Consider the following 56,337-nt stretch of genomic DNA (forward strand, 5'->3'; position numbering starts at 1 on the left):
TTGTCGAAGCGACCGTAGGAGCCGGCCAGCACGCTGGCGTTGACCCGTGTGCCGAGTTCGCCGAAGTGCTCCGGCTCACGGTCGAACAGGATAGTGCCAGCCGAGGAACCCGGTCCCCACAGCACGGTTTGCGGGCCCTTGATTACGGTGAGTTTGTCGAAGGTTTCCGGCGAGATATAAGAAGTCGGAGCGTCCATGCGGCCCGGGCAGGCACCGAGCATCATGCCGCCGTTGGTGAGTATGTTCAGCCGCGAGCCGAACATGCCACGCAGCACCGGGTCACCATTGGTGCCGCCATTGCGCACCATGGCGAAGCCCGGGATGGTTTTCAGGTAATCGGCGCCGTCGCTGGCCGGCACCGGTTGGCGCGGGTCCTTGGGGTTGGTGACGATGGTCAAGGGCGAGCTGGGCGCAACGGCGGTAATCACCGTCGGGCTCAGTTCTTCACTGTGACCGGCATGATCATCGGCCAGCGCAGAAGGCGCCAGCAAAGCACCGCACAGGATCGCGGTGGCGTGCCTGAAACGAACGCCGGATTCGTTCAGGGCATAAGAGGCTTGGGCAGGGCTCAAGCACGGGACAGCGGAAAACCTGGACATGACAATTTCCATCGAACAGTCGTAAACGACACGGCCGGCAGCCTGCACAATCCCTGTGGGATTGAGCGTTGGCGGTCTTGCGGACCGTGTGAAATCAGAAGTGAGTGTTTACGCGACGATGGGCGGGGCGCGGGTGCGGGCGCCGGGGAAGAAGGTTTGCCAGGCATGGCCCAGGCGCGGAGAGGGTGTGGTGAAGGTGTTGACGGGCGGGATGACGAAGTTGGCGAAAGACACGCCACCGGTCAGCGCCGGGCAATTGAACAGCAGGCTGCAATAGCCGCACTTTTCCCACAGCACATGGTGCCCCGGGGCTGGCGGGCAATGCTCGGCGGTGACTTGCGTGGCATGGTCGGCATGCTCCATCGCCGACATGTCCATACCCACAGGCATGGTCATCGACATGGCGCGCGAATCCATCGGCATCGACTGAGAAATCAGCGGACCGATAAAGATCATCAGCATGGCGAACAGGCTGATCCAGCTGCCGCGTGTCAGGCTCAATGCCTGATTGCGTGAACTGGATGACCTGGCGCTAAGCGGGCGCATGGGCGTTTTCAGTTCAGGCGATTACGGCTTGTGCACGTGCGCTTGCATGGCGTCCGGCCCTTGCTTCTGCACCGCGACTTCAACCGTCACGTCACCGGACTTCTCGAAGTGCAGCGTCATGGGGAAGCGCTTGCCGTCAACCAGCAGGCTGCGGTCCTTGAGGCCCAGCAACATCACGTGATAGGCCATCGGCGCGAAAGTGACCTCGCCTCCGGCGGGCACTTCCACGCTTGTTACGTGCTGCATTTTCATCATGTCGCCTTGCATCACGTGCTCATGCAATTGCGCTTCGCCGGCAATGGGGGTGTCGACACTGAGCAGGCGGTCAGCGGTCTTGCCTTCATTGTTGATCACGAAATAAGCCGCAACGGTGGGCGCATTGGGCGGCAACTCCTGGGACCACGGATGAGCGATTTGCAGTGTGCCGACCTTGTATTCGTGGGCATTGGCAAAGCAGGCAGGCAGCAGCAACGCAGCCAGAACGATGAGTTTGTTCAACATGGCAGTTCTCCGGAACGATTTAAAACGCAGTCAATTGCGAGAAAAAATCACACCAGAGGGGACGCGCGGGGGTTGAGGCTCGGCCATTGCTGGCGCGGTGACGGGCTTTCGAGGGAGGTGGCGGGCAGGCTTCGGTTGGATTCGAAGTGCGCGAAATACAGCTGTGGCGAATGCCCCGGCAACGCCACTAATGGCGCAGAGCCCGAGCAGCACCAGCAATGCTGCATGTTGGAATGATCGTCGCTTTGCGGGGCTTTCTGTTCAAGGTCCCCGATGGAAATCGCCACCATCCTGGTGCCGCTGGAACTGCAGAAACTGCCCCACAACAACTGTTCGGCAGGTGAATTAGCCGTTTGTGCCATCGCTCCGGACATCGGCATGGCGAGCATGTTGAACAGCACTGCGAAGCAGGCTATCCAGGCAATTGCGAGCCGTTGTCGGGACATGGGACAAAATCCGTTTGGGTGGGCGATCAGGCGCGGGCTATTTAGCCTGATCAGGGCCAATAAGTAAAAAGGCGGCGTGCGGTTTGGTGTCGCAGCAAAAAGACGTTAGCTCAGTGCGCACGTACCGCATGTACTTGTATTTCTACTCCAAGCGTAGCGCGAATTACGGCGAATATTGCAGCCAGGTTGTCCATGCTTGGGTTGCCTTTGGCGGACAACATTCGATGGAGGCTTTTGCTGGGCTTTGCCGTTTCCTTTGCCAGTTCTTCAAAACCAACGGTGGCGTTGATGAGGTCGCGAAGGATGATCCGCGCCATTTCGGGTTCGCCGTTAAGAAACAGAGTAGCAGCCTCATCCAGCAGTGCCTGGGCGAACTCGGGATCACGTTGGGCACGCTCGGCAATGGTGTGTTTGTAGCTTCGGGTGAGCGCCATGATGTTATCTCCGGTGTCGTTCAGTCTTTTTTCGAGATCGAAACTCGGCTATCAGTACTTTCGCCTGTTTGATGTCGGTTTTTTGTGTGGACTTGTCACCGCCACCAAAAAGGATGATCAGGTGTTTCCCCTCTTGAACGAGATAGATTCTATAGCCCGGGCCCCAATTTATCCGGTACTCGCCGAGCCCGTCGAACCACTTGATGTTTGATGTGTTTCCTAACTCGAGGCGCAGCAGCGCGGTGGATACCTTAAGCGCGGTCTGCGCATTCAAGTTGGAAAACCAGCGACCAAATGGGCTGGTTTCGTTGTCCTGTACGTATTCTTCGAGCGTGATCACAGGCGGCCCTGATGGTAACAAATAGGTTACTTATCATGCAAGCCAATGATCCTGACCTAATGAACGAAGACCGACAACGCGCCAAGTGTTTCCTCAGGTGTCAGGAACTCCCGATCAACCCCCGGCAACACTGGCCGCTTCAAGACAATCACCGGCACACCACGCTCACGCGCGACTTCCAGCTTCGGCTCGGTCGCCGTGCTGCCGCTGTTCTTGCTGATCAGCACGTCGATGTTTCGCCGTTCGAACAACTCACGTTCATCGTCGATCAGGAAGGGTCCCCGTGCGCCGATCACCTCGCAGCGATCGTTGCCCGGATATACATCCAGTGCGCGCAGGGTCCAGAATTGCTCTGCAGGAATTTCGTCCAGGTGTTGCAGGGGCTCGCGGCCGAGGGTGAACAGCGGTCGACGGAAGGGCTTCAGGGCGTCGATCAGTTCGGCCCAATCGCTGACTTTCCGCCAGTCATCACCCGCCTGGGCTTGCCAGGCCGGACGCCGTAACGCCCAGCAGGGAATGCCGCTCAAGCGCGCGGCGGTCGCGGCGTTCTGGCTGATCTGGGCGGCGTAGGGGTGAGTGGCGTCGAGCAGCAGCTCGATGCCTTCATCGCCAATGAATTGCGCCAGACCCTCGGCACCGCCGTAGCCGCCGACGCGAACCTGGCATTGCAGATCCGTCGGCACCCGACCGACACCGGCCAGGCTGTAGATATGCTGCGGTCCCAGCGTGCGGGCAATGGTCATGGCTTCAGTCACGCCGCCGAGCAACAGGATGCGCTTCATTGAAATGCTCCCGCATGGCCAACGATCCTGCCCTGGCGATCGATGGCAAAGACTTCCACCTGAACCTGCGCCGGCACCACGCTGCGGGCAAAGTCCAAGGCGTGCTGACAGACTGCATCACCCAGGGCGACCCCGGCTGCGGCGGCCATGGCCAGTGCCTGCTGGCTGGTGTTGGCCTCGCGGATATTCTGCTGCAACGCCGCATCGGCGCCGACCTGCGCCGCCCATAGCGCCAGTTGCGGCAGGTCAATGCTCGAATGACGACTGTGCAAATCCATGTGCCCGGCCGCCAGTTTACTGATCTTGCCGAAACCACCGCACAGGCTGAGTTTATCCACCGGTACTTTGCGCAGGTGCTTGAGCACGGCGCCAACGAAGTCGCCCATTTCGATCAGGGCGATTTCCGGCAGGTTGTAGACCCGGCGCATGGTGTCTTCGCTGGCGTTGCCGGTACAGGCGGCGATGTGCAGGTAACCGTTGGTTTTCGCCACGTCGATGCCCTGGTGGATCGAGGCGATGTAGGCCGCACAGGAAAACGGCCGGACGATGCCACTGGTGCCGAGAATCGACAGGCCGCCAAGTATGCCCAGGCGCGGATTCATGGTCTTCAGTGCCAGTGCCTCGCCGTTCTCGACGTTGACCGTGACCTCGAAACCGCCGCTGTAGCCGAGTTCGTCGGCCAGTCGGGCCAAGTGGTCGCTGATCATTTTGCGTGGCACCGGGTTGATCGCGGGCTCGCCGACACCCAGCACCAGCCCGGGCCGGGTCACTGTGCCGACGCCGCGACCGGCCTTGAAGCGAGTCCCCGGTTCGGCGCTCAGGCGCACCTGGGAGTAGAGCAGCGCACCGTGGGTCACGTCCGGATCGTCACCGGCGTCCTTGAGGGTTCCCGCTTCGGCGCCGTCCTCGGTGAGGCGGCAGAACTCCAGGCGCATCTGCACCTGTTTGCCCTTGGGCAACACGATTTCCACCGCATCGGTCGATGTGCCAGCCAGCAGCAGACGCGCGGCGGCGAGGCTGGTGGCCGTGGCGCAACTGCCGGTGGTCAGGCCGCTGCGCAGGGGGGCAGGTTGTTCGGCGGTTTCGTCACGCATCGAAGGGTTTTGTCACGTCCAGCAAGGTAATCGGCAAGGCCTGGCGCCAGGTGTCGAAGTCGCCCAGCGGTTGTGCTTGCGCGATATGAATGCGAGTCAACTCCCCGCCATGTTGCTCGCGCCAGGCCATCAGGGTCATTTCACTTTGCAGGGTGACTGCGTTGGCAATCAGCCGGCCACCGGGCTTGAGTTCGGCCCAACAGGTATCGAGCACACTCTCGCGGGTGACACCGCCGCCGATGAAAATCGCATCCGGCCGCTCCAGCCCGGCCAATGCTTGCGGCGCGCTGCCGCGAACCAGTTGCAGGCCGGGAACGCCGAGGGCGTCGCGGTTATCTTCGATCAACGCTTGTCGGCCCGCATCCGCCTCGATGGCCAGTGCGCGGCAGCTGGGGTGAGCGCGCATCCATTCGATGCCGATCGAGCCACTGCCGGCGCCGACGTCCCACAACAGTTCGCCGGGGATCGGGGCCAGGCGCGCGAGGGTGATGGCGCGCACATCGCGTTTGGTCAGTTGGCCGTCGTGCTTGAACGCCGAGTCCGGCAACCCGGCCAGTCGTGACAGGCGCTGTGCGCTTGGTTCAACAATGCAGTCGATGGCGATCAGGTTCAGGTCCGCGATCACAGGATCGGTCCAGTCATTGGCGATGCCGTCGATACGCCGCTCTGCTTCACCGCCCAAATGTTCGAGCACAGTTAACCGGCTCAGACCGAAACCACGTTCACGCAGCAGTGCGGCGATGGCGGCGGGGCTGCTGCCGTCGTTACTCAACACCAGCAAGCGCACGCCACTGAACAATTGCGCGCTGAGTGCAGTGACGGGGCGGGCAACCACTGACAACGTGACCACTTCCTGCAAGGGCCAACCCATTCGCGCCGCGGCCAGTGAGCAGGAGGACGGTGCGGGAAGCGTCAGCATCTCGGTTGCGGGGAGTTGCCGGGCGAGGCTGGCGCCGACGCCGAAGAACATCGGATCGCCACTGGCCAGCACGCAAACGGGTTCGCCACGGTGCGACAGCAGCGACTCAAGGCAGAAGGGGCTCGGCCACGGCTGGCGCTCGCCGCGTATGCACGGCGGGAGCAACTCCAGGTGCCGCTGGCCGCCGAAGATTTTCGAAGCGCGCAACAGCGCATGCCGGGCGTTCTTGCCCAGGCCCTTGAATCCGTCTTCGCCGATGCCCACTACCGTCAGCCAGGGTGTCATGCCATTCCTCTATCACGCGTTCAACGTTGTTGGGCGGCATGATAGCGCGGGTTCCTTGAGCTGACTGCCTTCTCTTCCCGACCGGAGTCTTTTCATGCAGCGAAGTAAAGCAGGCATAATACCGCGCACTTTCGCCGTGAATCGCCTCGCCACCTGAACGGGTCCGCCTTGAACGAACTTCCGCTGTCCACTGCCTTACGCCCCTCGGCCTGCCCGGGGTTGCTGCGTATCGTGCCGGCACTGGATGGCGGTATCTGCCGGATCAAGTTGAACGGCGGTTCGATCAGTAGCGTCCAGGCCGAGGCCGTGGCGGCTGCGGCCGAGTGTTTCGCCAGCGGAGCGATCGAGGCGACCAACCGGGCCAACCTGCAGATCCGCGGCATCGGCAACGAGCAATCGGCGTTGATCGACAGCCTGCTGGCCGCCGATCTGGGGCCGCGTACGGCGGCTGGCGACGATGTGCGCAACCTGATGCTCAGCCCCGGCGCCGGGATCGATCGGCGCATGCTGTTCGACACTCGCCCGCTGGCCGGGCAGATCCTCGCCACATTGCAAAACCACGAAGCGTTCCACGACCTCAGCGCCAAGTTCGCCGTGCAACTCGATGGCGGTGAAGACCTGGCGATGCTCGAACATCCCCATGACCTGTGGCTCTCGGCGTTTGAGCAAGACGGCGAGCAACGGCTGGCATTTGGTCTGGCGGGATGCCCGACGGACAGCCCCGCCGGGTCGGTTGCACTGGCTGACGGGTACGCGCTGGTGGTTGCGGTCCTTGAGTTGTTCCTTGATCTGGCGCGCCCCGAGCAGACGCGGATGCGTCATTTGCTGGCCGAGTATTCGGTCGAGGATGTTCTGCTTCGGCTGGCTGAGCGAGTACCGATGCAAGCTGTTGTCGGTTGGCAGCGGCTTTCCGGTTGCAGTGATTTGCACATGGGCGCCCATCCCCAGGCCGAGTCCGGTGTCGTCTATGTGGGGGGCGTGCCGCCGCTGGGGCGGCTCGATCCGGCGATGCTGCGGGGGGTGGCACAACTGGCACGCGAGTTCGGTGATTCCAGTCTGCGCTTCACACCCTGGCAAAGCCTGCTGCTGCCCAATATCCGCTTGGACAGCGCCGCCGAAGTCATGGGGCGTTTGCAACGCTTGGGCTTGTCCTGTGAAGCCGGTCAGCCATTGTCCCGGCTGATCGCCTGCACCGGTTCCAGCGGTTGCGCCAAGGGGTTGGCCGAGACCAAGGGTGATGCCCTGCAACTGGCCACACTGCTGCACCGCCATGGACCGGCGCTGAATATACACCTGAGCGGTTGCCCGCGTTCCTGCGCCGCCGCGCATACGGCGCCTGTCACATTACTGGCCGTCGCCCACGGTCACTACGATCTCTATTTTCGCGATGCAGCGCAGCCGGGCTTCGGCGCACTGCACGCACGCAACCTTACTATTGAAGCGGTCGCGGCCCTGCTCGACGCCCGCTCACGGAGCCCCCTTGATGCTTGATTACATCCGCGACGGTCAGGAGATCTATCGCAACTCCTTCGCGATCATTCGCGCCGAGGCCAACCTCGACCGAATCCCGGGCGATCTGGAGAAACTCGCGGTCCGTGTGATTCACGCCTGCGGCATGGTCGAGGCCATCGACGGTTTGCAGTTTTCCGAAGGGGCGGGCAAGGCCGGGCGTGATGCGCTGGCGGCCGGCGCGCCGATTTTGTGCGATGCGCGGATGGTCTCCGAAGGCGTGACCCGCGCGCGGTTGCCGGCGAACAATCCGGTGATCTGCACCTTGCGCGACGAGAGCGTTCCGGAACTGGCCCGTGAATTGGGTAACACCCGCTCAGCCGCTGCGCTGGAACTGTGGCGCCCGTACCTCGAAGGCAGCGTGGTGGTCATCGGCAACGCCCCGACGGCGCTGTTTTACCTGCTGGAAATGCTCGATGCCGGCGCACCGAAACCGGCGCTGATCCTCGGTTTTCCAGTGGGCTTCGTCGGTGCCGCCGAATCCAAGGCCGCGCTGGCAGCCGACAGCCGTGGCGTGCCTTTTGTCATCATGCAGGGTCGCCTGGGCGGTAGCGCCATGGCCGCCGCCGCCGTCAATGCTCTCGCCACGGAGATCGAATGATGCAGCAACCTGGACGTTTGATCGGCCTCGGCGTCGGTCCCGGTGATCCGGAACTGATTACCGTCAAGGCCCTGCGCCTGCTGCGCGAATCGCCGGTGGTGGCGTACTTCGTCGCCAAGGGTAAAAAGGGCAATGCCTTCGGCATCATCGAGGCGCATCTGCAAGACGCACAGAATCTGTTGCCGCTGGTGTACCCGGTGACTACCGAAGCCTTGCCGGCACCGCTGTCCTACGAGCAAGTGATCAGCGACTTTTACGATGACGCCGCCGATGAACTGGCGACGCATCTTGATGCGGGTCGCGACGTGGCGGTGATTTGTGAAGGCGATCCGTTCTTCTACGGCTCCTACATGTACCTGCACGACCGGCTCGCCGAACGTTATCAGGCTGAAGTCGTGCCCGGTGTGTGCTCGATGCTCGGCGGGGCCTCGGTGCTCGGTGCGCCGCTGGTGTATCGCAATCAGAGTCTGTCGGTGTTGTCCGGTGTGCTGCCGCCCGACGAACTCAAGCGTCGCCTGGCCGATGCCGATGCGGCGGTGATCATGAAACTGGGGCGCAACTTTCCCAAGGTTCGCCAGGTGCTGGAAGAACTCGGCCTGGCCGAGCGCGCGTTGTATGTCGAGCGCGCGACCATGGCCAATCAGAAGATCGTGCCGCTGGATCAGGTCGAGCCGATGTCTTCGCCATACTTCTCGTTGATCATCGTTCCCGGCGAAAGGTGGCAAGGCTGATGACCCGTCCAGTTCCGGCGATTGTCATTCTCGGCAATGGCAGCCTCGCTACCGCACGCAGCATTCAGCAGGTGTACCCCGAAGCCCTGATCCATGGCCTGGCCGAACGGGTCGAAGGCGCGGATCGGGTCTATCACGAGTTCGGCGCGACCCTGCGCGAGCTCTATCAACAGGGCACACCGATCATTGCCCTGTGCGCGGCGGGGATCGTGATCCGCACGCTGGCGCCCTTGTTGCTGGAAAAGGGCGCCGAGCCACCAGTATTGGCGGTGGCCGAAGACGGCAGCGCCGTGGTTCCACTGCTGGGCGGGCTCGGCGGGGTGAATGTGATGGCGCGGGAGATTGCCGCCGCACTTGGAGTCGCGGCGGCGATCACCACCAGCGGCGAGTTGCGTTTCGGCACGTGCCTGCTCAACCCGCCCAGCGGCTATGCCCTTGGCGATCTGGAGCTGGGTAAGCGGTTCGTTTCCGATTTGCTCGCGGGCGAAACCGTGCGTATCGAAGGCGAGGCGCCGTGGCTGGCGCAGGCGCAATTGCCTGAAGATGCACAGGCCCGACTGGCGGTACATGTCAGTCATGCCGAACGGGCACCCGCGGCCAACGAGTTGTTGATCTACCCGCGCAATGTGGTGGTCGCTGTAGATGCTGGCCTGGTGAACATCGCGGGGGCGGTGCGCGAAGCTTTGCATCAGGCGAAAATCGCCGTGCAGTCGCTGGCTTGCCTGTTGGGCGCCGACACCGAAATGGCCAGTTCGGGGTTGCACGAGGCGGCGCTTGAACTGGGTGTGCCGCTGCGTTTTGCCGGAGCTGAGAAGGCGCTTGGCGAACGTCTGCGTACTGCCATTGGCCAGCCCGTTTCCATGCTTGGTAGCGACACCGTTGCCATTGCGGTGGCAGAGCAGCCGCTGGACCCGTTGCAGATCGGCCGCCCGCGTGGACGGCTGGCGGTGATCGGCCTCGGGCCGGGCGCTGCTGAGCTGATGGTGCCGGCAGTGAAGGCTGAACTGGCCCGGGCAACCGACGTGCTGGGTTACGAAACCTACGTGCGCATGGCCGGGCCGTTTCGCGCCGATCAGGTGCTGCATTGCACCGACAACCGCGAAGAGATGCAGCGCGCCCGTCACGCTTTCGAACTGGCGGCCCAAGGGCGTTCGGTGGTGGTGGTTTCTTCAGGAGATCCGGGGGTTTTCGCCATGGCTGCGGCGGTGCTGGAAGCGCTGCACGAATCCACCGACGTCCATTGGCACAACGTCGATCTCGAGATTTTGCCGGGGGTTTCCGCCTCGCTGGCGACAGCCGCCCAGGCGGGTGCGCCGCTGGGGCATGACTTCTGCGTGCTGTCGCTGTCGGATAACCTCAAGCCATGGGCAATCATCGAGAAACGCCTGGACCTGGCCGCGCAAGCCGACCTGGCCCTGGCCTTCTACAACCCGATCTCGCGTTCACGGCCGTGGCAGTTAGGGAGGGCGTTAGAGATAGTCGCCGAGCACCGCGCGCCTGAAACACCAGTGGTCCTGGGTCGGGACATTGGTCGTCCGGGCCAGACATTGCGCGTTACGACGCTGGGGCAGTTGACCCCGGATCAGGTCGACATGCGCACCATGGTGCTGATCGGCTCGTCCACCACCTGCTCTTTCCCTCGTCCTGAGGGGGGCGAATGGGTCTACACGCCGCGTTGGTATGGCGACAAACCCGCTTCCTGAATCAAGACGCCTCTTTGGAGGCGTTTTTTTTGTGAAGTATCCTGCATGAACAAGTTTCTGGTTTGTGGAGTTTTTGCTGGAAATATAAGTTTAAATATTGAAAGTATCTATGAGTGGCTGTTTTGATATTGTGTGATGTGCCTGTTGATAACAGTTTCTTGGCGAGTGTTTCTTGTATGTCGGGAGTTTCTTTGTTTCGATAGGGTGTGCAATATGTGTTAGTGGAGAACATTAAATATGGACTTTGATTTTGCTGTTATCCCTAGTCTTGAACAACGCCTTGAGTTTGTTCGGAATATGAGCTTTCTGCGTGTCCAGCGTTCAGGCAGGGTCAGGAGGTTTGCCGTTGGCGATGACGTCTGGGCATATGATGATCGTGCGCAAAGTGCGATGCTGATTGGCAGAACACTGCTGGGCTGTATGGCAGGCTTGAGCAGGGAAGAAAAGAAAGAAATCAAGAACAGCATCAAGATTGCCAGTTTGGTGTGTGATACATACGAAAATGAGGCACTTGGTCTTGGCGATTGGCTGAATCGCTACGCGAGAACGCTTAATCATTTTGGATGGTATTCGGATCGACATCCTGGTGAAAAGGTTTATAGGGATCTGTCCAGTACGGTTTCCGCGAAAATGATTGAAACGGTTCGGCAACTGGGTAACGAACCCATGCTGACCAACACTATAGCGGCTTTCAAGGCGCTGGGATCTGACTCTCGTGGGCTGACGGCTTATGCCGGAGCGACGCTGTACGGCAAATCCTTTCAAGTTGCACCAGCAGGGCGTGATAGTAAGGGAATACTGACGATGGAACTTAATCACGCGCGGTTGAACGTCAAGCGAAAAACCGAGAGTTTCCTGTTTGTCAGTTGGCAGAAGGGTGAGGCCGAGTTGCAGCATAATTACCGAAGCTTTTATCTCGACAGAAACGCTTATGCGGAAACGAAACAGGAGTTGGAGGCTGTCCTCGAGGAAAGCGATATGGCCGAAATCGAGTTAAGGCTTTGAAAATGTATTACCGCTATTTTGTAAGTAATGGTGTTGGTGATTTGTTGTGTGTAGTTTAAAGTTTGGCAAGTATTGACACTCGGTTGTGATTTGATTAACTTTGGTTTCGGGTCGGGATTGGCCCTTTTAATATATTATATGGATATTCGAAATGACTAATATTACTGCGGTAGAAATGAGCGAGGCGCAATGCCTGGAATTTATCGAGGAAAGCCTGAAAGAAACTTTGCCTGTTATTCAGCAGCAAGCCGGTAGACGTGTTCGCCGTGCCGTCGACGGGGTTATTGATACCGATAAGTTGAATGCAGCGATTCTCAATTCCACGATGATTTCCTTTCCCGAGGGCGTGAGCCGCCGCAACAAAACAATCATAATGCGAACCTTTTTGTTCGCCGACCTGTCTGCGCAGATCAAGTTTCCCAACGAGCAAGATCAGGTTCAACGCTGGGAACACATGCTTAAAGGGATGCAGGTCATGGGCTGGACCATGTTCGGCAACCCGACGATCAATTACCAGGAGTCGGCGAGCGGCCTGCTAATGTCCAATCTGGTGCTGGACATTGCCAAATCAATGATAGGCGGTCTTGGCGGCGGCCTCGGACCTATCCTGAAGCTGGGGGTGGAAAAGGCAATCGAAGGTCTGCAGGCCAATAAAGAAGCATTGAAACTCTATGAAAATAACGGCAAGAAAGGCGATGGCGCAAACTTCGGTCTCGCAAGCTGTGCACAGGATAGCGATGGTGAAGTCAGCCTGGTGATGAGCGCTATCAGTTATTACACCACGTCCGGAAATACCAAGATCGCTTTCTTTGACAAGACCTCCTCATCTGGCAGGTTGTTTCAATCCAAGGGTGTTTTCAGCATCCATGCCGATGACTATACCGAGAAGAAGGAGGATGCAGCCAACAGGTTCTATGAAGCTGTCGATAAGCGCCTGGAAATGGAGTTTGGTATCTGATTTCCAGTCTGGTCAGGTGCGATGCACCTGACCTTTTACGGAGTGTGCAATATGAGTAGTAGTGGTTATGTTAATGCAGGGAGCTTATTGGTCATTTCATCATCGCTGTCGGCGTCGGTGCGCGAAGATATCCTTTCTTCATTTCTCTATGCACAATTGACCTCGACCAAGAGTTACCCGGAATTCAAGGACTTCAACGCGTGGAATGCCAGGTGTACCGAGGCATTGAAGTTTCTTCTCTATAAAGAATCGGGCCGGGTCGGGGATGGTTTTTTTTCGTCCTCTGTGGATAAAAGCGTAACGTTCGAGAGCTTTGTCAGGAAGCGGCTGGCGCCTTTGTTGGCGCTCGATGAGTGCAGGGCATTGGATCTTTTGCTGCAACACGCCTTGAGTCTTGAAGTGCAGAGCCCTGGTCTCGATTTGTTGACGCGATACGCCGTAGAAGTGGGGGGGGCGGAGAGCGGTAGTGCCCCGGTTGTCAGCCGTATCAGGATCCATGCCGGCGTGGTGGATGAGTCTGCAACCCTGAGAATGCTGACTATCAACCTTGCTACCCGTACACCCATTGAACCGGTTTTTCTCAACCAGAGTTTCATGTTGAGCGAGATTGTCGGAGATGTTGAAACGAAATGCTTTGTCGCTCAACTGGGCGAAGACTATGCCGAGTACAAAAGGAAGTGGGTGCTCGACACTCTCGGTGGACGGCGTGAAAAGGAGGTCGAAAGACTTTATTGATGTGTTCTTGCTAGCCCATCACGGCATCAGATAGCCTTTGACCCCGGTAAAAATAATCTGTGCCGCCAGCGCACACACAAACAATCCCATCAACCGGCTGACTATTTGTAAGCCCTGGTCGCCAAGAATGCGCTCGATACGGCCGGACAAAAACAGCACCACGCCCACGGTAAAACTGGCCAGCGCAATGCTGACAATGGCAGTGAGCTTGTCGTCCCAGTGCGGCTGGCTCACGCCCATCACCAGCAAGGCGCCGATGGTGCCGGGGCCGACTGTCAGCGGGATGGTCAGCGGGACGATGGTCACATCCTGCTGCACGTTGTCGGTCTGTACCGCCGATTTGCCTTGCGCCATGCCCAGCGCCGAGATGAACAGCACGCTGCCGGCGCCGATGCGAAAGGCATCCACGGTAATGCCGAAGACAGTGAAAATCACTCGGCCGAACAAGTACAACAGAACACTGGAGACCAGGGTGGCGACCGCTACTTTCCAGGCCAGCCGACGCTGTTCCTTGCGCGAATAACCACGGGTCAGGCTGATGAAGCAGGACAACACGAAGAATGGGCTGTAGAGCACCAGCATCTTCAGATAAACGCTGAACAACACATGGAGCATGGTGCCGGGCTCACTGGCGAGGGAAGTCGAGAGGGAGTCTATCAGGGGTTGCGAAGTCTGTCGGCTCAGGAGGTTTGGGTTGTTGTGCGATTCTGCTGGTCACGCTGGGCGACCCAGTGTTCGATCAGTTCGCGCAACTGCGACAGTTCCACCGGCTTGGCCATGTGTCCGTCCATGCCGGCCTGGCGCGCACGCTCTTTGTGTTCGGCAAGGATATGGGCGGTCAACGCCACCACAGGGGTACGAACCCGCTGGTTGCTGACTTCCCAGGCGCGTAATTGCTGGGTAGCCGAAAAGCCATCGAGGATGGGCATTTCGCAGTCCATCAGCACCAGGTCGTAGCGTTGGGCCTTCATCGCCTGCAAGGCTTCTTCGCCGTTGCAGGCGGTATCCGGTTGCAGGTTGAGCTTGCTCAGCATGCCGCGGATCACCTTGGTCGAAATGCTGTTGTCTTCGGCCACCAGAATGCGGAAGTCGCTGGGGACCTTGACCGGCAGGGCCGGGCCGCTTTGCACTGGGTGGGTGGCGACGAGACCGTTGTTGCGTTGGGTCAGTTCGTCGGCCAGGGTGGTCTTGAGGGTGTAGCCGGCCACTGGTTTGGCGAGGATGCGCTTGATCCCGGAGTTGCGCGCGATGATCTTGCTCGGTGCGTTGCTGATGCCGGTGAGCATGATCAGCAGGATGTCATGGTTCAGGCTCGGGTCTTCCTTGATCTTGGCCGCCAGTTGCATGCCGGTCATGCCGGGCATGTTCTGGTCCAGCAGGACTACATCGAAGTAATCGCGCAAATGAGCCTTGGTGCGCAGCAGTGCCAGCGCCTCCTTGCCGGAAGACGCGGCGCTGACATTCAGGCCCCAGGCGCTGCATTGCTGCACCAGCACCTTGCGACAGGTGTCATTGTCGTCCACCACCAATACCCGCGCACCTTGCAGCGGACCGTCGAGGTCGGAGGTCGGGTGTTCGAGGCGATCCGGGTCCAGTGGCAGGGTCAGCCACAGGGTGCTGCCCTGGTTGCTGCCACTCTTGATCCCGAATTCCCCCTGCATCAAGCGGATCAGCTGGCGGGCAATCACCAGCCCCAGGTTGCCGCCCAGGTGGGTGGCCGAAAGGAAATGCCGGCTGTGCAGTTCGGCGTGCATCAGGGCGTCGCGTTCTTCGGCGTTCATGGGCTCGCCGCTGTCCTGCACGGCGATACGCAGGCGTGGCTTGGTGTTGCGCTCGTCGAGCGCCACGACAATCAGGATTTCGCCTTCATCGGTCTTTTTCAGGGCGTTTTCAAGCAGGCTCAACAGCGTCTGGCGCAGGCGTGTCGGGTCACCGCTGATCACCCGCGGCACTTGCGGCTGGATGAAGCTGATCAACTCGACGTTTTGCTGCTCGGCCTTGGCGCGGAAGATGCTCAGGCAGTCTTCGATCAGCGCGTTGAGGTCGAACTGCACATCGTCCAGCTCGATCTGCCCGGACTCGAGTTTGGAGATGTCGAGAATTTCGTTGATCAGTGTCAGCAACTCGTTGCCCGCGCTGTGGATCGTCTGCACATAGTCGCGTTGCTTGACCGATAGCGGTGTGCCCAGCAGCAGCTCGGTCATGCCGAGGACGCCGTTCATCGGGGTGCGGATTTCATGGCTGATCTTCGCCAGGAACTCGGCCTTGGCGTTGATCTCGGCGTTGCTGGCCGCCAGGTCACGACTGATGCTGAAACGGTCTTCGGTGATGCGGCGCTGGCGCTCGCTCAATGCAATGCTCATCAGCAGGCCGCTGATGCAGATGACCACCAGCAAGGTGGTGAGCAGGTCATGGGGTTCGATCAGGGTCAGCCCCAACAGCGCCGGCAGGATGACCAGTGTCCCGAGGTTGAACACCACCATGGCCGCCACGAAGAGGCGAGCCGGGCGATAACCTTTTTGCCAGTGATAGGCGCTGATGAACAGCATGGTCAGGCCTGCAAGGGCCACCAGGCCATAGGTAATGAAGTTCAGCGGCAAGGTGTTGACGAACAGCAGCATCAGGCTGCAGGCGGTGATGAGCAGGACCTCGCCGAGCAGCAACCGGTTCAGCGGATGCGGCCCGAGCGGGGAGAAGAAACGATGGGCAAGCATCAGGCCGCAGGGCGCCGTCATTAACAATGCCAGGTAAGCCCCCGGCGTTTGCAGTGCATGCCAGTCCGGCAGCCAGGGACCGGCGAGGTTCAGCAACAACAGCAGGCTGAGCATCAACAGCCCTTCGCACGTCGCCAACCAGAGGGCACTGTGCGAGCGGGTGTAGGTGTAGCGGATGAGATTGTGCAGGATCAACATGGCGATGCAACCGAACAGCAGGCCATAGATCAGCGTCTGAATCTGGTTGGCAGCCGCGAGGATCGCCGATTGCAGGGTGATATAGGGCCGTAACTGGTGATCGGAGGCCAGTCGCAGGTAAACGTCGAGGGGGTTGTCGCTTTGCGGCAGAGCCAGCATGAAGTCGCTGCTGGGCAATGGTCGCTCGGATTGTGGCTGTTCGTTGCCCGTGCTGGATTGATCGATCAGCTTGTCGCCGTCCAGTACGTACATGCTGAACTGGCGCAGGTCAGGCGCGAACACCCGCAGCAACTGTTCGTGTTTGCCCGGTGCGAGCCTGAATCGCAACCATAGCGCGCCATCGGGTTCGGCCGCGGTAATGCGGTCGAGTTCGATGGGGCTGAATTGATTGGCGTAACGTGCGGAACGAATGTCGCTCAGTTGCAAGTCGCCCTGTTCGTCGAGCAATACCGCCCAGCCACTGCCTTGCGTGGCCTGGGCCGGTAGCATGCAGAGCAAGGTCAGCAAAGTGACGGTCAAGCTTATGGCAATCCTGAGCCAGCGCACGGCGAAATCCCTTCGTTAGGTTGATGCCAGAATATAACGATGCGCGACGCCGGAACAGCCAGGCAATAAACCGTGTTCATTGCCTGGCGCGGTGTTTACCTTATTCCTGATTTTCGCCACGCTCGCGGGCAATGGCACGGTAGCCAATGTCCTTGCGATAGAAACAGCCTTCCCAGTCAATCGATGCCGCCAGTTTGTAAGCCTGCTGCTGTGCAGCGTCGACGCTGGCGCCCATGGCTGTGGCGCAAAGTACCCGACCGCCGGCCGTTACGACTTGACCATCCTTGAGCGCAGTACCGGCGTGGAAGACTTTGCCTTCCAGTGCAGCTGCTGCATCCAGGCCATTGATGGCCACGCCTTTGGCGTAGTCACCAGGATAGCCGCCCGCGGCCAGCACGATACCGACGCTCGGACGTGGATCCCATTGCGCTTCGACCTTGTCCAGCGCCTGCGCCAGAGCCGCTTCGACCAACAGCACCAGGCTCGACTGCAAGCGCAGCATCACCGGTTGGGTCTCAGGGTCGCCGAAGCGGCAGTTGAATTCGATGACTTTTGGGTTACCAGCCTTGTCGATCATCAGGCCTGCGTACAGGAAGCCAGTGTAGACGTTGCCTTCCTCGGCCATGCCGCGCACGGTCGGCCAGATCACCAGGTCCATGACACGCTTGTGCACCTCGGCGGTGACCACTGGCGCCGGGGAGTAAGCACCCATGCCGCCGGTGTTTGGACCGGTGTCGCCGTCGCCGACGCGTTTGTGGTCCTGGCTGGTGGCCATCGGCAGCACGTTCTTGCCGTCGACCATGACGATGAAGCTGGCTTCTTCGCCGTCGAGGAATTCTTCGATGACTACGCGCGAACCCGCATCGCCAAAGGCATTGCCCGCCAGCATGTCGCGCACGGCGTCTTCGGCTTCGGCCAGGGTCATGGCGACGATCACGCCCTTACCAGCGGCCAGGCCGTCGGCCTTGATCACGATCGGAGCGCCTTTTTCACGCAGGTAAGCCAGGGCTGGCTCGATTTCGGTGAAGTTCTGGTAGTCGGCAGTCGGGATCTTGTGGCGAGCCAGGAAGTCCTTGGTGAAGGCTTTCGAACCTTCCAGCTGTGCAGCGCCAGCGGTCGGACCGAAGCAATCCAGGCCACGGCTGCGGAACAGATCCACAACGCCGGCAACCAGCGGCACTTCAGGGCCAACGATGGTCAGGGAAACGTTTTTCTCGGCAAAATCTGCCAGTTGCTCAAGCGCCAGTACGTCGATGGCGACGTTCTCGCACTTGGCTTCGATGGCGGTACCGGCGTTGCCCGGAGCCACGAATACCTTCTGCACACGCGGATCCTGAGCCACTTTCCAGGCCAGGGCGTGTTCACGGCCACCGCTGCCAATGATCAAAATATTCAAAGAAAGACTCCTTCGGAGAAGCTGCAAGCTACAAGCTGCAAGTAAAAGCGAGTATGTGCGGCTCTTATTTGCAGCTTATGGCTTTGAATTAATAAGGCTGCACCGGCAAGAAAGAACGGCATCTGTCTGCTCTTTCTTGCAGCTTGCAGCTTGAGGCTTGTAGCTGCCGCAACTCAGTGTCGGAAATGACGCATTCCCGTGAACACCATTGCAATCCCTGCCTCGTCGGCAGCGGCTATCACTTCGTTGTCACGCATCGAGCCGCCCGGCTGGATCACCGCAGTGATACCGGCCTTGGCCGCGTTGTCGATGCCGTCGCGGAACGGGAAGAACGCGTCGGATGCCATGACCGCACCCTGAACCTGCAAGCCGGCATGTTCGGCCTTGATTGCAGCAATTCGCGCGGAGTTTACGCGGCTCATCTGGCCGGCGCCGACACCGATGGTCTGGCGATTCTTGGCGTAGACGATGGCGTTGGACTTGACGTACTTGGCGACTTTCCAGGCGAAGATCAGGTCGTGGACTTCCTGTTCGGACGGTGCACGCTTGGTCACCACTTTCAGGTCATCGGCGCCGATCATGCCGATGTCGCGGCTCTGTACCAGCAGGCCACCGTTGACGCGCTTGTAGTCCCAGGCCGCCGCGCGGTCAGCCGACCACTCGCCGCAGGCCAGCAGGCGCACGTTGGCTTTGGCGGCGACGATGGCGCGGGCTTCCTCGCTGACCGACGGAGCGATGATCACTTCGACGAACTGACGCTCGACGATGGCCTTGGCGGTCTCGGCGTCCAGTTCGCGGTTGAAGGCGATGATGCCGCCGAACGCCGACTCAGTGTCGGTAGCGTAGGCCAGTTCGTAGGCCTGACGGATGCCGCCTTCGGCATCAGGGCTGACAGCCACGCCGCACGGGTTGGCGTGCTTGACGATCACGCAAGCCGGCTTGACGAAGCTCTTCACGCATTCCAGCGCGGCGTCGGTGTCGGCCACGTTGTTGTACGACAGTTCCTTGCCTTGCAGTTGGGTCGCGGTGGCGATGCCGACTTCGGCAGGCTTGGCTTCAACGTAGAACGCCGCGCTCTGGTGCGGGTTCTCGCCGTAGCGCATTTCCTGGGCCTTGATGAACTGGCTGTTGAAGGTGCGCGGGAATTCGCTGCGGCCGGAGGTCGAGAGGGTTTCGGCTGCCTGGTTCACGGTGCCCATGTAGTTGGCGATCATGCCGTCGTAGGCGGCAGTGTGCTCGAAGGCCTTGAGCATCAGGTCGAAACGCTGGGCGTAGGTCAGGCCGCCGGCCTTGAGGTTTTCCAGGACGCTGGCGTAATCGCTGGCGTTGACCACGATGGCCACGTCCTTGTGGTTCTTGGCAGCGGAGCGGACCATGGTCGGGCCGCCGATGTCGATGTTCTCGATGGCGGTCGGCAGGTCGCAGCCTGGCTTGCTGATGGTGGCTTCGAACGGGTACAGGTTGACCGCTACCAGGTCGATCGGCTTGATGCCGTGCTCGTTCATGATGGCGTCGTCGATACCGCGACGACCGAGGATCCCGCCGTGGATTTTCGGGTGCAGGGTCTTCACCCGGCCGTCCATCATTTCCGCAAAGCCGGTGTAATCAGCGACTTCCACTGCGGCAACGCCGTTGTCCTGCAGCAGCTTGAACGTCCCGCCGGTGGAAAGGATCTCGACGCCCAGGGCTTCAAGCTCTTTGGCGAATTCGAGGATCCCGGTCTTGTCGGAAACGCTGATCAAGGCGCGGCGGATCGGCAGGCGGGTAGTCTGGTCGGTCATCTCAATTTCCATCAAAAGCAAAGGAGTCAGCAAAAAAGGCGACCGGTTTTACGCGGGCGCCTTTCTGGTTTGATTGAATGCTTACAACAAATCGTACTGCTTGAGTTTCTTGCGCAGCGTGCCTCGGTTCAGCCCGAGCAGCTCGCTGGCCTTGGTCTGGTTGCCCTTGACGTAATTCATCACGCACTCGAGCAGGGGAGCCTCGACTTCGGAGAGCACCAGGTTGTACACATCCGTGACGGCAGCGCCCTCAAGGTGGGCGAAATAATTGTGCAGCGCCTTCTCGACACTCCCGCGAAGGGTCTGGCCTTCTTCGCTTGGCGTATTGAGGTGCTGTTTCAAATTTACGTTGTCGCTCACGGGTGTTGTTCCACTCACTAAAGTCTCGGTCATCATCGTCATGCGGCCACCCACTCTCCGTCCCCTGTCAGGCTCTTGTAACGCTCGGCGAAAAACGCCTGAACGTTGGCGCATTGTGTATCCGTACCATCCAAACGATTGAAGTGGGCGCGAAACTCCCTGGCGCCCGGCAGGGTTGCGAGATACCAGCCCACATGCTTTCGAGCAATGCGCACACCCATGACATCGCCATAGAAGGCGTGCAGGGCAGCCAGATGCTCTAGCAGAATGCGTTCCACCTCGATCAGTTCCGGTGCCGGGAGTTTCTCGCCGGTACGCAGGAAATGGTCGATCTCACGAAAAATCCACGGCCGCCCCTGGGCAGCCCGGCCAATCAACAGGCCATCGGCACCGGTCGCGTCGAGCACGTACCGGGCCTTTTCCGGCGAATCGATATCGCCATTGGCGAAGACCGGAATCGACACCGCCTGCTTGATCGCGGCAATGGTGTCGTACTCGGCTTCACCGGTGTACAGGTCGGCGCGGGTGCGGCCATGCACCGCCAGCGCCGTAATGCCTGCCTGCTCGGCGATCTTCGCCACCGTCAGGCCGTTCTTGTTGTCCCGGTCCCAACCGGTCCGGATCTTCAGGGTAACCGGCACATCGACCGCAGCCACGACGGCCTGCAGGATCTCGGTTACCAGGGTTTCATCCTTCAACAGGGCGGAACCGGCAGCCTTGTTGCAGACTTTCTTTGCCGGACAGCCCATGTTGATATCAATAATCTGCGCGCCCATTTCAACGTTGGCACGGGCGGCGTCCGCCAGCATCTGCGCGTCGCCACCGGCGATCTGTACCGAGCGTGGCTCGGGATCGCCTTCGTGGATCATGCGCATGCGCGACTTGCGGGTGTTCCACAAACTCATGTCGCTGGTGACCATTTCCGAGACGACCAGTCCCGCGCCCAAACGCTTGCACAGCTGACGAAAGGGCTGGTCGGTGACTCCCGCCATGGGGGCGAGAATCAAGCTGTTATGTAATGTGTATGGGCCGATGCGTACCGCCGACATAGGACTTCCCTGTTGTGGGGCCGGATCATGAGAGTTCGAAAAAGGGTTGGCATGATACCCGCTCTCGATGACTGGATAAAGGCTGAATTGAACAAATTCTGAACAGTTATTCTGTTATTACCCGTGGTTTGGTTTGCCAGGGGGAGTCAGAAAACCGACGTTAATCCCGGAACGATGAGGTGTTTCACTCCGGAGAGTGAAAGCTCAAACTGTAGTTCACGGCCTTGGCACCAGGGTCGAGAATGTCCAGTGCAATGTGGATAGGTGTTTGCGGAGGCATTTCGGCCATGCCTTCGAGATCGCCATTGAGGTACTCGCCGGGTTTGAAGCGGCGACTGGCGATCAGGTGGCCATTGAGGTCGGCGAAGCGCAGTTCCAGCAGCGGGAAGGGCTGGGAGAAGGGCGCGCGGTTATAGATGATCGCATCGACCACCAGGGCGCCATTGAATTCGGGATGGCTGCGCACCACCAGGTTGCTGCTCTTGATTTTCGCGATATCGACCTTGGAGGGCACGGTGCAGCCGATTTGCGGGCACAGTTGCTGGAACCACGGGCGATACTGGTCCTGTCGCGCCAGTTCGTCGAAATGGTAGGCGATGTATTGGCCGGCGAGGGCGCCAGCGGCAATCAGCACCAGCAGCAACCACAACAGCCGTCGACCCCAGGGCGAGCGGCGTTTTTGCCAGTCCAGTTGCAGCGGGTCGTCGGTCAGGTCTTGCAGCACTTCGGCACGCACGCCCGGCTTGCTGCGTTCGCGTCGCTTGCGCAGCGGTTCGATCGAGGGCAGGTCGTCGTCGATTTCGTTCTCGTCGGCGGCCGACAGGCGTTCGTGGCTCAGCGGTGCATCGAGCGGGTCGTTCAGGCGCAGCTGGGGTGGTTGCTGCTCGTCGTCGAGATCAACCGGCTCCAGGGATAGCGAAGGTTCGGTGCGCGAGGTTTTGCTCGGTTCGACCGTCGGCTCTGGTGTTTCAAGGCTGTCGAGCGGTTCGTCGACTTGTGCGCGATCGGCCGCCGACGCACTGAACAGGCTGTCGGACCAAGGCTCCTCGTCATCCTGCCCGGTGCTATCGCGACGGGCGCTCAGCGAGTCGTCGCGATGGCGACCGAACTCGGTGGTCGGCTGGATTTCCCGCTGTTCGAGCCGGGCGAGCTCTTCGTCGAGGTCGAGGCTGTCCAGGTCCAGTTCGGTCGCGCTCCATTGCTTTTGGCTGATGGCGCGCGGCGGTGATGACTCAAGGGATTCCTCGGGCTGCACAGGCGGGAGCGGTATCGTGACCGGTGATTCCTTGCCGGCCTGCTCAATCAACTGCCTGGCGGCATTGAACACCTGCAGGCAGGAGCCGCAACGAACCACCCCGCGCGCCATGCTCAACTGGGCATGGCTGACGCGGAAGCTGGTTTGGCAATGCGGGCACTGAGTGACGAAGCTATCGGTCATGCGGCGATCCGGATTATGCAGGCGGCCATTCTAGCGCCGACGGCCAGTGATGCGCACCCAGCCATCGCGATTGGCGATCGGGTCCAGATCGAAGTCTTTGGCGTAGGCCGCAGCGACTTCATCGCCCTGTTCGGCGAGGATGCCCGACAGCGCCAGGCGCCCGCCCGACTTGACCAGGCCGGACAACTGCGGCGCCAGGGAAACCAGCGGGCCGGCGAGAATGTTGGCCACCAGTACGTCGGCCTGCACCTGCGGCAGGTCTTGCGGCAGGTACAGCGGGAACAGGTGTTCGGCGATGTTGTTACGCCCGGCATTGTCGCGCGAGGCTTCCAGTGCCTGCACGTCGATATCGGTGCCGACTGCTTCTTTCGCGCCCAGCAGCAGGGCGGCAATCGCCAGAATCCCCGAGCCGCAGCCAAAGTCCAGCACGTTGCAGTCTTTCAGGTCCTGACCGTCGAGCCATTCCAGGCACAGCGCGGTGGTCGGGTGAGTGCCGGTGCCGAACGCCAGGCCCGGGTCCAGCAGCAGATTCACGGCATCCGGTTCCGGCGCGGCGTGCCAGCTCGGCACGATCCACAGGCGCTGGCCGAATTGCATTGGCTGGAAACCGTCCATCCAGCTGCGTTCCCAGTCCTGATCTTCGATCACTTCGCTGTGGTGCTCGGGCAGCGGGCTGCCGGTCAACAGCTCCAGATGGGCCAATACCGGGCCTGGCTCGGTGCCACCTTCGAACAGGGCCAGCAGGTGCGTGTGCGACCACAGCGGCGTGGTGTTGAGTTCCGGCTCGAAGATCGGCTGATCTTCGGCGTCCATGAAGGTCACCGACACGGCGCCCACTTCAAGGAAAGCGTCTTCATAGGTTTCGGCTTGTTCTGGGCTGATGGCGAGACGTACTTGCAGCCAAGGCATGGCGGGCACCTTTGAAAAATATTGATTGCAGCCTAGCGGGCTGCGAGAAGGGCGCAAGTTTACGCGAGAGTGCGGCTTTTGTGGGAGCTGCATTAGCTGCGCAGATGTTGAGCGAAGCAGGGCCCTGTGGGAGCGGGCTTGCTCGCGAAGAGGGAGTGTCAGTTAATTAATGTTTGGCTGATACGCCGCTTTCGCGAGTCAAGCCCGCTCCCACAATGGGATTTGAGTTACTTCCAGAAACAACAAAGCCGCCCGAAGGCGGCTTTGTCGATGGGGTCGAAGCTTAGTGCTTCTCGCCAGCCAGCTTGTGCTCGAGGTAGTGAATGTTCACGCCCCCTTTGCAGAAGCCTTCATCGCGGGTCAGGTCGCGGTGCAGCGGGATGTTGGTCTTGATCCCGTCGACCACGATTTCGTCCAGCGCATTGCGCATGCGCGCCATGGCTTCGTCGCGGGTTGCGCCGTAGGTGATCAGCTTGCCGATCAACGAATCGTAGTTCGGTGGAACGGCATAACCACTGTACAGGTGCGAGTCGACGCGAACGCCGTTGCCGCCAGGTGCGTGGAAATGCTTGACCGTGCCCGGGCTCGGCATGAAGGTTTTCGGGTCTTCGGCGTTGATCCGGCATTCCAGCGCGTGACCGCGGATGACCACGTCATCCTGGGTGAACGACAGCTTGTTGCCGGCGGCGATGCTGAGCATCTCCTTGACGATGTCGATGCCGGTGACCATTTCCGATACAGGGTGCTCTACCTGGACACGAGTGTTCATCTCGATGAAGTAGAAACGGCCGTTCTCGTACAGGAACTCGAAAGTGCCGGCGCCACGGTAGCCGATATCGATGCAAGCCTTGACGCAGCGTGCGAGTACTTCCTCGCGTGCGTTTTCGTCGATGCCCGGTGCCGGCGCTTCTTCAAGAACCTTCTGGTGACGACGTTGCAGCGAGCAGTCGCGGTCGCCCAGATGGATAGCCTGGCCCTGGCCATCGGAAAGTACCTGGACTTCCACGTGACGTGGGTTGGTCAGGAATTTTTCCAGATAGACCATCGGGTTGCCGAACGCCGCACCAGCTTCGGAGCGGGTCAGTTTGGCCGAGGAAATCAGGTCTTCTTCCTTGTGCACAACGCGCATCCCGCGACCACCGCCGCCGCCAGCGGCCTTGATGATCACCGGGTAACCGACTTCGCGACCAATGCGCAGAGCGGTTTCTTCGTCTTCCGGCAGCGGGCCGTCAGAACCCGGAACAGTCGGTACGCCGGCAGCGATCATGGCGTGCTTGGCCGATACCTTGTCGCCCATCAGGCGAATGGTGTCGGCTTTCGGGCCAATGAACGCGAAGCCGGATTTCTCGACCTGTTCGGCGAAGTCTGCGTTTTCCGCAAGGAAACCGTAGCCAGGGTGAATGGCGGTGGCGCCAGTCACTTCGGCCGCGGCAATGATTGCCGGAATGTGCAGGTAGGAGTGGGCGGCCGATGCCGGACCGATGCAGACGGATTCGTCTGCCAGGCCCAGGTGCATCAGTTCCTTGTCAGCCTTGGAGTAAACGGCGACGGTCTTGATGCCCATCTCTTTGCAGGCGCGCAGGATCCGCAGGGCGATCTCACCGCGGTTGGCGATCAGAACTTTTTCCAACTTCGCAGTCATCAAAGGCTCTCCGCGGTTCAAACGATGGTGAACAGCGGTTGGTCGTACTCAACCGGCTGGCCGTCTTCGACGAGGATGGATTCGATCACACCGCTGGTTTCAGCTTCGATGTGGTTCATCATCTTCATGGCTTCAACGATGCACAGGGTGTCGCCTTTCTTCACGGTCTGGCCGACTTCCACGAAGGACGGCGAGGTTGGCGAAGACTTGCGATAGAAAGTACCGACCATCGGCGAACGGGCAACGGTGCCGTTCAGTGCTGGCGCGGCCGGAGCAGCAGGTGCGGCAGCGGCAGCCGGAGCGGCGGCAGCGACAGGCGCGGCAACCGGAGCATGCATTGGAGCTGGTGCGTAGTACTGCTGAGCCGGGGTCTTGCTATGACGGCTGATGCGTACGGACTCTTCGCCTTCCTTGATCTCGAGCTCGTCGATGCCGGACTCTTCCAGCAATTCGATCAGTTTCTTAACTTTACGGATATCCATGAATCATCAACTCCCAAGGGTCGGTCAGGGGCGGTTAACTTGTTGTTCAAGCTGTTCCAGGGCGGCCTCCAGGGCCAGTCGATAACCGCTGGCGCCAAGGCCGCAGATCACTCCCACCGCTACGTCGGAGAAGTAAGAGTGATGGCGGAAAGGTTCGCGTTTGTGCACGTTAGACAAATGCACTTCGATGAATGGGATGCTCACCGCCAGCAGCGCGTCACGTAATGCGACACTTGTATGTGTAAAAGCTGCTGGGTTGATCAAAATGAAGTCCACGCCTTCGCTGCGGGCAGCGTGGATGCGGTCGATCAATTCGTACTCGGCGTTGCTTTGCAGGTGCAGCAAATGGTGACCGGCTTCGCGGGCACGGCGTTCCAGGTCCTGGTTGATCTGCGCCAGCGTCGTGGCGCCGTAGGTGCCCGGTTCACGAGTGCCGAGCAGGTTCAGGTTGGGTCCGTGCAGAACGAGTAACGTCGCCATCGGCGGTTCCTATGTTATCTGTGAGCGATTGTCAGAACCCGGCGACTATGCCGCAAAGCCTTTGTGACTGTCCAGTTCTCTGCAATAGCCAGCACGATGACCGATGTTTGCGCGAAATATATGACTGCTTGATTAAATATGGTCATTCGCCCTGGCAACACGTTCGGCGAAGTCTTTGGCGTTGATCTCGCCGATCACCCGCACATCGGCGCGTTCGACGCCGTCCTTGCCGAAAAACATCAGGGCCGGGGGGCCGAACAACTGGTAGCGGTCGAGCAGGGCGCGTTGCTCGGCGTTGCTGGCGGTGATGTCGAAGCGGATCAGCCGGTAACCCTTGAGGCGTTCGATGACGACAGGGTCGTCCAGCACCTCATGTTCGATGACTTTGCAGCTGATGCACCAGTCGGCGTACCAGTCGAGCAGCAGCGGTGTGCCGGATGAGCGTGCGTCGGCGAGTGCGCGGTCCAGATCGGCCGGCGTGCTGACGGTTTGCCAGGTGCTGGTGTTTGGCGCGGGGCCGCTGTTGGCAACGATACGGGGCTGGCCGATCGGGTTGAACGGGTCGGTCTGGCCGCTGAAGGCGCCATACCAGCAGGCCAGTGCGTAAAACAGCAGGAACATACCGAGCAATTGGCCCAGGCGTTTGCGCGGTGGTTTATAGACGAACTCCAGCGCACCCATGAACAAGCCGACGCCGCCGGCCAACAAACCGATCAACAGCAAGGTGACCTGACCCGGCAAGACGCGGCTGAGCAGCGCGACGGCCAACCCGAGCAACAACACGCCAATCGCGTTTTTCACGTAGACCAGCCACGGACCGCTTTTCGGCAACCAGGCTGCGCCACCAGTGGCCACCAGCAACAGCGGTGCACCCATGCCGAGACCGAGCATGAACAGTTTCAAGCCGCCGCCCAGCGCATCGCCACTGGCGCTGATGTACAGCAGCGCCCCGGCCAATGGCGCCGAAACACAGGGTGAAACCAGCAAGCTGGAGACCACGCCCAACACTGCGGCGCCCCACAGTGACCCGCCTTTGGTGCGACCGGCGATGCTGTCCAGGCGGCTGCTGATGGCGTGCGGTAGTTTTAATTCGAAGACGCCGAACATCGCCAGCGCAAACACGGCGAAAAACATCGCGAACGGCACCAGCACCCAGGCCGATTGCAGTCGCGCCTGTAGGTTGAGCTGGGCACCGAACAGGCCCATCAGTGCACCGAGCAGGGCAAAGCAGGCGGCCATCGGCAGCACATAGGCCAGTGACAGATTGAAACCGCGCCAGCCACCGATCTGACCGCGCAGTACCACGCCCGACAGGATCGGCAGCATGGGCAGCACGCATGGCGTGAACGTCAGGCCCAGGCCTGCGAGGAAAAACAACGCCAGTTCGCGCCAGTTCCATGGATAAGCCGTCGCTGGAGCGCCGCTGCCGTCGATGCTCAGGCGCTCGGTTTCCGGCGGATAGCACAGGCCTTTGTCGGCGCATCCCTGATAGGTCACGACCAGGGTGAAGGCGCGTTGGTCGGTGCGCGGAAACTCGACGTCGAGAATGCCGTGGTAGACCTCGACATCGCCGAAGTATTCATCGTGCTTTTTCTGACCGTCGGGCAGTTTCGCCGCGCCGAGGACCACATCGGCCGGGTCGGCGCGAAATTGAAAGCGGTGACGGTAGAGGTAATAACCTTCGGTGGCGACGAAACGCAGCTTGATCGATTGCGGCGTGCTTTCTACGAGGCTCAGCTGGAAAGCTTCGCGCACCGGCAGGAAGTCGGCGCTGTTGTTGATCGAGCCCAGGCTTGAGCTGGGTCGGTTCTCCAGCAAGCCAGTGGCGCTGGCCGGCAGGGCGAACACTAAAAACAGCAGGCAGAGCAAACGGCGCATGACGATCTCGCGTATCGGAATTGGGGGGATGATAGCGGACAGTCGTTCGGTGTGCAGAGCCAAGGATGTGTGGTAAGTGAACTGACGTCATCGCGAGCAAGCTCGCTCCCACAATGACCGCGCACGACCCTGTGGGAGCGAGCTTGCTCGCGATGGCGGTCTGTCAGACGCGAAAAGCCTGAACGGCTGTATGCAATCGACCACCCAGCACCAGAAGATTTTCTCCCTGCTCACGGCCTTCGCCAATGCGCAGCAGGTTATCCCCACCCAACTGATGAATCCGCTCACTGTGGTCACGGATCTCGCTGACAGCGCCGCTTTGCTGGGCCGTGACATCGGCGATGCGTACCGCCGTGTCGGAAATGGTCTGGATCGCTCCGACGATTTTATCCAGCGCGCCATCAGCGGCCTGGGCCTGGCTGGCGGTGGCTTCGGCGTGTTCGACCTGGGCGCGCATGCCTTCCACCGATTGCCGCGCGGCAGTTTGCAGCCCTGCAATCAGCGTCTGGATTTCTGCCGTGGCCCCGGCGGTACGTTGCGCCAGTGAGCGCACCTCTTCGGCCACCACCGCAAAGCCTCGGCCCATTTCCCCGGCCCGGGCCGCCTCGATGGCCGCGTTCAAGGCCAGCAGGTTGGTCTGGTCGGCAATCGAGCGGATCACCGTCAACACGCCGCCGATGGTGGCCGACTCTTCGGCCAGGTGTTCGATCATTTGCGCATTGCCTTGCACCTCATTCACTAGCGCATGCAGGCCGGTGAGACTCAGGCCGATGACTTTCTGCCCGTGCTCTACGGCCAGGCCAGCGTGGCGGCTGGCGTCGGCGGCCTGGCTGGCATCGCCGGCGACTTGTTGGATGGTCGCCTCCAGTTCGCTGAGGGAGTCGCGGATCAGTGCCGTGTCCCCGGCCTGATGCTCGGCACCGTCATGCAGGTCGTTGCTCAGGTCGGCGAGGGTGCGGCTGCTGCCGGCCACCTGCTCGGCGTTGCGACGAATGGTCCCCACCAGGTCCACCAGATAGGCGCGCAAGCGGTTGAGGGAGGCTTCAATGTCATGCAATTCGCGGTTGGTGTTGCCCAGTTGAATGTCGCGGCTGAAGTCACCTTCGGCCCAAGTGGAGAGCGCCGGGGCGAGGTTGGTCAGGGTCCGGGCCAGTTTGCGCTGCAGGGTGTCGATCAGCAGTGCGATCAACAGAATCAAGCCGATCATCACGCCTTGCATCAGCCGCACTTCACCCTGGATCTGCCCGTGCTGGGCGCGCACCACCGGTTCCAGCCCGGCAATGGCCTGTTGCACATCGGTGATTTTCAGGTGGGTCGCCGCGCTGAGATCGGCGCGTTTCTGGATTTGATCGCGGGTGCGCGAGAGCTCAGCCGGGTAGCGGGTGAGCAGGCTGTTGAGCTCGCGCTTGAGGCCGACGCCGGCATCTTCGGCGACGGTTTTTTCCTTGTTCTCAAGGCCCATCATCGAGGCGAAATCATCGGTGTTCGACTCGCTGCTGGTGGTTACGCCCAGCAACGGCAGGGCGTCGATTTTCTCGGCCTGGGTGCGGATATTGGCGACTTCGCGTTCGACATCGGCGGCCAGTTCACTGCGGCCGCTGCTGACCAGTTTGTCCCGGGCCAGGGACAATTTACCCAGGTGCTGCGATGCGGTGAGCAGTGGTGTCAGGTAAGCCGCATTGCCACTGGCGTACTGGCTGAGCTGATCGAGACTGGCACCCAGTTCGCGCTCGGACTGCAGCAGCAAGGCCTGCGGATCGCCGGCCAGTTTGCCGGCGGCCAGCAGGTCGGTTTTGCTGAATTGTTCAAGAGTCGACAGGCTGGGGCGCAACGTCTCGGCCAGGGCCGGTGGCAATTCGCCGAGTTCTTTTTGCAGGCTGACGATGCCTTGGGCGGCACTGCTCAGGCGCAGTGCGTCGCCGCTGCCCAGGTAATCCTCGACGCTGCGGGCGACTTCATTCTGAAATTGCTGCGACAGGCCCAGGTAGCGCTCCATTAATAGGTACGGACGCTCAAGGGCTTTCTGCGACCACCACAGCGTAGCGCCGAGGGCCACGCACACGGCCACCAGAAGGAGGGTATTGAGATTGGTCAGCAGCTTCAGGCGCATTACGGACTACCAGCGGCAGAAATGGTAAGTGCCTGAAGTTATTGCGTTTCTGTTACAGGGTTATGACCGAATGGGTCGATTGAGGTGAAAAAGTGGCACTTTGCTTTGACGTCAGTGCCGCCTGGACGCGGTTGCGTCCACCGTGTTTGGCGCGGTACAGCGCCTCGTCTGCCTGACTGGCCATCAACAGGCTGTCAGAGTCTTCGCACAGCTCGACCACTCCGGCGCTGAAGGTGCACCGCAGATCCTGCGGCTGGGCGGGGTAGTGGATTTCGGCAAAGCGTTGACGAATTTCATCCAGTACGTTCCAGGCCGCTTCGAGGTCGGTGTCGGGCATGACGATGGCGAATTCTTCGCCGCCGTATCGACCGATGAAATCGGTTTTGCGCAGGCGTTGTTTGAGAAACAGCGCCAGGCTCTTGATCACCCGGTCACCCATGGGGTGGCCGTGGCTGTCATTGACCCGTTTGAAATGGTCGATGTCGAGCATGGCAAAGCTCAGCGGCCTGCTTTCGCGGCGAGCGCGGAACGAGCAGTCTTCGAGCAATTGCAGGATATGCGTGTGGTTGTACAGGCCGGTGAGGCTGTCGCGGACCATCCGTGCCTTGAGGTTGCGTGCCCGCGCCGCGCGGTTGCGCACGGTGGTGATCAGGTGCCGGGGCTTGATCGGTTTGGTCAGGAAGTCGTCGCCGCCTTCGCTCATGGCGTCGAGCTGCTTGTCCAGGTCGTCTTCGGCCGACAGGTAAATGATCGGCACGCTGACGTAACGGTCGTTATGGCGAATGACCTTGGCCAGTTCCGTACCCGTGCAGGCCGGCATGTACATGTCGAGGATGATCAGGTCCGGCTGGAAATCCGCCAGTTCGGCCATGGCCTGGATCGGCTCGATCAAGGTGCGGGTGACGATCCCGGCGCTGTTGAGCAGGCGCTCGGTGTGCAGGGCCTGGGCGCGGGAGTCGTCGATGATCAGCACTTTATAGGGCTCGTACTGGGCAACGCAGGTCAGGACTTCGATTTTCTCCATCAGGCTCGATGCTTCGAGGGTGCCGGTGAGGAACTCCTGGCCGCCGGCACGCACGGCGGCCAGGCGGGTCGGGGTATCGGTTTCGTGCAGGCTGAAGAACAGCAGCGGCAACTGATGGTCCAGGCCTTCCTGGGCTTCGGCGGCGAGTTTCAGGCCGACACCGGCGCCACTGAAATCCACATCCATGACAATCGCCGCCGGCAAGCGCTCGACCATCGATGAGCGAAACGCATCTACGCTGTCCAGGGACTGGGCGCTGAGGCCGAAGAATTCCAGTTGCTTGGCCAGGCGCTCGGCTCGGTCGTGATCCTGCAGCATCACGTAGATGGGCTTGCGCAGCGGCGGCAGGAAGGTTTGATCGAGTTGGTCACCATGGCGCAGGCCGGTGCGGGACAGGCGCTGCATCAAGCGATTGAGGTCGGTGATCAGGCCGCTGCTCAGGCGTCCGCGATTGGCGTCGACCGCCTCCAGAGACTGGCCGATGTGGCGTGCCAGTCGCATGTGTTCCGGTTGTTCGAAACGCTCGGCGAAACGCAGCAGGCGCAAATTGGCCTCGCTCAGTTCCGAAAGGTCGGCGGTGGACCACTCACTGCGTTGCAGGCGCTGCCATATCTCAAGAATCTGGCGAGCCTGATGAATTACCCGCTGGGCAAAGTGGTGCTTGAGGCGCTCGCGGCTGGGGTCTTCTGGCTCGGTCATAACCTGACTACTAGTTAGGGTGCACACTGAGGTCGAGTGGTGGCTCTATGCTAGCACCACTTTTCCATTGCATGAGTGCTGTACGTCAATAATCTGCAAGGCGACTTCATTCAGTTTGTGACCTGGTGGTCTGATTCGAGTCGTTGAGGTCGCGGCATGCAGGGGGCGAAGTGCTTGAATCAGGGCACTTGGCGGGCGTGGGTGGGAATGGGCGAGTGACTGAATTTAGGCCATTCATGATTTTTTGCCAGTGCCGATCGGCCCGGTTTTTTGGATTTCAGAGTGTCGGGGATCCCCTTAGTGTGGCAATCCAAACCATTAGTAGGGGGGGTGAGGACCGCAGCGTCGTCGGGTGGGCAGGAACACTTTTCATCCGCAAGCCCGGTAATTTTCCGCATCGATGCAATGGCGGGTGCCGGGCCAAGGCACGTTGTTGTATGGTTGTGGTCGAACCGTTGAACTCAAGAGCTTGAAAGGATATCGCCATGCTGGACTGGAAGAACCGCACAGGCAGTGCGCCTGAACGTGCCGCTGAACCGAAGTCGGAGACCCGCAGTTATCTGGGCGGTCTGTTGTTCAGCCGGGCGCTGGCCACTCTGCTGGGCATCTACCTGTTGGTGGCGAGTGTCCTGGGCTGGTACTGGAGCCAGGAGCCGGCGCTGTTCCCGGTCCAGCAAACCGCCCAACTGGCGGCCGAGAAAGAAGGCAAGCAGATGGTCGTCGGCTACACCACGGTGGAAACCCTCAAGACCGTCGCCGGCACCTTGCTGACCAAGCCGGGCGGCTATATTTCCAACGACCGATTCCCGCCTGGCCTGTGGATGGACAACATGCCGAGCTGGGAATATGGCGTACTGGTGCAGGTCCGCGACCTGAGCCGGGCACTGCGTAAAGACTTCGCCCGTTCGCAGTCGCAGTCCGCCGAAGACGCCGACCTGGCCAAGGCCGAGCCGCGTTTCAACTTCGACAACAAGAGCTGGGTGCTGCCGTCCAGTGAGTCCGAGTACCAGGAAGGCATCAATTCCCTGAGCCGCTATCAGGCGCGCCTGTCCGATCCGAACCAGAAGAGCGCGTTGTTCTATGCCCGCGCCGACAACCTGAACAACTGGCTGGGTGATGTTGGCACCCGTCTGGGTTCGCTGTCGCAACGGCTGTCGGCCAGTGTCGGCCGGGTCAAGCTCAACACTGCGTTGAAGACCGAGGTCGTGACACCGGGTGTGGCGCCGCAAGTCGATGAAGAAATCGTCGAAACGCCATGGCTACAGATCGACAACGTGTTCTACGAGGCTCGCGGCCAGGCCTGGGCCTTGTCGCACTTGCTGCGCGCCATCGAAGTCGACTTCGCCGATGTGCTGGCCAAGAAGAACGCCACGGTCAGCGTGCGCCAGATCATTCGTGAACTGGAAGCGTCGCAGGAGCCGGTGTGGAGCCCGATGATCCTCAACGGCAGCGGCTTCGGCGTACTGGCCAACCACTCGCTGGTCATGGCCAACTACATTTCCCGGGCCAACGCGGCGGTGATCGATTTGCGTCAATTGCTCAATCAGGGCTGAGTCATGGTCGATAACGCAAGGGAAGCCGCGCACCGTGCGGCCTCCGATGCCGAACAGATCGCCTGGGTCGACGAGCAGGACAACCTGCTCGGCGCCCTGGTCCGCTCCGATTTGCGCGAGCGCGGGCTGATCGGGCGCGGCACCTACATCATGTTGTTCAACTCCGCTGGCGAGTTGTGCGTGCACCGGCGCACCCTGAGCAAGGCAATCTATCCCGGTTTCTGGGACGTGGCGGCGGGCGGCATGGTGCTCGCCAGTGAAACCTACGCCGAATCGGCGGCCAGGGAACTGGAGGAAGAACTGGGAGTGAGTGGTGTGGAACTGACCGCCCATGACCACTTTTTCTTCGAGGACACCGGCAATCGCCTCTGGTGTTCGGCGTTCTCGGCGGTGTGGGACGGCCCATTGATCCTGCAACCGGAAGAGGTACTCGAAGCGCGCTTTATCCCCATCGATCAGGTCATGCTGGAAATCGAGCAAAAGCCTTATTGCCCGGACTCTCTGGCCGCGTTGAAGCGCTATTTGCGTTCACGCCGGATCGACGTCGCAAAACAGCTATAAATTGGCGCCGATTGGCTCTTAGCAATCGGCGTTTTTGCCGTTACACTGCGCGACCTTTTCAAACTGAACCGGCGCTCCTTTAGTAGGGACATCCGGCTCAGTAGCGCTGCCCCTGCCTGAGTGGGGCTTCGCGGTCGATAGCCTTCCCAAGTGCTGCGACCAGTCTTTGTCCTCCGAAGAGGATTGCCGGTGGCCAAAAAAGCCGCATCCTTCGCCGCCCTGGGCGGCCTGGTATTTTCCACCGACGCAGGTCGTCATTGCCCGGAATGCAGTAAACCGGTGGACGCCTGCATCTGCAAACAGACCGTTATCCCGGCCGGCGACGGCATCGCGCGCGTGCGTCGCGAAAGCAAGGGCCGTGGCGGCAAGACGGTGACCACCATCACCGGCGTGCCGTTGGCTGAAGACGCGCTCAAGGAACTGGGCACAACGTTGAAGAAACGTTGCGGTACCGGTGGTGCGTTGAAAGACGGTGTCATCGAAATCCAGGGCGATCATGTCGAGCTACTCTTGGCAGAACTGATCAAGCTCGGTTTCAAAGCGAAGAAGTCCGGCGGCTAGCAGCCTCTGTGAAAACCACCCGCGGCTTGATCCGGTCCTGATGGCATTCAGGTCTGGCGTCGTCACCATGGTTTTCACAGAGCCTGTTCATGACCGGTTTCTAAACTCACTGCGGTCGGCGGGGTCTACAGCCTCGTTGACGAACCGTCATTTTCATTCTTTAGACTGCGCCGGCCTGAACCCAGGCGACGCACTATGACTTCTTTATAGGGGACTTCGATGTCCGTACGACGCACACGCAAAGACGATGGCAGCCAATGGACAGTTGCGGACAGCCGCAGTGTTTACGGGATTCGCCATTGGGGGGCCGGGTATTTCGCGATCAATGACGCCGGTCGCGTCGAAGTTCGTCCGAACGGTCCGAGCAGCTCGCCTATCGACCTGTACGAGCAAGTCGACCAGCTGCGCAAAAGCGGCCTGTCCTTGCCGTTGCTGGTCCGTTTCCCGGACATCCTGCAAGACCGCGTGCGTCAGCTGACCGGCGCGTTCGATTCGAACATCGAGCGTCTGGAATACCAGAGCAAGTACACCGCGCTGTACCCGATCAAGGTCAACCAGCAAGAAGCGGTGATCGAGAACATCATCGCCACCCAGAACGTTTCCATCGGCCTGGAAGCCGGCTCCAAGCCTGAGTTGCTGGCGGTGCTGGCGCTGGCGCCGAAGGGCGGCACCATCGTCTGCAACGGCTACAAGGACCGCGAGTTCATTCGCCTGGCGTTGATGGGCCAGAAACTCGGCCACAACGTGTTCATCGTGATCGAGAAAGAATCCGAAGTCGGCCTGGTGATCGAAGAAGCCAACTCGCTCAAGGTCAAGCCTCAGGTAGGCCTGCGCGTGCGCCTGTCGTCCCTGGCCTCGAGCAAGTGGGCGGACACCGGCGGCGAGAAATCCAAGTTCGGCCTGTCGGCGGCACAACTGCTGTCGGTGGTCGAGCGTTTCCGCGCGGCGGGCCTGGACCAGGGCATCCGCCTGCTGCACTTCCACATGGGTTCGCAGATCGCCAACCTCGCGGACTACCAGCACGGCTTCAAGGAAGCGATCCGTTATTACGGCGAATTGCGCAACCTCGGCCTGCCGGTGGACCACATCGACGTCGGCGGTGGCCTGGGCGTGGACTACGACGGTACGCACTCGCGTAACGCCAGTTCGATCAACTACGACATGGACGACTATGCCGGCGTCGTGGTCGGGATGCTCAAGGAATTCTGCGATGCGCAGAGCCTGCCGCACCCGAACATCTTCTCCGAAAGCGGCCGTTCCCTGACCGCGCACCACGCCATGCTGGTGATCCAGGTGACTGACGTCGAGAAACACAACGACGACGTGCCACAGATCGAGAACAAGGAAGCGCTGCCGGAAACCGTGCAGTGGCTGGTGGACCTGCTGGGCCCGACCGACATCGAGATGGTTACCGAAACCTACTGGCGCGCCACGCACTACATGAGTGATATTGCCTCCCAGTACGCCGACGGCAAGCTGACCCTGGCCGAGAAAGCCCTGGCCGAGCAATGCTACTTTGCCGTTTGCCGTCGCCTGCACAACTCGTTGAAGGCGCGCCAGCGTTCCCACCGTCAGGTGCTGGACGAACTCAACGACAAACTGGCCGACAAGTACATCTGCAACTTCTCGGTGTTCCAGAGCCTGCCGGACACCTGGGCCATCGACCAGGTCCTGCCGATCATCCCGCTGCACCGTCTCGACGAAGAGCCGCTGCGTCGTGCGGTACTGCAAGACCTGACCTGTGACTCCGACGGCAAGATCAACCAGTACGTCGACGAGCAGAGCATCGAAACCAGTTTGCCGGTGCACGCGCTGAACGAAGGTGAGGACTACTTGCTGGGTGTGTTCCTGGTCGGTGCCTACCAGGAAATTCTTGGCGACATGCACAACCTGTTCGGTGACACCGACTCGGTGAACATCTACCAGAACGCCGATGGCAGCGTGTACCACGCCGGTATCGAAACCCATGACACCATCGAAGACATGCTGCGCTACGTGCACTTGTCGCCGGAGGAGCTGATGACTCACTACCGCGACAAGTGCGCCAGTGCCCGCATCAGCGCCACCGAGCGCACGCAGTTCCTCGATGCCTTGCGTCTGGGGCTGACCCGTTCGTCTTACCTGTCTTCTTGAGGTAAGGCGCCGCGCACATCAGGTTGTCTGAAAATTCTCCGTACGTTGCGGAAAACTCAGATGGCCTGGTGCGGCGCTTCTTCTTTTTCAAGCGAAATGACCCACAGACCGGGCTATCCAAGCGATGTGGTCTTCTTTTCGCGTAGGTCATTTCCTAAGTTGTACTTCGGCACTCTACTCGGCCATGTCTCTCAGCGAGAATCCCCGACCGCCCCTCCTGTAGAGAATCGCCGATGTTCGATCCAGTCAACGAGCCTCCATTTCGTCTGGATGTAGCTGGTCTTCCCGACCCCTTTGAGGTCTTGGCCTTTACCGGCAGTGAAGCCATCAGCGAGCCGTTCGTATTCGACCTGGAACTGCTGATCGATGACCCGGTGCTTGACCTTGCCAGTTTGCTGTACCGCCCGGCCTCCCTGCATTTCGGGCCAGCCGGATGCCACGTGCATGGACAATTGCATGAACTCGTCCAGCGTGATCATGTCTCGGGAACCCGACTCTGCCAGGTGCGCCTGGGGCCAAAACTGGCTTGTCTGGCCCAGCGCTTCAGCCAACGAATCTTCAGTGCCCGTTCCGTGCCGCAAATCCTTGACCAGGTGCTCAAGGAGCACGGTATTACCGGCAAGGATCGACGCCTGGAACTGGGCGGCGAATACCCTCCCCGGGATTTTTGCACGCAATATTGCGAGTCAGACCTGCAATTTCTCCAGCGACTGTGCGCCGAGGAACGACTTCACTACCACTTCGAACACCTCGCCCGCGGGCACTGTGTTGTGTTTGGGGATGACCAGCAGCATTTTCCAACCGGCGAACCTGCGGTATTTCGCAGCGAGGGCGATCGGCCGGCGGTGCGGCAGTTCGAACGTCAGCGCTGCGGTGGGACAGCGGCGCAGTGTGCCGAATGCCGCACGGACCTGGCGACCTTGCGCAGCGGTCGGCTGATGCCGCTGTCCGGTCATCCGGTTGCCGATTGCAATCGGCTCTGGCTGCTGACCCGCGTCGAGCATTGGGGCCGCCAGGATACGCCGACGCCTTACCACAATCAGGTCCGTGCCCTGCACTGGCGGGCACCCTTCGAGCCACCCTGTGCGACGGTCAAACCACAGATGCATAGCCTGCAACGGGCGTGGGTCGTCGAGGTCGATGAACCAAGCCCCGACCCGGCAAGGCCGGTACCGGTGCAATTCGACTGGCTTTATCAGGGCGAAGGGGCGACGCCCAGTCATTGTTGGCTGCCCCTGGCCAGGCAGTTGCAGGCCGCTACGTTCTCGCCATTGCGCGAAGGAACCGAGCTGGTGGTGAGTTTTATCGAGGGCGATCCCGATCAACCGCAGATAACCGGGGTGCTGCATGCACCGGCAACGATCGAGGTGACGGACGCCGACACCCCACAGCCCATCTGTGCCCATGATGAGGGTCTGGAGCAATGGTTGCGCTCGGGAGAGCCATTACTGGTGTTGTGTCTGCTGCCCGGCGGTGGCAGCTTCAACCATTGCTCACAGGCGTTGTGCACCTGTCGTCTGGTGACGAAGCTTGGCCAGAGCTCTGGAGCATGAGCACCACACGCACGCCCGAGGCACCCCCGCAGTGGTTGTTGCTGGATGTGCCGGGCACGCCGCAAGCGGGTGTCACACTTCGGCAGATGTTTGCGCAAGCCCGGTGGTACGGGTTGTTCGAGGGTACGGAGTGGCATGTGTTGCATGAGCAGGGACCGCTCCTGGTCGATCTGCGCACCTGCCCGGCACTGGCCGATTTATGCCTCGTCGACGGACAACGCTGGCCCGGATTGTTGATGGTCAGCGAGGCAGGCGCTTCGTCGTTGCTGGCGCATTTGCGGCGCATGCTCACAGTCACGCTTGGCCTGCACCGGGCTCTTTTGAGTTACTACAACCCAATCACGGCCAGCTATTTTTTCGATGCCTGCGATGCTGTTGAACTGAGTCGCTGGCTAGGGCCCATCCACCAGTTGCGCTGGTTCGGCGGTAGTTGGGCCGACCGCGCGATGGGATGTGAGGGCTGGCAGCGCTTGTCCAACCCGGGGCTGGCGATCAGCCCTTTGGCAGTCGAGGAAAGCCTCAGCGCCGGGCAACAAGGAAAACTGCAAACCTGCCTGCTCGAGCAGCATGCCTGGCGCTGGAACCGATCCACCGGTGCCGATTTCCCCCGCCTGTGGGACCATGTGCAGGAGGGGGTGGCGCTGGGTTTCAGCGAGCGCCCGGTGCTTGATGGCTGGATATGGCTACGCTTGCAGTATCCCGACGCCGTGCCCGTGCAGCCGTTGCCGGGCGGGACTCAACAGGAGCGCCTCGATAACCTGCGTCACCTGTGGCAGAACGACCGACCCTGGCCAAGAGGTCGAAATTGATGAAGAGGTCTCGGCGTTTGTCGGGGTCTCGCCCGTTCAGTGAGTACTGCCGGCGAACCATCCATCGTTACGGCGCAGGCGCCAGGCGATCATGCCGAGGGTCAGACTGCGCAGCAGCATGAACAACATGAAGGTTATCCACAGGCCATGGTTGCCTCCGCCTTGCAGTAACCAACCGAAGGGCAGCACCAGCGTCACGGTCAGCAGCATGCCGTTGCGCATTTCCCGGGCGCGGGTGGCGCCGATGAACAGGCCGTCGAGCAGGTAACTCCAGACGGCAATCAGCGGCAGTACGGCGAGATAGGGTAGGTAGACGAACGCGGTGTCACGCACACTCTGAATGTCGGTCTGCATCTCGATGAACAGATGCCCGGCGAATAGAAACAACGCGGCAAAGCCCAGGCTTGCCAGCAACGACCAGCCAACAGCCACCACCAATGAACGGCGCAGGGCATCGCGGTCACGGGCGCCAAGAGCATGTCCGCACAGGGCTTCGACGGCGTGGGCCAGGCCATCGAGGGCGTGGGCGGTCAGCAGCAGGCCATTGAGCAAAAGAGCGTTGGCGGCCACCGTGGCGTCGCCAAGCCGTGTGCCTTGCACCGTGATCAGGAAAAACACCGATTGCAGCGCCAGGCTGCGGATGAAGATGTCGCGGTTGACCGCCAGCAATGGTCGCCAACTCTGCCACAGCGCCAATGCCGCCCAGACGATGTGCCCGGGGTAGGCGCGCAGGGCTTTGCGCGTCATCAGCAAGCCGATCAGTGCACCGGTCCATTCGGCAATCACCGAGGCCCGGGCCGCACCGACCACGCCCCATTCCAGGCCGAGGACGAACCACAGGTTCAGAGCAATGTTGACCAGGTTGGTGCTCAGCAGAATCGCCAGGGGCGCCCGGGCATTCTGGGTGCCGAGAAACCAGCCGACCAGTGCATAACTGGCGAGCGCCGCCGGCAGGCCGAACAGGCGGGTATGGAAGAACTCGCGGGTCAGTTGATCTAGCTCCGCCGACGGTTGCATGAAGTGCAACGCGACCCCGCTCAACGGCACACCCACCGCACCCAGGACCACGGCCAGGCCGATGGCGAGCAGCAGGCCTTGCAACAGAATCTGCCGCAAGGCCGCGCCATCGCCGCGTCCGGCCGCCTGGGCTGCGAACCCGGTGGAGCCCATGCGCAGAAAGCCCATGGCCCAGGCGAGGAAGGTGTACAGGCTGGCCCCGACCGCAACGGCGCCGAGTTGATGGGCGTGGGGCAGGTGACCGATGACGGTGCTGTCGACCAATGCCACCAGCGGTACGGAAATGTTCGAAAGAATCATCGGCGCAGCGAGTGCCCAGACCCGGCGATGGGTAGGGCGGTCGCGCCAGTCGGCGGTCAGGTTGGACATGCAGGCTCCTTGGGGGAGCGGGCATTGTAGCGGCACATCAAGGGCAAGCCGCGATCAATTGTGGGAGCGAGCCTGCTCGCGATAGCGGTGTGGCAGACACTCATATGTTGTATGTGCCGGCATCATCGTCGGAACGCCGCCCGGAGCAGGCTCGCTCCCACAGTGATTTGTGTGGTGTCAGTGGATAATCCAGCTGAGCAACCACAGACCCAGCATTAACCAGATGATCCCCATGATGAACGACGCATTGAGAAAGGCGCGGATCGCCGACCACAGCAGTATCAGCCCGAGGATCAAGGTCACGATGCTGACGACCGAGGTATCCATGCCCAGCGCCTGGGACAGGCCTTCGACAAAATTGCTGCTGGCGTTGCTCAACAGATTGAACAGCCCGCTGAGGCCATCAACGATGAAGCGGATGATCGAGCCGAGTACCTGGCCGAGCCATTCGGAAAAACCTTCTACCTGCATGGAGTGAACGTCCTGATTAAAGAGAATTGAGTCTTGGGCTGTCGATCATGCTGCCGAGTTCCCACAAGCATAGAGGGTTGCACAGATGAGCATGCATCTTCTGCCCCTTGCCTTCACCTGTGATCCCCCCGAAGCTATACGCCTTCAGGAGAGCCCGATGAACCTTGTTGAACTGACCGAACGCCTGCACGCCATCCGTGACCGCAATGACTGGCAGCAATTTCACAGCCCGAAAAACCTGGCCATGGCCGCGAGTGTGGAAATGTCCGAGCTGGTGGAAATTTTCCAGTGGCTGACCGAAGACCAGTCACGCCAGTTGCCGGCGGACAAACTCGCTCACGCCGGGCAGGAAGTCGGTGACATCGTGCTTTATCTTTTGTTGTTGTGCAGCGAGCTGGGCCTGGACATGGACGCCGTGGTGCGCAGCAAACTGGCGGACAGCGAACGGAGGTTCAGCTGATGAGCGACCGTCATTTCGATCAACTGGCGACCCGTTTCGCCGAAAAAATCTACGGCGGTGCCAAAGGGGCGATCCGTCTGGCGGTGTTGCAGGCCGATCTGGCCGAAACCTTGCCCGACCGGCCGCTGCGTGTGCTGGACATCGGCGCCGGCCTTGGCCACATGTCGTTGTGGCTGGCCCAGCGCGGCCATCAGGTGACCCTCGCCGAGCCGGCCGAGCCGATGCTTGAAGGCGCCCGCCAACGTTTTGCCGAAGCCGGGCAGAGCGCCACGTTCATTCAGGCACCCTGGCAGGAACTGCTCGGGCAGCTCACCGAACCCTACGACCTGGTGCTGTGCCATGCGGTGCTGGAGTGGCTGGCCGAACCCCACGCCATCCTGCCGGTGCTGCATCAACTGACCAAGGCCGACGGCTGGCTATCCCTGGCGTTCTACAACCGTGACGCGCTGATTTATCGCAACTTGCTCAAGGGCCATTTCCGCAAGATGCGCAAGAACGACATGGCCGGCGAAAAGCAGAGCCTGACCCCGCAACAGCCCCTTGATCCGCGCGAGCTGGCGGCGCAACTTGAAGGTCTGTGGCAGGTCGAAATACAGAGTGGAGTGCGGGTTTTTCACGATTACATGCCGGTGGAATTCCAGGCCCGCGCCGAGCTGGCGGACCTGCTGGAAATGGAACTGGCCCACCGTCGTCATCCAAGCTTTGCCGGGCTTGGGCGTTACTTGCACTGGATCTGTCGGCCTGTCTGATCGGAGCACGCAATGAAAAATCATTCAGGTGTACTGGTGTTCTGCCTGGGGCTGGCCGCTTGTCAGGGCAGCAACCCTTATGTCGCCACATCCAACCCCTTGCCACCGGCGCCACCCCAGGCCGCCAACACCTTTGACCGCAGCGCTTACCCGGCAGCCCCCCGTGACTATGGACGCTACCGCAGTTGGGCGTGGCTCAATGGGCATCTGCCACCGGGCACCGCCTGGGCCGACTCGGCGCAGATCGCCGAAGCGGTCAGCAATGCGCTGGATCAGCGGGGTTTGCGTCCGCTGCATGACAATCGTCCGGCGGACCTGTTTGTCAGCGCCGACCTGCGGATGGAAACCCGCTTGCGTCAGGTTCGGGACGACTATTACGGCGGCGGTTATGGTGGCTACAACGGCTACGGCCCTGGATATGGCGGATATGCCACCGTGCCGATCATCCGTACCTATCAGGAGCAGGTCGTGGTCGTGCAGGTGGACATGTTTGACGCCAAAAGCGGTCAGCCGATATGGAGCTCCAGTGCTGAAACCGGCAACCGGGGCAGCGAAAGCGAGAGGGCCGATGCCATACGGGAGGCTGTGGAAAAGGCAATGTCGGCGTATCCTCCTAGTTAGCTTCTTGTAGATAAGAAGCATTCCACAGGATCATGTCTTCAACCGGAGAATCATCATGTTCCGCCGTTTTGTTTTACTGGCAGTGGCCGCGCTGCTCAGTGCCTGCGCCGCCAACCAGGTCAATCATGACTTCGACGCCAGCCGCGACTTTGCTGCCTATCGCAGCTGGACCTGGAAAGAACCCGCCCTGCAATACCGTCCCGATGATCCACGGATCAAGAGCGACCTGACCGAACAGCGCGTCCGTCAGGCGGTTGCCGATCAACTGGATCAGCGCGGTCTGCGTCCGGCCGCCGCAGGTGCCAAGGGTGACTTGAATGTGCAGACCTACCTGATTGTCGAAGAGCGGCAGCAACAGGTGACCACCAATTACGGCGGCGGCTGGGGTAACCCGTGGTATGGCTACTACGGCGCACCGATGTACAACGAAACCCGCAATGTCAGCTACAAAGTGGCGACCATTCAGATCGACCTGCTCGATGGCAAGGACGGCAAACTGGTGTGGCGCGGCAGTGACGAGCAGATACTTAGCCGCACGCCGAACCCGACGGATCGTCGTGATGCGATCTGGGAAACGGTCACGCGGATATTGGCCAACTATCCACCGCATGCATCCTAGAATCAGCTGGCTTCTCAACCCCTGTGCTCTCACGGGGGTTTTTTTGGATGGTGTACATATCCGTTGCTGCGGTAACGGCGGCTTATGGTTTCGCCCTTACGGCGAGTCCCTTTTGGCAAACGCCCCAAAAGGAACCAAAAGGTCTCGCCCCGAACGTACGGCCCCTCGCTGAGGCTCGGGGTTCCTTCGCTCCGGTATTCATCCGGGGGCATTGCCCTCCGGTCTGCTTCGCGACGACCTACATGCAATGAGTTCGACTGCGTCGAACGGCGCTGCGCGCCCATCCCCGGATGAACACCTCCACTCAGCCTCCCGAGGGGGCGGGTGGATCAAGATCAAAAGCTGCAGGCGAGCTAACGCTCGGCCTGATGAGTGGTGAGGAGCAGCGGGTGTGCGCCGCTCTGCCTTTGCTCTTCTGTGTGCGAGCTTGCTCGCGATGGCGGCCTGTCAGCCGACCAACCCTGTGTAGTTTTCCTCAAGTCCCGAGGAAACCTCCGACATGTTTTTCAGGTTGTCCGTCGGAAGCGCGATCTCTAGCCTTTGTCTGTCGCTGCAAAATCAGTGATCGGGTTTGGTCGCCCGGGTTTAGAATGGCGCACAGTGCCGCGCGAGCGGCATTTTTGTGCTTGCTTAATGGCGAGCTGTGCGTGGGAGGGCCCAGGCCCTGCCGGGTTTCCATTCCCTGGTCGACCAACCTGCGTACGGTTCGCCACCCTTCTGCTTGGTCGCAGTGATGACGAACTCCAAATTCAAGAATGGAGCTTCACCATGTTCAAACCCACCCCAAATCCACCCGAAACCGACGACGTTTCCCCCTATCAATCCCCCCACTCAAACAAACTCCACGAAGCCGCCGACCGCGCCCTCGATCACTACCTCAATCCACCCATGCAACCAGTCACCCACAAGCCCAGCACGATGTTCGTCATTGCCCCGGACATCGACACCGAGACCCTGCTGGCCCACGCTTGTGAATCACTGGCGTCGGCGAGTGTGATGGCGAGTGATTTCGCGGGGTTTCTGGAAGGCTCGCAGCGCAATACGATGCTGGGGATTGCGCAGGTGATCATGCTGGGTGAGCTGGCGGTGAACCGGGCGCTGGACAATCTCGATCCGCAAGACTGACCACGCAGCTTTTGTGGCGAGGGAGCAATCTCCCTCGCCACAGACATCGGCTTTATCAGGATCAGGCAACCGGCCGCCAGTGCCCGACCATATGCTCAAGATCCCCGGCACCCACCAATTGCAGTTCCCCGCTCGGTCCCGGCGCACTGGCCAGCAACGTCACCTCACTGGGTAACCGTACCGGCTTCTTGAACTGCACTGCGATCTCGACATTCGCTGTCGGCAGGTGCCCGGCCAGCGCAGCCAGCGTGCGTGCCTTGTTCCACAGGCCATGAGCGATTGCGGTCGGGAAACCGAAGAGCCGGGCGCTGGCCGCGCTGAAGTGAATCGGGTTGTAGTCGCCGGACACCTTGGCGTATTGCCGGCCGATGTCCGAGGGCGCTTTCCAGTGTTCGATCTCGATCAAGGCCAGACTGGTTTCCATTTGCTCTTCGAGCGGTTCGCCCTCGAGTTTGACGCCGCGACAGAGCATCCTGCTTTCTGCTGCCCACAACGGGCCCAACTGATCGTCGAGGCTGGTCAGCAGATCGAACGTCGCGCCTTTGGCGTGGGGTTGCAGGTTCTGCACTTGCACGCTGACGCGCACCCGACTCACCCCGCCCATGGGGCGCAGTACACGAATGCGATTGCTCAGGTGGATCAGGCCCAGCAGCGGGAACGGGAAGTCCCTGGCCGTGAGCAATTGCATCTGCAAGGCAAACCCGAGGATGTGCGGGTAAGTCGGCGGCAGCAGGCCGTTGTCGGCGAAACCACAGACCTTGCGATAAGCCGCCAGGCGCTTGGGGTCGACTTCGACCCAGCAACGCAAACCCGAATCGGGCAGGCGGCTGCCGGTGATTTTTCGCCGTGTCGCCGCTCGTGCGTACAACCCCGGCAGGCTGGGTTCGCGGTTGAGTGTGTGCCAGTCGGTGATCATCCTTAAGCCCCCAGAACGTTTTGCCCACACACGCGCAACGCTTGCCCGGTGAACGCGCCGGTGCCCGGTTGCGCGAGCCAGGCCACGGTCTCGGCGACGTCCTGCGGCAGGCCGCCCTGGCCGAGGGCGCTCATGCGGCGTCCGGCTTCGCGCAGGCCGAAGGGAATGCGCGCGGTCATCTGCGTTTCGATGAAACCCGGCGCCACGGCGTTGATGCTGATGCCGCGCTCGTGGAGCAGCGGCGCCCAGGCTTGCGCCAGGCCAATGAGCCCGGCCTTGCTCGCCGCGTAATTGGTTTGCCCGCGATTGCCGGCGATGCCGCTGATGGACGCTAGCAGGATCACCCGGCCGTTGTCGTGCAGGGTGCCGTTGTCGAGCAGGGCTTTGGTCAGCACTTGCGGCGCGTTGAGGTTGACTGCCAGCACCGCGTCCCAGAATTCCGGGGTCATGTTGGCCAGGGTTTTATCCCGGGTGATGCCGGCGTTGTGCACCACGATGTCGAGGCCGTCGGGCAGCTGTTCGATCAACTGCGCGGCGGCGTCTTCGGCGCAGATGTCGAGGGTGATGCTGCGCCCGTCGAGGCGCGCGGCGAGGGCTTCGAGATCGGTTTTGGCCGGCGGCACGTCGAGCAGAATGACGTCGGCACCATCGCGGGCCAGGGTTTCTGCGATGGCGGCACCGATACCGCGTGCTGCGCCGGTGACCAGTGCCTTGCGCCCGGCGAGCGGGCGCGTCCAGTCGGTGACTGGCGTCGCGCACGGATTCAAGCGAATGACCTGCCCGGACACGAAGGCGCTTTTCGGTGAGAGGAAAAAACGCAGCGGGCCTTCCAGCTGCGCCTCGGCACCTTCGCCGACGTAGATCAATTGCAGGGTGCCACCGCTGCGCAACTCCTTGGCCAGCGAACGGCTGAAACCTTCCAGGGCCCGCTGGGCACTGGCGGCGAACGGGTCGCGCAGGGTTTGCGGATCACGCCCGAGAATCACCAGATGCGCACAGTGTTCGAGGTTTTTCATCAGTGGCTGGAAGAACTCACGCAGTTGCTTGAGCTGATCGGTGTGCAGCAGGTCACTGGCGTCGAACACCACGGCCTTGAGTTTCGGTCCGTGGCCGGGAATCCAGGCCGTGGCCAGCGAAGGCTCGGTGCCGTAGCTGTAGATCGCGTCGGTCAGGCGGTTGGCAAAGGCGCTGACGTGTTCCGCCAACGGCCCGCCACCGATCAGCAGTGCGCCTTCTACAGGTCGCAACCGGCCCGCTTGCCAGCGCTCCAGTCTGCTCGGTACCGGCAACCCCAGGGCGCCGACCAGGCGATGGCCGATGGACGAATTGGCGAAGTCGATATAGCGGTCAGACATGGAACGCGCTCCGAAAGCTGGGGTTCAAAGTGTGGACCATGAATGGCGATCAGTCGTTCGATCCACGAGATAAGGCCTACGCTTGGTTACAGTGTAGGAGCGAGCCTGCTCGCGATGGCGATAAGTCAGTCGCCATCAATGTAGCTGACAGGCCGCCATCGCGAGCAGGCTCGCTCCTACAGGGGCGGTTTTCGATTTGAATCATTCACCAGGAGCTTTTCATGACCCAACTGCGCCGCGTTGCGATCATCGGTTGTAACCGGATTCCCTTCGCCCGCTCCAACGGCCCCTACGCCACGGCCAGTAACCAGGTGATGCTCACCGCTGCCCTCGAGGGCCTGATCGAACGCTACAACCTGCACGGCCAACGCATCGGCGAAGTGGTCGCCGGGGCGGTGCTCAAGTTGTCGCGGGACATGAACCTCACACGCGAGTGCGTACTGGGTTCGCGACTGTCGCCCACCACTCCGGCCTATGACATCCAGCAGGCGTGCGGCACCGGCTTGGAAGCGGCGCTGCTGGTGGCGAACAAGATTGCCCAGGGCCAGATCGACTGCGGCATTGCCGGTGGCGTGGACACCACCTCGGATGCGCCGATCAGTGTCAGCGAAGGCCTGCGCAAAATCCTCCTGCAAGCCAACCGCGCGAAAACCACCGGCGACAAACTGAAAACCTTTCTGCAATTGCGCCCCAGGCATCTGATCCCCGAATTCCCGCGCAACGGCGAGCCGCGTACCGGATTGTCCATGGGCCAGCATTGCGAGCTGATGGCCCAGACCTGGAACATCCCTCGCCAGGCACAGGATCAATTGGCGCTTGAGAGCCATCAGAAACTGGCCGCGTCCTACGCCGAGGGCTGGCACAACGACCTGATGACGCCGTTCCTGGGCCTGACCCGCGACAACAACCTGCGCCCGGACTCCACGCTGGAAAAGCTCGCCGCGCTCAAGCCGGCCTATGAGAAAAGCGCCAAGGGCACCCTGACCGCAGGCAACTCCACACCGCTGACCGATGGCGCGTCACTGGTGCTGATGGGCAGCGAGGAATGGGCCAAGGCACGCGGGTTACCGATTCTGGCCTACTGGCGTGACGGCGAGGCGGCGGCGGTGGATTTCGTCAACGGCGCCGAAGGGTTGTTGATGGCGCCGGTCTACGCCGTGCCGCGTTTGCTGGCGCGCAATGGCCTGACCTTGCAGGACTTTGACTACTACGAAATCCACGAAGCCTTCGCCGCGCAAGTGCTGTGCACCTTGAAGGCATGGGAAGATCCGGAATACTGCAAAACCCGTCTTGGTCTCGATGCGGCGCTGGGCTCGATCGATCGCAGCAGGCTCAACGTCAAGGGCAGTTCATTGGCGGCGGGGCATCCGTTTGCCGCCACGGGCGGGCGCATCATCGCCAACCTGGCGAAGTTGCTGGATGCGGCGGGCAAGGGGCGGGGACTGATTTCGATTTGCGCGGCGGGCGGGCAGGGTGTGACTGCCATTATCGAGCGCTGAGTGTTTAGCTCAGGGGGCCAGTACACTGAGTATCCCTGTGGTGAGGGGGCAAGCCCCCTCGCCACAGTTGATCGGTTCGCTTATGTACGAAACCTGCGCACCAACCCGTCCAGCTCATTCGACAACCCGGCCAGGCTTTGTGAGTCCAGACGTGCCGAGTTGGCCAGCTCCGCCACCAACTGCGCATCGCCATGGATCTGGCTGATGTGCCGGTTGATGTCTTCGGCCACTTGATGCTGTTGTTCCGCCGCCGTGGCGATCTGGGTGTTCATGTCGCGGATCACGTCCACCGACTCGCGGATCTGCCCGAAGCTGTTGCGCGCCTCGCCGATGCGTGTCACCGATTGCTGGGACACTTCCAGGCTGGCGTGCATCTGTTGGGTCACCTGGCTGGTGCGTTTGGCCAGGTTGCCCAGCAGTCCGTCGATTTCCGCCGTGGAGTCGGCCGTGCGCTTGGCCAGGGCCCGCACTTCGTCAGCCACCACGGCAAAACCGCGTCCCTGTTCACCGGCCCGGGCCGCTTCGATCGCGGCGTTCAGCGCCAGCAGGTTGGTCTGCTCAGCGATCGAGCGGATGGTCCCGAGGATCGACTGAATGTCGTTGCTGTCGCGTTCGAGCTGTTGCATCGACTGGGCCGACTGTTCGATTTCCTGGCTCAGGCGATCCACGCTGTTCACCGCCGCGTCGATCTGCTGCTGACCTTCGCGCGCCTGGCGCTGGCCACTGTCGGCAGACTCCGCCGCTTGGCTGCAAGAGCGCGCGACTTCGTTGGCGGTGGCGACCATTTCGTGGAACGCCGTGGAGACCATGTCCACCGCTTCACGCTGGCGTCCGGCGGCTTCGGCCATGTCGCTGGAGACCTGGGTCGAACTCTTGGACGTGGCGAGGATCTTGCCCGCCGCGCCGCCGATGTTCTGGATCAGGTTGCGAATCGCGGTCAGGAACTGGTTGAACCAGTTGGCCAGTTGCGCGGTTTCATCGTTGCCACGGATTTGCAGGTTCTGGGTCAGGTCGCCTTCGCCTTGGGCGATGCCTTCCAGGCCGCTGGCCACGCTGTGGATCGGGCGCACGATGAGGCTGGCAAAACTGGCTCCGACGATGGCGAAGATGACGGCCAGGACGGCGGCGATGATGGCGATCAACCAGGTCAACTGGGTCGCGGAGCTCATCACGTCGTCCTGTTTGATCAGGCCGATGAAGGTCCAGCCCAATTGCTCCGATGGCCAGACGTTGGCCATGTAGTGCTCGCCGTTCAGCTCCACTTCCACCAGGCCCTTGCCGGCCTTGGCCAGTTGCGCGTAGCCGTCGCCAAGGCTGTTCAGCGGTTTGAAGTTGTGTTCCGGTTGTTTCGGATCCACCAGGACCATGCCGGTGTTTTCCAGCAGCATCAGGTAGCCGGTTTCACCGAGCTTGATCTGTTTGACGATTTCGGTGAGCTGCTTGAGCGTCACGTCGATGCTGACCACGCCGCCGTTGGTGCCCAGCTTGTTGTCGATGGTGCGCACGGTGCTGACGTAGGTCGCGTCGTCCTGGGCCCAGTAGTAGGCCTCGGTGCGCAACGGCTTGCCCGGTTTGGCCTGGGCGGCCTTGTACCAGGGGCGCTGTCGCGGGTCATAGTTGCTCAGCTTCGGATCATCCGGCCACGACACGTAACCGCCCGCCGCCGTGCCGAGGATGGCATAGGCGTAGGCCGGGTGGCTGTTGCCCAGATCCTGGAGCAGGGCGAAGACTTTTTTGTCAGCCTCGCCTTGAGGGACGCTCTCGGCGTTGGCGGCCATGTAAGTCTTGAGGCTGTCGTCGGAGTTTCGGATCAACGGCTGCTTGGCCAGGTAATCGACGTTCTGGCTGATGCCGTCAAAGAACAATTGCATCGCGTTGCTGACCTGACGAATCTCGCGGGCACTGCCGTCGATGAATTCGTCCCTGGCATCACTGCGCAGGTTCAGCACAACGAGGGTGGCGACCAGCACCACGGGCAGGCAGGCGATGATTGCAAACGCCCAGGTCAACTTCTGTTTGATGTTCATCCGCGCTCCAGATTTTCTTGTAGGCCCACGCAGTGCAGATGACTCGCGGTTTATTGGCAGCCGTAAACGTTCTTGGTCAACCCGGATCCTTGAGTGCGGCATCGCTATTGTTGGGGGAGCGATTGTCGGACAAATCACTTTGTCACTAAGGACTTCGGCTGTTGTCGGAGGAAATTGAGGCCTGTTGGGAAAAATCCTACGGAAGGTATGAACGGTGGTGTCAGCTTCTGTCGCAATTGCCCTCAATGCCCTTGCACAACAAGTGACGCAGGCTCGGCTATGATCTGGAACGACCATGGCGGTCGTCGGTTTTACTTGATGAAATCGGTACATTGTGTGCTTCTGCAATGTTCATAAGTCGACAACCCCTCCCCCCGGTGAGTGGATTGCCGTATAACGAATGACTTTCGCGTGTTTGGTAATAAAGGACCCACAATAAAAGCTGATGAAGACTCCAAAACGCATTGAACCCCTGATCGAGGACGGTCTGGTCGACGAGGTGCTGCGCCCACTCATGAGTGGTAAAGAAGCAGCTGTTTATGTGGTGCGCTGCGGTAACCAGTTACGTTGCGCGAAGGTCTACAAGGAGGCGAATAAACGCAGTTTCCGTCAGGCGGCCGAGTACCAGGAAGGCCGCAAGGTGCGCAACAGCCGTCAGGCCCGGGCGATGGCCAAAGGCTCGAAGTTTGGCCGCAAGGAAACCGAAGACGCCTGGCAGAACGCCGAAGTGGCGGCGCTGTTCCGCCTGGCCAATGCCGGTGTGCGCGTGCCCAAGCCGTACGACTTCCTCGAAGGCGTGCTGCTCATGGAGCTGGTGGCCGACGAGTACGGCGATGCCGCGCCGCGTCTGAACGATGTGGTGCTGGAGCCGGATCAGGCCCGCGAGTATCACGCGTTTCTGATTTCCCAGATCGTGCTGATGCTGTGTACCGGTCTGGTGCACGGCGACCTGTCCGAGTTCAACGTGCTGCTGACGCCGACAGGTCCGGTGATCATCGACCTGCCGCAAGCAGTGGACGCGGCGGGCAACAACCACGCGTTCAGCATGCTGGAGCGCGATGTGGGCAACATGGCGTCCTACTTCGGGCGGTTTGCGCCGGAGTTGAAGAAGACCAAGTACGCCAAGGAAATGTGGGCCTTGTACGAGGCTGGCACCTTGCACCCGGCCAGTGTCCTGACCGGCGAGTTCGCCGACACGGAAGAGCTGGCCGACGTGGGCGGAATCATGCGCGAGATCGAGGCCGCGCGCCTGGATGAAGAGCGCAAGCAGGCCGTACGCGCGGCGGACGATGCTCCGCCGGGCAAGACCGAAGAACCGCCTCCACCTTGGATGCAGTGATCGGATAAAGAAAAACCCGGCTTCGGCCGGGTTTTTTGTGGGTGTCTACTTCCAAACACTGGAGAACTAATGTGGGAGCGGGCTTGCTCGCGAAAGCGGTGAGTCATGCAACATTGATGTCGACTGATACGACGCCTTCGCGAGCAAGCCCGCTCCCACAAGGATTGAGCCGGCCCACACATGTTCATACACCACAAACCCTGTGGGAGCGGCGGTGCGGCGATCCGACTTACCCGCGAAGGCGTCGGTACATCCAACACCAATAGGTCAGGCACGCACGGGGTCAGCACAACATCCCGACTCCAGATTCTTCAGAATCGGGCAATCCGGCCGATGATCGCCCTGGCAGTGCTCAACCAGGTCCTGCAAGGTGTCGCGCAACTGGCCGAGTTCACGGATCTTCTGGTTCAACTCATCGATGTGCTGGCGGGCCAACGCTTTCACATCGGCGCTGGCGCGCTGGCGGTCTTGCCAGAGGGTCAGCAACTTGGCGACCTCTTCCAGGGAAAACCCAAGGTCCCGCGAGCGCTTGATGAACGCCAGCGTGTGCAGGTCGTCATCGCCGTACACCCGGTAACCGCTGTCGGTGCGATGGGCCGCCTTGAGCAGGCCGATGGATTCGTAATAACGGATCATCTTTGCACTCAGGCCACTGTGGCGGGCCGCTTGGCCGATGTTCATCGGTTGTCCTCCAGGTCCTTGGGTTTCCAGGTTTTCAACAGTAGCGCATTGCTCACCACGCTGACGCTCGACAACGCCATGGCCGCACCGGCCAGCACTGGATTGAGGAAGCCGAACGCCGCCAGCGGAATGCCGATCAGGTTATAGACGAAGGCCCAGAACAGATTCTGCCGAATCTTGGCGTAGGTCTTGCGGCTGATCTCCAGCGCGGCCGGCACCAGTCGCGGATCGCCGCGCATCAGGGTGATGCCGGCTGCGTGCATGGCGACGTCGGTGCCGCCCCCCATGGCGATGCCGATGTCGGCGGCGGCCAGTGCCGGGGCGTCATTGATACCGTCACCGACCATCGCCACCACGCCGGTTTGTTTCAGTGCGGCGACCGTGGCGGCTTTGTCCGCCGGCAGCACTTCGGCATGCACATCGTGGATGCCCAGCGCCTCGGCGACCACCTTGGCGCTGCCGCGATTGTCGCCGGTCAGCAGGTGGCTGCTGATGTTCCGTGCGCTGAGTTGTTGCACCGCTTGCAGCGCGCCGGGCTTGAGGGTGTCACCGAAGGCGAACAGGCCCAGCACGCGGGGTTCGGGGGATTGCTCGATCAGCCAGGACAAGGTCCGGCCTTCTTTTTCCCAGTCGGTCGCCGAGTCGGCCAACGGCTCGGCATTCAAGCCGCTGTCCTCCAGCAGGCGACGATTGCCCAGCGCCAGGCGACGCCCTTCGAGGTTGCCGGCGATGCCGCGGCCGGTCAGGGATTGGCTGTCGCTGACATCGGCCACCTTCAATCCACGCTCGGCACAGGCACCCAGAACAGCCTTTGCCAACGGATGCTCACTGCCGCGTTGCAGGGCGCCGGCCCATTGCAGCAGGCTCGCCTCATTCCCGTCGATGGCACTCAGATGAGCGATGCGCGGGGCGCCGGAGGTCAGGGTGCCGGTCTTGTCGAATACCACCGCGCTGACTTCATGGGTACGCTCCAGTGCTTCGGCGTCCTTGATCAGAATCCCGTAGCGCGCCGCCACGCCGGTGCCGGCCATGATCGCCGTCGGCGTGGCCAGGCCCAGGGCGCACGGGCAGGCGATCACCAGCACCGCCACGGCGTTGATCAGCGCGGTTTCTATCGGCGCGCCATACAGCCACCAGCCGATCAGGGTAGCCAGGGCAATCAGCAGCACGGTGGGCACGAACACCTGGCTGACTTTATCCACCAGTTTCTGGATCGGCGCTTTTGCAGCCTGGGCGTCTTCCACCAGACGGATGATCCGCGCCAGCACGGTTTCCGCACCGAGGGCCTGGGTACGCACCATCAATCGACCTTCACCGTTGATCGCGCCACCGGTGACTTTGTCGCCGGGCTGCTTGGGCACCGGCAGGCTCTCGCCGCTGATCAGGGCTTCGTCGGCGTGGCTCTGGCCTTCAACCACTTCGCCGTCCACCGGGAAGCGTTCGCCGGGCTTGACCATCACCAGGTCATTGAGGTGCAGGGCGCTGATGGCGACGTCTTGCTCGTGGCCATCGATCACCCGAATCGCCCGTTCCGGGCGCAAGGCTTCGAGGGCGCGGATGGCGCTGGCGGTCTGGCGCTTGGCGCGGCTTTCCAGGTACTTGCCCAGCAGCACCAGGGCGATCACCACTGCCGAGGCTTCGAAATACAGATGCGGCATGCGCCCGGCGGCGGTGGCCCATTCGTACAGGCTCAAGCCATACCCGGCGCTGGTGCCCAAGGCGACCAGAAGGTCCATGTTGCCGGCCCCGGCGCGCACGGCTTTCCACGCGGCGATGTAAAACCGTGCGCCGAAGATGAATTGCACCGGCGTGGCCAAGGCAAATTGCGCCCAGGCCGGGAGCATCCAGTGCACGCCGAATGGCTGTAGCAGCATCGGCAATACCAGCGGCAAGGCGAGGGCGATGGCAATGATCAAGGCTTGGCGTTCGCGGTGCAGGCGCTGTTGCTGGTTGTCGGTTGGCGGGTGTTCGGCTTCCCATACGCTGGCGCTGTAGCCAGCCTTGGTCACCGCTGCGATCAAGGTTTGCGGATCGATCTGGCCGAGCAGTTCAAGGTGGGCGCGTTCGTTGGCCAGATTGACGCTGACGCTTTTCACTCCGACAATCTTGCCCAGCGCACGCTCGACGCGACCGACGCAGGAAGCGCAGGTCATGCCGTCGATGCTCAATTCCAGGCTCTGTTGCCGCACGCTATAGCCGGCCTTGGCCACGGCATCCATCAAGGCCGGCAGGCTGTCGCTGGGTGCCTGGACCCGCGCCTGTTCAGTGGCGAGGTTGACGCTGACGGCACTGGCGCCAATGACTTTGCTCAAAGCGCGCTCGACCCGCCCGGCGCAACTGGCGCAGGTCATGCCGGCAATCGGCAGGTCGAACGTGGTGGATTCGGACATCAGTCGCACTCCCTGTAGTAGATGACCACAGGATCAACCTTGCCATGCTGGCAAGGTCAAGTGCCATGTTTCAGATCAAGCAGCCGATCAGTAGCCGAGACCGGCGCGCTTGAGGTACATCCCTTCCTGCGTCATCGCGATCCGGTACTTGAGCACATCGCCGGCCTTGAGCTGGATATCCTGCGAACCCGGCGCGAGCATGCCCGGACTGCAACCCGGGACCTGGCCCGGCAGCAGTTTCAGGCGCAGCGAGACGATGCCCGGCGGCAGGTTGAACGAGGTGCTCTGTTCCTGGAACAGCCGCGCCGCCAGTTGATCCTGGATGTACACACCAATCTCGCAGCTGGTCGCGACTTCCAGGCGCTCGCGGGAAATGATCAGTACGCCATAATCCTGACCGGCAGCATTGACCGAAGACACGGCGGCGAAAAGGCTGAGAAAACCAAACAGGCTGAAAACTGACCAGCGCATGGCTGAATCTCCTGAGTTCGAGTCATTGATGGACGCAGCTTGGCCGAGCGTCGCGCCGATTGCCAGCCCGGCAGCTAGCTTCAGAACTTGACCTTGCCATGGTGGCAAGCTCGAAACTGGGTTCAAACCTCGGAAAAGGAGTCATCCCATGCAAGTGTTCAACGTTGAAGGCATGTCTTGTGGTCACTGTGTCAAGGCCATCACTCAGGCGGTCCAGGCCAAAGACCCGGCGGCCAGCGTGCAGGTCGATCTGGCGGCCAGGGAGGTCGGTGTCGAAAGTGCGCTGACCGCCCAGCAAGTGATCGAGGCGATCAGCGAAGAGGGTTACGGCGTCAAACTGGCCTGAATTTGATAGTTAGCGAGCTACCGGAATGTTCAAGGCGTCCATGCGCGGCTAGACTGTCGGGCTGCCGACTTCTGCCCCACTGGATGCCTGATGAACTTCCGTACCATTCTGATTCTCGGCGCCTTGAGCGCTTTCGGTCCGCTGGCGATCGATTTCTACCTGCCGGCCTTCCCGGCCATGGCCCTGGCTTTCGGGACGGACGAAAATCACGTTCAGATGACATTGGCGGCGTACTTCCTCGGCTTGTCCATCGGTCAGTTGGCCTATGGCCCGGTGGCGGATCGTTTCGGGCGACGCATTCCGTTGCTCACCGGTGTCGGCCTGTTCACCGCTGCCTCCGTGGCGTGCGCTTATGCGCCGAACCTGGAGTGGCTGATCGGCGCGCGTTTCATCCAGGCGTTGGGCGGTTGCGCGGGGATGGTGATTTCCCGGGCGGTGGTCAGCGACAAATGTGATGCGGTGGGTTCGGCGAAAGTCTTTTCGCAGTTGATGCTGGTGATGGGGCTTGCCCCGATCCTCGCGCCATTGCTGGGTGGGTTATTGGTCAACACCACAGGCTGGCAGTCGATCTTCCTGGCGTTGACCGGTTTCAGTGCGCTGGCAGGGCTGGCGGTGGCAACGGGATTGCCGGAAAGCTTGCCGGCCCACATGCCGCGTCAACCATTGTCGGGTGCGCTGCGTCAGTACGGCCGGTTGCTGGCTGACCCGATATTTCTTGGCCATGCCTTGACCGGGGGTATCGCCATCGCCGGGATGTTTGCCTACATCGCCGGTTCACCCTTCATCATCATCAAGCTCTACGGCGTTCCGGCCGAGCA

At 61.1% G+C, this 56,337-nt stretch carries 53 protein-coding genes and 1 pseudogene (2 of these 54 only partly in view); 22 read left to right on the forward strand and 32 right to left on the reverse strand.

The features are described from left to right. The 9 genes from AC1DVE_RS07310 to cbiE form a co-directional block, all read right to left on the reverse strand. A protein-coding gene (locus tag AC1DVE_RS07310; protein ID WP_223461655.1) for a TonB-dependent copper receptor crosses the window boundary here: on the reverse strand, positions 1-599 show its 5' portion. 1,519 nt of this gene lie to the left of the window's left edge; 599 of the gene's 2,118 nt are visible here — the first part of the coding sequence; it begins with the start codon at positions 597-599; its stop codon lies off the left edge, out of view. 108 nt (positions 600-707) lie between these two features. Then, positions 708-1,145, reverse strand: coding sequence for a DUF2946 domain-containing protein (locus AC1DVE_RS07315; RefSeq protein WP_223461657.1), 438 nt, complete (start codon positions 1,143-1,145; stop codon positions 708-710). Positions 1,146-1,166: 21 nt separating this feature from the next. Continuing rightward, positions 1,167-1,646: a copper chaperone PCu(A)C gene (locus tag AC1DVE_RS07320; RefSeq protein ID WP_223461659.1), complete on the reverse strand. Its 480-nt coding sequence runs from the start codon at positions 1,644-1,646 to the stop codon at positions 1,167-1,169. Positions 1,647-1,693: 47 nt separating this feature from the next. Next, positions 1,694-2,092 carry a DUF2946 domain-containing protein gene (locus AC1DVE_RS07325; RefSeq protein WP_223461661.1) on the reverse strand — a complete coding sequence of 133 codons (399 nt, stop codon included), beginning with the start codon at positions 2,090-2,092 and terminating at the stop codon, positions 1,694-1,696. Between the two features lie 110 nt (positions 2,093-2,202). After that, on the reverse strand, positions 2,203-2,526 hold the full coding sequence (locus AC1DVE_RS07330) for a helix-turn-helix domain-containing transcriptional regulator (protein ID WP_008016808.1): 324 nt from the start codon (positions 2,524-2,526) through the stop codon (positions 2,203-2,205). Between the two features lie 4 nt (positions 2,527-2,530). Beyond that, positions 2,531-2,866 (reverse strand): type II toxin-antitoxin system RelE/ParE family toxin, encoded by a 336-nt coding sequence (locus tag AC1DVE_RS07335; protein WP_477783861.1) that lies wholly within the window; start codon positions 2,864-2,866, stop codon positions 2,531-2,533. Positions 2,867-2,922: 56 nt separating this feature from the next. Next, positions 2,923-3,648 (reverse strand): cobalt-precorrin-6A reductase, encoded by a 726-nt coding sequence (locus tag AC1DVE_RS07340; protein WP_223461664.1) that lies wholly within the window; start codon positions 3,646-3,648, stop codon positions 2,923-2,925. Continuing rightward, positions 3,645-4,742 carry a cobalt-precorrin-5B (C(1))-methyltransferase gene (locus tag AC1DVE_RS07345; protein ID WP_223461666.1) on the reverse strand — a complete coding sequence of 366 codons (1,098 nt, stop codon included), beginning with the start codon at positions 4,740-4,742 and terminating at the stop codon, positions 3,645-3,647. Before AC1DVE_RS07345 ends, AC1DVE_RS07340 begins: the two co-directional genes overlap by 4 nt. Next, positions 4,735-5,946, reverse strand: a complete 1,212-nt coding sequence (gene cbiE / locus AC1DVE_RS07350; protein ID WP_223461668.1) for a precorrin-6y C5,15-methyltransferase (decarboxylating) subunit CbiE — start codon at positions 5,944-5,946, stop codon at positions 4,735-4,737. Before cbiE ends, AC1DVE_RS07345 begins: the two co-directional genes overlap by 8 nt. Positions 5,947-6,114: 168 nt before the next feature. Between cbiE and cobG the strand changes: the two genes are divergently transcribed. The 7 genes from cobG to AC1DVE_RS07385 all read left to right on the forward strand — a co-directional run bounded on the left by cobG (position 6,115) and on the right by AC1DVE_RS07385 (position 13,188). After that, complete coding sequence (cobG, locus tag AC1DVE_RS07355; RefSeq protein WP_223461670.1) at positions 6,115-7,437, forward strand: precorrin-3B synthase; 1,323 nt, start codon at positions 6,115-6,117, stop codon at positions 7,435-7,437. Further along, positions 7,430-8,056, forward strand: coding sequence for a precorrin-8X methylmutase (locus AC1DVE_RS07360; protein WP_223461672.1), 627 nt, complete (start codon positions 7,430-7,432; stop codon positions 8,054-8,056). Before cobG ends, AC1DVE_RS07360 begins: the two co-directional genes overlap by 8 nt. Beyond that, a complete protein-coding gene (locus AC1DVE_RS07365; protein ID WP_223461728.1) occupies positions 8,056-8,787 on the forward strand; it encodes a precorrin-2 C(20)-methyltransferase in 732 nt (243 codons plus the stop codon). The genes AC1DVE_RS07360 and AC1DVE_RS07365 overlap by 1 nt, the downstream gene beginning before the upstream one ends. Beyond that, positions 8,787-10,490 (forward strand): precorrin-3B C(17)-methyltransferase, encoded by a 1,704-nt coding sequence (gene cobJ, locus AC1DVE_RS07370; protein WP_223461673.1) that lies wholly within the window; start codon positions 8,787-8,789, stop codon positions 10,488-10,490. The genes AC1DVE_RS07365 and cobJ overlap by 1 nt, the downstream gene beginning before the upstream one ends. Positions 10,491-10,727: 237 nt before the next feature. After that, positions 10,728-11,495: a hypothetical protein gene (locus AC1DVE_RS07375; protein ID WP_223461675.1), complete on the forward strand. Its 768-nt coding sequence runs from the start codon at positions 10,728-10,730 to the stop codon at positions 11,493-11,495. 151 nt (positions 11,496-11,646) lie between these two features. Further along, positions 11,647-12,453: a hypothetical protein gene (locus AC1DVE_RS07380; RefSeq protein ID WP_477783862.1), complete on the forward strand. Its 807-nt coding sequence runs from the start codon at positions 11,647-11,649 to the stop codon at positions 12,451-12,453. Positions 12,454-12,504: 51 nt separating this feature from the next. Then, the gene (locus AC1DVE_RS07385) at positions 12,505-13,188 is read left to right on the forward strand and encodes a hypothetical protein (protein ID WP_223461679.1); all 684 of its coding nucleotides are present in this window, start codon (positions 12,505-12,507) and stop codon (positions 13,186-13,188) included. Between the two features lie 18 nt (positions 13,189-13,206). Here AC1DVE_RS07385 and AC1DVE_RS07390 read toward each other — a convergent pair whose 3' ends face one another. The 14 genes from AC1DVE_RS07390 to gcbA all read right to left on the reverse strand — a co-directional run bounded on the left by AC1DVE_RS07390 (position 13,207) and on the right by gcbA (position 31,894). Then, on the reverse strand, positions 13,207-13,803 hold the full coding sequence (locus AC1DVE_RS07390) for a MarC family protein (RefSeq protein WP_223533104.1): 597 nt from the start codon (positions 13,801-13,803) through the stop codon (positions 13,207-13,209). 65 nt (positions 13,804-13,868) lie between these two features. After that, complete coding sequence (locus tag AC1DVE_RS07395; protein WP_477783863.1) at positions 13,869-16,646, reverse strand: hybrid sensor histidine kinase/response regulator; 2,778 nt, start codon at positions 16,644-16,646, stop codon at positions 13,869-13,871. A 100-nt stretch (positions 16,647-16,746) separates the two neighbouring features. Further along, positions 16,747-18,042 carry a phosphoribosylamine--glycine ligase gene (gene purD / locus AC1DVE_RS07400; protein WP_223461683.1) on the reverse strand — a complete coding sequence of 432 codons (1,296 nt, stop codon included), beginning with the start codon at positions 18,040-18,042 and terminating at the stop codon, positions 16,747-16,749. Between the two features lie 173 nt (positions 18,043-18,215). Then, positions 18,216-19,823, reverse strand: a complete 1,608-nt coding sequence (purH, locus tag AC1DVE_RS07405; protein ID WP_223461684.1) for a bifunctional phosphoribosylaminoimidazolecarboxamide formyltransferase/IMP cyclohydrolase — start codon at positions 19,821-19,823, stop codon at positions 18,216-18,218. 81 nt (positions 19,824-19,904) lie between these two features. Further along, positions 19,905-20,225, reverse strand: coding sequence for a DNA-binding transcriptional regulator Fis (gene fis, locus AC1DVE_RS07410; RefSeq protein WP_007907419.1), 321 nt, complete (start codon positions 20,223-20,225; stop codon positions 19,905-19,907). After that, entirely contained in the window at positions 20,222-21,232 is a 1,011-nt protein-coding gene (gene dusB / locus AC1DVE_RS07415) for a tRNA dihydrouridine synthase DusB (RefSeq protein ID WP_223461686.1), read from the reverse strand. Before dusB ends, fis begins: the two co-directional genes overlap by 4 nt. 184 nt (positions 21,233-21,416) lie before the next feature. Beyond that, positions 21,417-22,670 carry a DUF3426 domain-containing protein gene (locus AC1DVE_RS07420; protein WP_223461688.1) on the reverse strand — a complete coding sequence of 418 codons (1,254 nt, stop codon included), beginning with the start codon at positions 22,668-22,670 and terminating at the stop codon, positions 21,417-21,419. A 30-nt stretch (positions 22,671-22,700) separates the two neighbouring features. Beyond that, complete coding sequence (prmA, locus tag AC1DVE_RS07425; protein WP_223461689.1) at positions 22,701-23,579, reverse strand: 50S ribosomal protein L11 methyltransferase; 879 nt, start codon at positions 23,577-23,579, stop codon at positions 22,701-22,703. Positions 23,580-23,862: 283 nt separating this feature from the next. Next, positions 23,863-25,221, reverse strand: a complete 1,359-nt coding sequence (gene accC / locus AC1DVE_RS07430) for an acetyl-CoA carboxylase biotin carboxylase subunit (RefSeq protein WP_223461691.1) — start codon at positions 25,219-25,221, stop codon at positions 23,863-23,865. Positions 25,222-25,238: 17 nt separating this feature from the next. Then, positions 25,239-25,703: an acetyl-CoA carboxylase biotin carboxyl carrier protein gene (gene accB / locus AC1DVE_RS07435; RefSeq protein WP_223461693.1), complete on the reverse strand. Its 465-nt coding sequence runs from the start codon at positions 25,701-25,703 to the stop codon at positions 25,239-25,241. Between the two features lie 24 nt (positions 25,704-25,727). Then, on the reverse strand, positions 25,728-26,183 hold the full coding sequence (aroQ, locus tag AC1DVE_RS07440) for a type II 3-dehydroquinate dehydratase (protein ID WP_007971361.1): 456 nt from the start codon (positions 26,181-26,183) through the stop codon (positions 25,728-25,730). A gap of 132 nt (positions 26,184-26,315) precedes the next feature. Continuing rightward, a complete protein-coding gene (locus tag AC1DVE_RS07445) occupies positions 26,316-28,061 on the reverse strand; it encodes a protein-disulfide reductase DsbD (protein WP_223461695.1) in 1,746 nt (581 codons plus the stop codon). 163 nt (positions 28,062-28,224) lie between these two features. Continuing rightward, positions 28,225-30,171, reverse strand: coding sequence for a methyl-accepting chemotaxis protein (locus tag AC1DVE_RS07450; protein ID WP_223461697.1), 1,947 nt, complete (start codon positions 30,169-30,171; stop codon positions 28,225-28,227). A gap of 52 nt (positions 30,172-30,223) precedes the next feature. Then, positions 30,224-31,894, reverse strand: a complete 1,671-nt coding sequence (gene gcbA, locus AC1DVE_RS07455; RefSeq protein WP_223461699.1) for a diguanylate cyclase GcbA — start codon at positions 31,892-31,894, stop codon at positions 30,224-30,226. A 485-nt stretch (positions 31,895-32,379) separates the two neighbouring features. Here gcbA and AC1DVE_RS07460 point away from each other — a divergent pair, with 485 nt between their 5' ends. The 6 genes from AC1DVE_RS07460 (at position 32,380) to AC1DVE_RS07485 (ending at position 39,064) form a co-directional block, all read left to right on the forward strand. After that, positions 32,380-33,447 carry a DUF2333 family protein gene (locus AC1DVE_RS07460; protein ID WP_007991285.1) on the forward strand — a complete coding sequence of 356 codons (1,068 nt, stop codon included), beginning with the start codon at positions 32,380-32,382 and terminating at the stop codon, positions 33,445-33,447. A 3-nt stretch (positions 33,448-33,450) separates the two neighbouring features. Next, the gene (locus tag AC1DVE_RS07465) at positions 33,451-34,008 is read left to right on the forward strand and encodes an NUDIX hydrolase (RefSeq protein ID WP_223461700.1); all 558 of its coding nucleotides are present in this window, start codon (positions 33,451-33,453) and stop codon (positions 34,006-34,008) included. A 189-nt stretch (positions 34,009-34,197) separates the two neighbouring features. Then, positions 34,198-34,569, forward strand: a complete 372-nt coding sequence (locus tag AC1DVE_RS07470; protein WP_008016777.1) for a translation initiation factor Sui1 — start codon at positions 34,198-34,200, stop codon at positions 34,567-34,569. 219 nt (positions 34,570-34,788) lie between these two features. Next, positions 34,789-36,702 (forward strand): arginine decarboxylase, encoded by a 1,914-nt coding sequence (gene speA, locus AC1DVE_RS07475; RefSeq protein ID WP_223461702.1) that lies wholly within the window; start codon positions 34,789-34,791, stop codon positions 36,700-36,702. A gap of 233 nt (positions 36,703-36,935) precedes the next feature. After that, positions 36,936-38,255, forward strand: coding sequence for a contractile injection system protein, VgrG/Pvc8 family (locus AC1DVE_RS07480; protein ID WP_223533110.1), 1,320 nt, complete (start codon positions 36,936-36,938; stop codon positions 38,253-38,255). Beyond that, entirely contained in the window at positions 38,252-39,064 is an 813-nt protein-coding gene (locus AC1DVE_RS07485; RefSeq protein WP_223533112.1) for a DUF4123 domain-containing protein, read from the forward strand. The genes AC1DVE_RS07480 and AC1DVE_RS07485 overlap by 4 nt, the downstream gene beginning before the upstream one ends. A gap of 36 nt (positions 39,065-39,100) precedes the next feature. Here AC1DVE_RS07485 and AC1DVE_RS07490 read toward each other — a convergent pair whose 3' ends face one another. Both AC1DVE_RS07490 and AC1DVE_RS07495 read right to left on the reverse strand, forming a co-directional pair. After that, positions 39,101-40,450 carry an MATE family efflux transporter gene (locus AC1DVE_RS07490; protein ID WP_477783864.1) on the reverse strand — a complete coding sequence of 450 codons (1,350 nt, stop codon included), beginning with the start codon at positions 40,448-40,450 and terminating at the stop codon, positions 39,101-39,103. 177 nt (positions 40,451-40,627) lie between these two features. Then, the gene (locus tag AC1DVE_RS07495) at positions 40,628-40,921 is read right to left on the reverse strand and encodes a hypothetical protein (protein ID WP_110659980.1); all 294 of its coding nucleotides are present in this window, start codon (positions 40,919-40,921) and stop codon (positions 40,628-40,630) included. Between the two features lie 157 nt (positions 40,922-41,078). Here AC1DVE_RS07495 and AC1DVE_RS07500 point away from each other — a divergent pair, with 157 nt between their 5' ends. From AC1DVE_RS07500 to AC1DVE_RS07520, 5 genes are all read left to right on the forward strand, one after another. Then, entirely contained in the window at positions 41,079-41,381 is a 303-nt protein-coding gene (locus tag AC1DVE_RS07500; protein ID WP_223461710.1) for a MazG-like family protein, read from the forward strand. After that, entirely contained in the window at positions 41,381-42,130 is a 750-nt protein-coding gene (locus AC1DVE_RS07505) for a methyltransferase domain-containing protein (protein WP_223461712.1), read from the forward strand. Before AC1DVE_RS07500 ends, AC1DVE_RS07505 begins: the two co-directional genes overlap by 1 nt. Positions 42,131-42,142: 12 nt before the next feature. After that, positions 42,143-42,751 carry a DUF4136 domain-containing protein gene (locus AC1DVE_RS07510; RefSeq protein ID WP_223533116.1) on the forward strand — a complete coding sequence of 203 codons (609 nt, stop codon included), beginning with the start codon at positions 42,143-42,145 and terminating at the stop codon, positions 42,749-42,751. Positions 42,752-42,806: 55 nt separating this feature from the next. Next, entirely contained in the window at positions 42,807-43,370 is a 564-nt protein-coding gene (locus tag AC1DVE_RS07515; protein ID WP_056725261.1) for a DUF4136 domain-containing protein, read from the forward strand. 768 nt (positions 43,371-44,138) lie between these two features. Further along, positions 44,139-44,495 carry a DUF6124 family protein gene (locus tag AC1DVE_RS07520; RefSeq protein ID WP_223461716.1) on the forward strand — a complete coding sequence of 119 codons (357 nt, stop codon included), beginning with the start codon at positions 44,139-44,141 and terminating at the stop codon, positions 44,493-44,495. Between the two features lie 61 nt (positions 44,496-44,556). Here the strand turns inward: AC1DVE_RS07520 and AC1DVE_RS07525 are convergent, their stop codons facing one another. After that, positions 44,557-45,411 carry a MaoC family dehydratase gene (locus AC1DVE_RS07525; protein ID WP_223461718.1) on the reverse strand — a complete coding sequence of 285 codons (855 nt, stop codon included), beginning with the start codon at positions 45,409-45,411 and terminating at the stop codon, positions 44,557-44,559. Positions 45,412-45,413: 2 nt separating this feature from the next. Beyond that, positions 45,414-46,766 carry a 3-oxoacyl-ACP reductase gene (locus tag AC1DVE_RS07530; protein WP_223461720.1) on the reverse strand — a complete coding sequence of 451 codons (1,353 nt, stop codon included), beginning with the start codon at positions 46,764-46,766 and terminating at the stop codon, positions 45,414-45,416. Positions 46,767-46,987: 221 nt separating this feature from the next. On the opposite strand from AC1DVE_RS07530, the gene AC1DVE_RS07535 reads away from it, so the two are divergent. Continuing rightward, on the forward strand, positions 46,988-48,265 hold the full coding sequence (locus AC1DVE_RS07535) for an acetyl-CoA C-acetyltransferase (RefSeq protein WP_223535122.1): 1,278 nt from the start codon (positions 46,988-46,990) through the stop codon (positions 48,263-48,265). An 80-nt stretch (positions 48,266-48,345) separates the two neighbouring features. Here the strand turns inward: AC1DVE_RS07535 and AC1DVE_RS07540 are convergent, their stop codons facing one another. Further along, positions 48,346-49,113: a methyl-accepting chemotaxis protein gene (locus AC1DVE_RS07540; protein WP_371319548.1), complete on the reverse strand. Its 768-nt coding sequence runs from the start codon at positions 49,111-49,113 to the stop codon at positions 48,346-48,348. Positions 49,114-49,203: 90 nt separating this feature from the next. After that, a pseudogene (locus AC1DVE_RS07545) lies at positions 49,204-50,625 on the reverse strand (cache domain-containing protein); the annotation flags it as partial. A 112-nt stretch (positions 50,626-50,737) separates the two neighbouring features. Between AC1DVE_RS07545 and AC1DVE_RS07550 the strand changes: the two are divergent. Then, positions 50,738-51,631 carry a PA4780 family RIO1-like protein kinase gene (locus AC1DVE_RS07550; RefSeq protein WP_223460179.1) on the forward strand — a complete coding sequence of 298 codons (894 nt, stop codon included), beginning with the start codon at positions 50,738-50,740 and terminating at the stop codon, positions 51,629-51,631. Positions 51,632-51,898: 267 nt separating this feature from the next. Here the strand turns inward: AC1DVE_RS07550 and cueR are convergent, their stop codons facing one another. From cueR to AC1DVE_RS07565, 3 genes are all read right to left on the reverse strand, one after another. After that, positions 51,899-52,312, reverse strand: a complete 414-nt coding sequence (cueR, locus tag AC1DVE_RS07555) for a Cu(I)-responsive transcriptional regulator (RefSeq protein WP_223460177.1) — start codon at positions 52,310-52,312, stop codon at positions 51,899-51,901. Continuing rightward, positions 52,309-54,702 carry a heavy metal translocating P-type ATPase gene (locus AC1DVE_RS07560; protein ID WP_223460175.1) on the reverse strand — a complete coding sequence of 798 codons (2,394 nt, stop codon included), beginning with the start codon at positions 54,700-54,702 and terminating at the stop codon, positions 52,309-52,311. The genes cueR and AC1DVE_RS07560 overlap by 4 nt, the downstream gene beginning before the upstream one ends. 87 nt (positions 54,703-54,789) lie before the next feature. Beyond that, positions 54,790-55,173, reverse strand: a complete 384-nt coding sequence (locus tag AC1DVE_RS07565; RefSeq protein ID WP_223533783.1) for a hypothetical protein — start codon at positions 55,171-55,173, stop codon at positions 54,790-54,792. A gap of 148 nt (positions 55,174-55,321) precedes the next feature. Here AC1DVE_RS07565 and AC1DVE_RS07570 point away from each other — a divergent pair, with 148 nt between their 5' ends. Together AC1DVE_RS07570 and AC1DVE_RS07575 are read left to right on the forward strand one after the other, a co-directional pair. Further along, a complete protein-coding gene (locus AC1DVE_RS07570) occupies positions 55,322-55,519 on the forward strand; it encodes a heavy-metal-associated domain-containing protein (RefSeq protein WP_223460170.1) in 198 nt (65 codons plus the stop codon). Positions 55,520-55,609: 90 nt separating this feature from the next. Then, a protein-coding gene (locus tag AC1DVE_RS07575; protein WP_223460169.1) for a multidrug effflux MFS transporter crosses the window boundary here: on the forward strand, positions 55,610-56,337 show its 5' portion. It continues 469 nt past the right edge of the window; 728 of the gene's 1,197 nt are visible here — the first part of the coding sequence; it begins with the start codon at positions 55,610-55,612; its stop codon lies beyond the right edge, outside the window.

The organism is Pseudomonas sp. P4_B4, from assembly GCF_056402255.1.

Excerpts from the sequence above, each read along its gene's own strand:
- dusB (WP_223461686.1), bottom strand. The coding sequence starts at position 21,232 with ATGTCGGCGGTACGCATCGGCCCATACACATTACATAACAGCTTGATT.
- AC1DVE_RS07390 (WP_223533104.1), bottom strand. The coding sequence starts at position 13,803 with ATGCTCCATGTGTTGTTCAGCGTTTATCTGAAGATGCTGGTGCTCTAC.
- AC1DVE_RS07505 (WP_223461712.1), top strand. The coding sequence starts at position 41,381 with ATGAGCGACCGTCATTTCGATCAACTGGCGACCCGTTTCGCCGAAAAA.
- AC1DVE_RS07500 (WP_223461710.1), top strand. The coding sequence starts at position 41,079 with ATGAACCTTGTTGAACTGACCGAACGCCTGCACGCCATCCGTGACCGC.
- AC1DVE_RS07485 (WP_223533112.1), top strand. The coding sequence starts at position 38,252 with ATGAGCACCACACGCACGCCCGAGGCACCCCCGCAGTGGTTGTTGCTG.
- accB (WP_223461693.1), bottom strand. The coding sequence starts at position 25,703 with ATGGATATCCGTAAAGTTAAGAAACTGATCGAATTGCTGGAAGAGTCC.
- prmA (WP_223461689.1), bottom strand. The coding sequence starts at position 23,579 with ATGCCTTGGCTGCAAGTACGTCTCGCCATCAGCCCAGAACAAGCCGAA.
- aroQ (WP_007971361.1), bottom strand. The coding sequence starts at position 26,183 with ATGGCGACGTTACTCGTTCTGCACGGACCCAACCTGAACCTGCTCGGC.
- purH (WP_223461684.1), bottom strand. The coding sequence starts at position 19,823 with ATGACCGACCAGACTACCCGCCTGCCGATCCGCCGCGCCTTGATCAGC.
- AC1DVE_RS07565 (WP_223533783.1), bottom strand. The coding sequence starts at position 55,173 with ATGCGCTGGTCAGTTTTCAGCCTGTTTGGTTTTCTCAGCCTTTTCGCC.
- AC1DVE_RS07365 (WP_223461728.1), top strand. The coding sequence starts at position 8,056 with ATGCAGCAACCTGGACGTTTGATCGGCCTCGGCGTCGGTCCCGGTGAT.
- AC1DVE_RS07345 (WP_223461666.1), bottom strand. The coding sequence starts at position 4,742 with ATGCGTGACGAAACCGCCGAACAACCTGCCCCCCTGCGCAGCGGCCTG.
- AC1DVE_RS07450 (WP_223461697.1), bottom strand. The coding sequence starts at position 30,171 with ATGCGCCTGAAGCTGCTGACCAATCTCAATACCCTCCTTCTGGTGGCC.
- speA (WP_223461702.1), top strand. The coding sequence starts at position 34,789 with ATGTCCGTACGACGCACACGCAAAGACGATGGCAGCCAATGGACAGTT.
- AC1DVE_RS07325 (WP_223461661.1), bottom strand. The coding sequence starts at position 2,092 with ATGTCCCGACAACGGCTCGCAATTGCCTGGATAGCCTGCTTCGCAGTG.
- AC1DVE_RS07420 (WP_223461688.1), bottom strand. The coding sequence starts at position 22,670 with ATGACCGATAGCTTCGTCACTCAGTGCCCGCATTGCCAAACCAGCTTC.
- AC1DVE_RS07380 (WP_477783862.1), top strand. The coding sequence starts at position 11,647 with ATGACTAATATTACTGCGGTAGAAATGAGCGAGGCGCAATGCCTGGAA.
- AC1DVE_RS07315 (WP_223461657.1), bottom strand. The coding sequence starts at position 1,145 with ATGCGCCCGCTTAGCGCCAGGTCATCCAGTTCACGCAATCAGGCATTG.
- AC1DVE_RS07540 (WP_371319548.1), bottom strand. The coding sequence starts at position 49,113 with ATGGCCGAAGCCGCCGGACGCCAGCGTGAAGCGGTGGACATGGTCTCC.
- AC1DVE_RS07530 (WP_223461720.1), bottom strand. The coding sequence starts at position 46,766 with ATGTCTGACCGCTATATCGACTTCGCCAATTCGTCCATCGGCCATCGC.
- AC1DVE_RS07385 (WP_223461679.1), top strand. The coding sequence starts at position 12,505 with ATGAGTAGTAGTGGTTATGTTAATGCAGGGAGCTTATTGGTCATTTCA.
- AC1DVE_RS07465 (WP_223461700.1), top strand. The coding sequence starts at position 33,451 with ATGGTCGATAACGCAAGGGAAGCCGCGCACCGTGCGGCCTCCGATGCC.
- AC1DVE_RS07480 (WP_223533110.1), top strand. The coding sequence starts at position 36,936 with ATGTTCGATCCAGTCAACGAGCCTCCATTTCGTCTGGATGTAGCTGGT.
- gcbA (WP_223461699.1), bottom strand. The coding sequence starts at position 31,894 with ATGACCGAGCCAGAAGACCCCAGCCGCGAGCGCCTCAAGCACCACTTT.
- cobJ (WP_223461673.1), top strand. The coding sequence starts at position 8,787 with ATGACCCGTCCAGTTCCGGCGATTGTCATTCTCGGCAATGGCAGCCTC.
- AC1DVE_RS07520 (WP_223461716.1), top strand. The coding sequence starts at position 44,139 with ATGTTCAAACCCACCCCAAATCCACCCGAAACCGACGACGTTTCCCCC.
- AC1DVE_RS07535 (WP_223535122.1), top strand. The coding sequence starts at position 46,988 with ATGACCCAACTGCGCCGCGTTGCGATCATCGGTTGTAACCGGATTCCC.
- cueR (WP_223460177.1), bottom strand. The coding sequence starts at position 52,312 with ATGAACATCGGCCAAGCGGCCCGCCACAGTGGCCTGAGTGCAAAGATG.
- AC1DVE_RS07320 (WP_223461659.1), bottom strand. The coding sequence starts at position 1,646 with ATGTTGAACAAACTCATCGTTCTGGCTGCGTTGCTGCTGCCTGCCTGC.
- fis (WP_007907419.1), bottom strand. The coding sequence starts at position 20,225 with ATGACGATGATGACCGAGACTTTAGTGAGTGGAACAACACCCGTGAGC.
- AC1DVE_RS07515 (WP_056725261.1), top strand. The coding sequence starts at position 42,807 with ATGTTCCGCCGTTTTGTTTTACTGGCAGTGGCCGCGCTGCTCAGTGCC.
- AC1DVE_RS07510 (WP_223533116.1), top strand. The coding sequence starts at position 42,143 with ATGAAAAATCATTCAGGTGTACTGGTGTTCTGCCTGGGGCTGGCCGCT.
- AC1DVE_RS07525 (WP_223461718.1), bottom strand. The coding sequence starts at position 45,411 with ATGATCACCGACTGGCACACACTCAACCGCGAACCCAGCCTGCCGGGG.
- AC1DVE_RS07495 (WP_110659980.1), bottom strand. The coding sequence starts at position 40,921 with ATGCAGGTAGAAGGTTTTTCCGAATGGCTCGGCCAGGTACTCGGCTCG.
- AC1DVE_RS07375 (WP_223461675.1), top strand. The coding sequence starts at position 10,728 with ATGGACTTTGATTTTGCTGTTATCCCTAGTCTTGAACAACGCCTTGAG.
- AC1DVE_RS07330 (WP_008016808.1), bottom strand. The coding sequence starts at position 2,526 with ATGGCGCTCACCCGAAGCTACAAACACACCATTGCCGAGCGTGCCCAA.
- AC1DVE_RS07550 (WP_223460179.1), top strand. The coding sequence starts at position 50,738 with ATGAAGACTCCAAAACGCATTGAACCCCTGATCGAGGACGGTCTGGTC.
- AC1DVE_RS07340 (WP_223461664.1), bottom strand. The coding sequence starts at position 3,648 with ATGAAGCGCATCCTGTTGCTCGGCGGCGTGACTGAAGCCATGACCATT.
- AC1DVE_RS07560 (WP_223460175.1), bottom strand. The coding sequence starts at position 54,702 with ATGTCCGAATCCACCACGTTCGACCTGCCGATTGCCGGCATGACCTGC.
- AC1DVE_RS07360 (WP_223461672.1), top strand. The coding sequence starts at position 7,430 with ATGCTTGATTACATCCGCGACGGTCAGGAGATCTATCGCAACTCCTTC.
- cbiE (WP_223461668.1), bottom strand. The coding sequence starts at position 5,946 with ATGACACCCTGGCTGACGGTAGTGGGCATCGGCGAAGACGGATTCAAG.
- AC1DVE_RS07570 (WP_223460170.1), top strand. The coding sequence starts at position 55,322 with ATGCAAGTGTTCAACGTTGAAGGCATGTCTTGTGGTCACTGTGTCAAG.
- accC (WP_223461691.1), bottom strand. The coding sequence starts at position 25,221 with ATGACTGCGAAGTTGGAAAAAGTTCTGATCGCCAACCGCGGTGAGATC.
- AC1DVE_RS07445 (WP_223461695.1), bottom strand. The coding sequence starts at position 28,061 with ATGCGCCGTTTGCTCTGCCTGCTGTTTTTAGTGTTCGCCCTGCCGGCC.
- AC1DVE_RS07490 (WP_477783864.1), bottom strand. The coding sequence starts at position 40,450 with ATGTCCAACCTGACCGCCGACTGGCGCGACCGCCCTACCCATCGCCGG.
- AC1DVE_RS07460 (WP_007991285.1), top strand. The coding sequence starts at position 32,380 with ATGCTGGACTGGAAGAACCGCACAGGCAGTGCGCCTGAACGTGCCGCT.